General features: G+C 68.6%; 51 protein-coding genes and 1 tRNA gene (1 of these 52 running past the window's edge). 32 read left to right on the top strand and 20 right to left on the bottom strand.

The genetic code is table 11. The features are described 5' to 3' along the window. Positions 1-240 precede the first annotated feature (240 nt). The 4 genes from speB (at position 241) to C5E10_RS11335 (ending at position 3,181) form a co-directional block, all read left to right on the top strand. Entirely contained in the window at positions 241-1,203 is a 963-nt protein-coding gene (gene speB, locus C5E10_RS11350; protein ID WP_104331736.1) for an agmatinase, read from the top strand. Positions 1,204-1,489: 286 nt separating this feature from the next. Further along, positions 1,490-2,512, top strand: coding sequence for an MBL fold metallo-hydrolase (locus C5E10_RS11345; RefSeq protein WP_181062733.1), 1,023 nt, complete (start codon positions 1,490-1,492; stop codon positions 2,510-2,512). Positions 2,513-2,655: 143 nt separating this feature from the next. Beyond that, positions 2,656-2,877 (top strand): hypothetical protein, encoded by a 222-nt coding sequence (locus C5E10_RS11340; protein ID WP_104331717.1) that lies wholly within the window; start codon positions 2,656-2,658, stop codon positions 2,875-2,877. A gap of 76 nt (positions 2,878-2,953) precedes the next feature. Continuing rightward, entirely contained in the window at positions 2,954-3,181 is a 228-nt protein-coding gene (locus C5E10_RS11335; protein WP_104331716.1) for a hypothetical protein, read from the top strand. A 35-nt stretch (positions 3,182-3,216) separates the two neighbouring features. Here C5E10_RS11335 and C5E10_RS11330 read toward each other — a convergent pair whose 3' ends face one another. After that, a complete protein-coding gene (locus tag C5E10_RS11330; RefSeq protein ID WP_104331715.1) occupies positions 3,217-3,756 on the bottom strand; it encodes a hypothetical protein in 540 nt (179 codons plus the stop codon). Positions 3,757-3,980: 224 nt separating this feature from the next. On the opposite strand from C5E10_RS11330, the gene C5E10_RS11325 reads away from it, so the two are divergent. The 3 genes from C5E10_RS11325 to C5E10_RS11315 are packed head-to-tail and all read left to right on the top strand — an operon-like array spanning position 3,981 to position 8,046. Further along, positions 3,981-5,135, top strand: coding sequence for a serine hydrolase (locus tag C5E10_RS11325; RefSeq protein ID WP_181062732.1), 1,155 nt, complete (start codon positions 3,981-3,983; stop codon positions 5,133-5,135). After that, positions 5,132-6,775, top strand: a complete 1,644-nt coding sequence (gene dacB, locus C5E10_RS11320; RefSeq protein ID WP_219820358.1) for a D-alanyl-D-alanine carboxypeptidase/D-alanyl-D-alanine-endopeptidase — start codon at positions 5,132-5,134, stop codon at positions 6,773-6,775. Before C5E10_RS11325 ends, dacB begins: the two co-directional genes overlap by 4 nt. A 44-nt stretch (positions 6,776-6,819) precedes the next feature. Beyond that, positions 6,820-8,046 (top strand): serine hydrolase, encoded by a 1,227-nt coding sequence (locus tag C5E10_RS11315; RefSeq protein WP_104331713.1) that lies wholly within the window; start codon positions 6,820-6,822, stop codon positions 8,044-8,046. Positions 8,047-8,051: 5 nt separating this feature from the next. On the opposite strand, the gene C5E10_RS11310 is transcribed toward C5E10_RS11315, so the two are convergent. From C5E10_RS11310 to C5E10_RS11290, 5 genes are all read right to left on the bottom strand, one after another. Next, entirely contained in the window at positions 8,052-8,489 is a 438-nt protein-coding gene (locus C5E10_RS11310) for a hypothetical protein (RefSeq protein WP_258071099.1), read from the bottom strand. Beyond that, the gene (locus tag C5E10_RS11305; RefSeq protein ID WP_181062731.1) at positions 8,486-9,472 is read right to left on the bottom strand and encodes a hypothetical protein; all 987 of its coding nucleotides are present in this window, start codon (positions 9,470-9,472) and stop codon (positions 8,486-8,488) included. Before C5E10_RS11305 ends, C5E10_RS11310 begins: the two co-directional genes overlap by 4 nt. Next, positions 9,469-10,029: an RNA polymerase sigma factor gene (locus C5E10_RS11300; protein ID WP_104331711.1), complete on the bottom strand. Its 561-nt coding sequence runs from the start codon at positions 10,027-10,029 to the stop codon at positions 9,469-9,471. Before C5E10_RS11300 ends, C5E10_RS11305 begins: the two co-directional genes overlap by 4 nt. A gap of 89 nt (positions 10,030-10,118) precedes the next feature. After that, entirely contained in the window at positions 10,119-10,796 is a 678-nt protein-coding gene (locus C5E10_RS11295) for a response regulator transcription factor (RefSeq protein WP_104331710.1), read from the bottom strand. Further along, the gene (locus tag C5E10_RS11290; RefSeq protein WP_146080240.1) at positions 10,784-12,526 is read right to left on the bottom strand and encodes a sensor histidine kinase; all 1,743 of its coding nucleotides are present in this window, start codon (positions 12,524-12,526) and stop codon (positions 10,784-10,786) included. The genes C5E10_RS11295 and C5E10_RS11290 overlap by 13 nt, the downstream gene beginning before the upstream one ends. Positions 12,527-12,764: 238 nt before the next feature. Here C5E10_RS11290 and C5E10_RS11285 point away from each other — a divergent pair, with 238 nt between their 5' ends. Continuing rightward, on the top strand, positions 12,765-13,349 hold the full coding sequence (locus tag C5E10_RS11285) for a hypothetical protein (protein WP_104331708.1): 585 nt from the start codon (positions 12,765-12,767) through the stop codon (positions 13,347-13,349). Here C5E10_RS11285 and C5E10_RS11280 read toward each other — a convergent pair whose 3' ends face one another. After that, positions 13,350-14,858 (bottom strand): PucR family transcriptional regulator, encoded by a 1,509-nt coding sequence (locus C5E10_RS11280; RefSeq protein ID WP_104331707.1) that lies wholly within the window; start codon positions 14,856-14,858, stop codon positions 13,350-13,352. Positions 14,859-15,030: 172 nt separating this feature from the next. On the opposite strand from C5E10_RS11280, the gene C5E10_RS11275 reads away from it, so the two are divergent. The 3 genes from C5E10_RS11275 to C5E10_RS11265 all read left to right on the top strand — a co-directional run bounded on the left by C5E10_RS11275 (position 15,031) and on the right by C5E10_RS11265 (position 19,112). After that, complete coding sequence (locus C5E10_RS11275) at positions 15,031-16,539, top strand: amino acid permease (protein ID WP_104306428.1); 1,509 nt, start codon at positions 15,031-15,033, stop codon at positions 16,537-16,539. Continuing rightward, on the top strand, positions 16,536-18,248 hold the full coding sequence (locus C5E10_RS11270; RefSeq protein WP_374953504.1) for a flavin monoamine oxidase family protein: 1,713 nt from the start codon (positions 16,536-16,538) through the stop codon (positions 18,246-18,248). The genes C5E10_RS11275 and C5E10_RS11270 overlap by 4 nt, the downstream gene beginning before the upstream one ends. A gap of 291 nt (positions 18,249-18,539) precedes the next feature. After that, positions 18,540-19,112, top strand: a complete 573-nt coding sequence (locus C5E10_RS11265; protein ID WP_146080238.1) for a hypothetical protein — start codon at positions 18,540-18,542, stop codon at positions 19,110-19,112. 57 nt (positions 19,113-19,169) lie between these two features. Here C5E10_RS11265 and C5E10_RS19420 read toward each other — a convergent pair whose 3' ends face one another. Further along, on the bottom strand, positions 19,170-19,460 hold the full coding sequence (locus C5E10_RS19420) for a transcriptional regulator (RefSeq protein ID WP_258064024.1): 291 nt from the start codon (positions 19,458-19,460) through the stop codon (positions 19,170-19,172). Beyond that, entirely contained in the window at positions 19,457-19,858 is a 402-nt protein-coding gene (locus C5E10_RS19415) for a hypothetical protein (RefSeq protein ID WP_258071098.1), read from the bottom strand. Before C5E10_RS19415 ends, C5E10_RS19420 begins: the two co-directional genes overlap by 4 nt. Positions 19,859-20,027: 169 nt before the next feature. Here C5E10_RS19415 and glsA (C5E10_RS11255) point away from each other — a divergent pair, with 169 nt between their 5' ends. Together glsA (C5E10_RS11255) and glsA (C5E10_RS11250) are read left to right on the top strand one after the other, a co-directional pair. Then, positions 20,028-21,065: a glutaminase A gene (glsA, locus tag C5E10_RS11255; protein ID WP_258071097.1), complete on the top strand. Its 1,038-nt coding sequence runs from the start codon at positions 20,028-20,030 to the stop codon at positions 21,063-21,065. A 10-nt stretch (positions 21,066-21,075) separates the two neighbouring features. Continuing rightward, positions 21,076-22,122 (top strand): glutaminase A, encoded by a 1,047-nt coding sequence (glsA, locus tag C5E10_RS11250; RefSeq protein ID WP_308471384.1) that lies wholly within the window; start codon positions 21,076-21,078, stop codon positions 22,120-22,122. A 109-nt stretch (positions 22,123-22,231) separates the two neighbouring features. On the opposite strand, the gene C5E10_RS11245 is transcribed toward glsA (C5E10_RS11250), so the two are convergent. After that, positions 22,232-23,494: an MFS transporter gene (locus C5E10_RS11245; RefSeq protein ID WP_104242287.1), complete on the bottom strand. Its 1,263-nt coding sequence runs from the start codon at positions 23,492-23,494 to the stop codon at positions 22,232-22,234. Positions 23,495-23,895: 401 nt separating this feature from the next. On the opposite strand from C5E10_RS11245, the gene C5E10_RS11240 reads away from it, so the two are divergent. The 7 genes from C5E10_RS11240 to C5E10_RS11205 all read left to right on the top strand — a co-directional run bounded on the left by C5E10_RS11240 (position 23,896) and on the right by C5E10_RS11205 (position 30,192). Beyond that, positions 23,896-23,969 (top strand) — tRNA-Pro (locus C5E10_RS11240). Between the two features lie 763 nt (positions 23,970-24,732). Further along, entirely contained in the window at positions 24,733-25,707 is a 975-nt protein-coding gene (locus tag C5E10_RS19310; RefSeq protein WP_219820357.1) for a hypothetical protein, read from the top strand. Continuing rightward, positions 25,697-26,605 carry a hypothetical protein gene (locus tag C5E10_RS11225; RefSeq protein ID WP_104331705.1) on the top strand — a complete coding sequence of 303 codons (909 nt, stop codon included), beginning with the start codon at positions 25,697-25,699 and terminating at the stop codon, positions 26,603-26,605. Before C5E10_RS19310 ends, C5E10_RS11225 begins: the two co-directional genes overlap by 11 nt. Positions 26,606-26,608: 3 nt before the next feature. After that, complete coding sequence (locus C5E10_RS19305) at positions 26,609-27,643, top strand: ImmA/IrrE family metallo-endopeptidase (RefSeq protein ID WP_219820356.1); 1,035 nt, start codon at positions 26,609-26,611, stop codon at positions 27,641-27,643. Positions 27,644-27,728: 85 nt separating this feature from the next. Beyond that, a complete protein-coding gene (locus tag C5E10_RS11215) occupies positions 27,729-28,373 on the top strand; it encodes a multiubiquitin domain-containing protein (RefSeq protein ID WP_104331704.1) in 645 nt (214 codons plus the stop codon). Between the two features lie 2 nt (positions 28,374-28,375). Continuing rightward, entirely contained in the window at positions 28,376-28,771 is a 396-nt protein-coding gene (locus C5E10_RS11210) for a hypothetical protein (protein WP_104331703.1), read from the top strand. Further along, the gene (locus C5E10_RS11205; RefSeq protein WP_104331702.1) at positions 28,753-30,192 is read left to right on the top strand and encodes a ThiF family adenylyltransferase; all 1,440 of its coding nucleotides are present in this window, start codon (positions 28,753-28,755) and stop codon (positions 30,190-30,192) included. The genes C5E10_RS11210 and C5E10_RS11205 overlap by 19 nt, the downstream gene beginning before the upstream one ends. A 210-nt stretch (positions 30,193-30,402) precedes the next feature. Here C5E10_RS11205 and C5E10_RS18865 read toward each other — a convergent pair whose 3' ends face one another. Further along, a complete protein-coding gene (locus C5E10_RS18865; RefSeq protein WP_146080237.1) occupies positions 30,403-30,681 on the bottom strand; it encodes a hypothetical protein in 279 nt (92 codons plus the stop codon). 258 nt (positions 30,682-30,939) lie between these two features. On the opposite strand from C5E10_RS18865, the gene C5E10_RS11200 reads away from it, so the two are divergent. Further along, complete coding sequence (locus tag C5E10_RS11200; protein WP_104331701.1) at positions 30,940-31,347, top strand: hypothetical protein; 408 nt, start codon at positions 30,940-30,942, stop codon at positions 31,345-31,347. Between the two features lie 405 nt (positions 31,348-31,752). Here the strand turns inward: C5E10_RS11200 and C5E10_RS11195 are convergent, their stop codons facing one another. The 4 genes from C5E10_RS11195 to C5E10_RS11180 all read right to left on the bottom strand — a co-directional run bounded on the left by C5E10_RS11195 (position 31,753) and on the right by C5E10_RS11180 (position 35,194). Next, positions 31,753-32,304, bottom strand: a complete 552-nt coding sequence (locus C5E10_RS11195) for a HEAT repeat domain-containing protein (protein ID WP_181062730.1) — start codon at positions 32,302-32,304, stop codon at positions 31,753-31,755. A 63-nt stretch (positions 32,305-32,367) separates the two neighbouring features. Then, on the bottom strand, positions 32,368-34,263 hold the full coding sequence (locus C5E10_RS11190) for an ABC transporter ATP-binding protein (protein ID WP_104331700.1): 1,896 nt from the start codon (positions 34,261-34,263) through the stop codon (positions 32,368-32,370). Positions 34,264-34,295: 32 nt separating this feature from the next. Next, the gene (locus tag C5E10_RS11185; RefSeq protein WP_104331699.1) at positions 34,296-34,481 is read right to left on the bottom strand and encodes a hypothetical protein; all 186 of its coding nucleotides are present in this window, start codon (positions 34,479-34,481) and stop codon (positions 34,296-34,298) included. A gap of 38 nt (positions 34,482-34,519) precedes the next feature. Continuing rightward, complete coding sequence (locus C5E10_RS11180; protein ID WP_104331698.1) at positions 34,520-35,194, bottom strand: cyclase family protein; 675 nt, start codon at positions 35,192-35,194, stop codon at positions 34,520-34,522. Between the two features lie 71 nt (positions 35,195-35,265). Here C5E10_RS11180 and arfB point away from each other — a divergent pair, with 71 nt between their 5' ends. The 3 genes from arfB (at position 35,266) to C5E10_RS11165 (ending at position 37,731) form a co-directional block, all read left to right on the top strand. After that, positions 35,266-35,688, top strand: a complete 423-nt coding sequence (arfB, locus tag C5E10_RS11175) for an alternative ribosome rescue aminoacyl-tRNA hydrolase ArfB (protein WP_104331697.1) — start codon at positions 35,266-35,268, stop codon at positions 35,686-35,688. 205 nt (positions 35,689-35,893) lie between these two features. Then, positions 35,894-36,310 carry a nuclear transport factor 2 family protein gene (locus tag C5E10_RS11170; RefSeq protein ID WP_104331696.1) on the top strand — a complete coding sequence of 139 codons (417 nt, stop codon included), beginning with the start codon at positions 35,894-35,896 and terminating at the stop codon, positions 36,308-36,310. Further along, entirely contained in the window at positions 36,307-37,731 is a 1,425-nt protein-coding gene (locus tag C5E10_RS11165; protein WP_104331695.1) for a cytosine permease, read from the top strand. The genes C5E10_RS11170 and C5E10_RS11165 overlap by 4 nt, the downstream gene beginning before the upstream one ends. Positions 37,732-37,733: 2 nt before the next feature. On the opposite strand, the gene C5E10_RS11160 is transcribed toward C5E10_RS11165, so the two are convergent. Continuing rightward, entirely contained in the window at positions 37,734-38,474 is a 741-nt protein-coding gene (locus tag C5E10_RS11160) for a M15 family metallopeptidase (RefSeq protein WP_104331694.1), read from the bottom strand. A gap of 86 nt (positions 38,475-38,560) precedes the next feature. Here C5E10_RS11160 and C5E10_RS11155 point away from each other — a divergent pair, with 86 nt between their 5' ends. Together C5E10_RS11155 and C5E10_RS11150 are read left to right on the top strand one after the other, a co-directional pair. After that, positions 38,561-39,256, top strand: a complete 696-nt coding sequence (locus tag C5E10_RS11155) for a response regulator transcription factor (protein ID WP_104240938.1) — start codon at positions 38,561-38,563, stop codon at positions 39,254-39,256. Then, on the top strand, positions 39,253-40,386 hold the full coding sequence (locus C5E10_RS11150) for a HAMP domain-containing sensor histidine kinase (RefSeq protein WP_104331693.1): 1,134 nt from the start codon (positions 39,253-39,255) through the stop codon (positions 40,384-40,386). Before C5E10_RS11155 ends, C5E10_RS11150 begins: the two co-directional genes overlap by 4 nt. Here the strand turns inward: C5E10_RS11150 and C5E10_RS11145 are convergent. Then, positions 40,383-40,886: a VanZ family protein gene (locus C5E10_RS11145; RefSeq protein ID WP_181059608.1), complete on the bottom strand. Its 504-nt coding sequence runs from the start codon at positions 40,884-40,886 to the stop codon at positions 40,383-40,385. The two genes, C5E10_RS11150 and C5E10_RS11145, sit on opposite strands and share 4 nt — an antisense overlap. A 128-nt stretch (positions 40,887-41,014) precedes the next feature. Here C5E10_RS11145 and C5E10_RS11140 point away from each other — a divergent pair, with 128 nt between their 5' ends. Then, complete coding sequence (locus C5E10_RS11140) at positions 41,015-42,484, top strand: amino acid permease (RefSeq protein WP_258071096.1); 1,470 nt, start codon at positions 41,015-41,017, stop codon at positions 42,482-42,484. A 114-nt stretch (positions 42,485-42,598) separates the two neighbouring features. Here the strand turns inward: C5E10_RS11140 and C5E10_RS11135 are convergent, their stop codons facing one another. From C5E10_RS11135 to C5E10_RS11125, 3 genes are all read right to left on the bottom strand, one after another. Next, entirely contained in the window at positions 42,599-43,282 is a 684-nt protein-coding gene (locus C5E10_RS11135; RefSeq protein WP_104331690.1) for a triacylglycerol lipase, read from the bottom strand. Between the two features lie 175 nt (positions 43,283-43,457). Continuing rightward, positions 43,458-44,084 (bottom strand): response regulator transcription factor, encoded by a 627-nt coding sequence (locus C5E10_RS11130; protein ID WP_104331689.1) that lies wholly within the window; start codon positions 44,082-44,084, stop codon positions 43,458-43,460. Further along, positions 44,081-45,283: a sensor histidine kinase gene (locus C5E10_RS11125; RefSeq protein ID WP_104331688.1), complete on the bottom strand. Its 1,203-nt coding sequence runs from the start codon at positions 45,281-45,283 to the stop codon at positions 44,081-44,083. The genes C5E10_RS11130 and C5E10_RS11125 overlap by 4 nt, the downstream gene beginning before the upstream one ends. A 165-nt stretch (positions 45,284-45,448) precedes the next feature. Here C5E10_RS11125 and C5E10_RS11120 point away from each other — a divergent pair, with 165 nt between their 5' ends. The 5 genes from C5E10_RS11120 to C5E10_RS11100 form a co-directional block, all read left to right on the top strand. Continuing rightward, on the top strand, positions 45,449-46,516 hold the full coding sequence (locus C5E10_RS11120; protein ID WP_104331687.1) for an ABC transporter permease: 1,068 nt from the start codon (positions 45,449-45,451) through the stop codon (positions 46,514-46,516). After that, positions 46,513-47,199 carry an ABC transporter ATP-binding protein gene (locus C5E10_RS11115; protein ID WP_104331686.1) on the top strand — a complete coding sequence of 229 codons (687 nt, stop codon included), beginning with the start codon at positions 46,513-46,515 and terminating at the stop codon, positions 47,197-47,199. Before C5E10_RS11120 ends, C5E10_RS11115 begins: the two co-directional genes overlap by 4 nt. 81 nt (positions 47,200-47,280) lie before the next feature. Next, complete coding sequence (locus C5E10_RS11110; RefSeq protein ID WP_104331685.1) at positions 47,281-48,534, top strand: NAD(P)/FAD-dependent oxidoreductase; 1,254 nt, start codon at positions 47,281-47,283, stop codon at positions 48,532-48,534. Further along, positions 48,531-48,983 (top strand): DUF2809 domain-containing protein, encoded by a 453-nt coding sequence (locus C5E10_RS11105; protein ID WP_219820355.1) that lies wholly within the window; start codon positions 48,531-48,533, stop codon positions 48,981-48,983. Before C5E10_RS11110 ends, C5E10_RS11105 begins: the two co-directional genes overlap by 4 nt. Positions 48,984-49,248: 265 nt before the next feature. Beyond that, positions 49,249-49,904: the start of an ABC-F family ATP-binding cassette domain-containing protein gene (locus C5E10_RS11100; protein ID WP_104331684.1), read on the top strand. The gene runs 1,030 nt beyond the window's last position; 656 of the gene's 1,686 nt are visible here — the first part of the coding sequence; the start codon lies at positions 49,249-49,251; the stop codon falls past the right edge of the window.

Raw genomic sequence — 49,904 nt, 5'->3', positions numbered from 1 at the left:
TGGCGAGGTGGCGATGGCGGTGGGGCGAGGTGGCGGGGTGGCGAGTTCGCGACGGCGAGGTAGCGAGGGCGGTCGGGTCGGGTGGCGTGGTGCATCTCACGGGAGAGAGGTGCGTGCGATTTGCACCGAGCTTCGCGTTGCCTGGTGCAAAGAGTGCGTCCCTAAAGGCGGTTCCTTCGCTAGCTTCTGGGGAGAAGCACGCGGCAAGGAGGCCCCACAGTGAGCAACGATTTCTTCTGGATGAACCCCGCTCGGGTGACGCAGGACGGCAACGTCGGACCGACCGATTCGGCGCAGGTTCCTCGCTTCGCAGGGCCCGCGACCTTCGCGCTGCTGCCGAGGGTCGATGAGGTCGACAAGCTCGACGTGGCGATCCTCGGGGTCCCGTTCGACAGCGGCGTCTCCTACCGCCCCGGTGCTCGCTTCGGTCCGGCGCACGTGCGTCAGTCGAGCCGCCTCCTGCGCCCCTACCACCCGACGCTCGACGTGTCGCCGTTCGCAGCGCAGCAGGTCGCCGACGCCGGCGACGTCGCCGTCAACCCGTTCGACATCGAGGAGGCGCTAGGGACCGTGGAGCAGGCCGCGAAGGCCCTCAGCGACACGGGCGCGAAGATCGTCACGATCGGCGGCGACCACACGATCGCGCTGCCGCTCCTGCGCAACATGGCGCGCATCCACGGCCCCGTCGCGATGCTGCACTTCGACGCGCACCTCGATACGTGGGACACGTACTTCGGTGCGGCGTACACACACGGCACCCCGTTCCGCCGCGCCTTCGAGGAAGGGCTCCTCGACACGGACGCGCTCAGCCACGTCGGCACGCGCGGACCGCTGTACGGCAAGCAGGACCTCGAGGACGACGAGCGCTTCGGATTCGGCATCGTCAGCTCGGCCGACATCTACCGTCGCGGAGCGGATGCGGTCGTGCAGCAGCTTCGGCAGCGCATCGGGGATCGCCCGCTCTACATCTCCATCGACATCGACGTGCTCGACCCGGCGCACGCGCCCGGCACCGGGACGCCAGAGGCTGGCGGCATGACGAGCCGCGAGCTGCTCGAGATCCTGCGCGGTCTCGCGGACCTCAACGTTGTCGGGGCAGATGTCGTCGAGGTGTCGCCGGCCTACGACCACGCCGAGCTCACGGGCGTCGCCGCGGCGCACGTCGTCTACGAGCTCGTCTCGATGTTCGCGGTGCGCCGCTAGCTGGACTGCCCGCGCGTCTGCGTCCGCATCTGCTGGTTCGCTCTCGCCGGATGCTGACCAACTTCAGTGCAGAATCGGGCTCCCTCGCTGTTCCAAAGGCGGTTTGGGCCGTTCTGGCACTGAAGTTGGTCACGGAGGTCGCCGGCTTGGAGCTTCGGGCGGCGTCCGTTCGCGCCCGCACGCCCGCTCCACGCGCGCTGTCGGAGTCGGAGTCGGTGCCAGCGTCCTAGGCTTCTGGCATGGGATGCACTTGGCTCGGAGCTCTGCCAGAACAGGTGACCGCGGCATGAGCGGCGCGAGCGTCGCGGCGAGCAGCGCCGCGCAGGAGGCGGCCTGGCACGACGGAGCCGTGGCGCCCCTCGAGGCGGTGCGGGACGGGATCTGGACGGTGGGCAGCCCGATGCCCGCGGGGCCGACGCCCGGTGGCCGCATCCCGTGCACGCTAGCTTCGGTGATCGCCGACGAGGCGGGTGGCGTGCACGTCATCGACCCTGGCTCAGACTCCGAAGCGAACCTCGCCGTGCTCTCCGCCGCCATCACGGCGACCGGCCACCGGCTCGACCAGGTGCGGTCGATCATCGTGACGCACCTGCATCACGATCACCTCGGTCTGGCCGAGCGGCTCCGGGATGCGACGGGTGCGCCGATCGTGCTGCACCGTGCCGAGCAGGCGGCGCTCGATGCGCTGGCTGCGGACGTGCCGAGCGTCGAGGTCGAGACGGCAAGGCTCGTCGGGTGGGGTGTGCCGGTCGAACGCCGCCCGCAGATCCTTCAGCTCGTCGGGCGGTCGGCGACCCCGGTCTCGCTGCGCGCTGACGTGCTTGTCGATGACGCGCAGCTGCTCGACGTGCCCGGCAGACGGCTGCGTACCGTCCACACCCCGGGCCACACACCCGGGCACCTGTCGATCGTCGACGAGGAGGCCCGGCTGGTGTTCACCGGCGACCACGTCTCACCCGTGCTGCACCCGGGCCTCGGCCTCGGCGGCGACGATGGCAGCAACCCGGTGCTCCAGTATCAGCGCTCGCTGCGGCGCATCGTCGAGCTCGGCGTCGACGAGGCCGTGCCGGGGCACGGCTACCGGTTCGTGGGGCTTGCCGAACGCTGCGGTGAGCATGCGCGGCACCACCAGCGCCGCACCGATGAGGTTGCGGGCGCCCTCACGGTCTCGCCAGACGCCTCGATCTTCGAGATCGCCTCTCGCCTCACGTGGTCGGCCGGCTGGGCGAATCTCGACGGTTTCACGTTGCGTTCGGCGCTTCAGCAGACGGCGATGCACATCGAGGCCGTGCGGACCGACTCGGCCTGAGTGCGGCCAGACCCAGGCCTGCCCAAGTGCGACGGCGCCAGCGGAGCCAACTCGAAGCTACGCCTGGTTGACTGCTGCGAACGTGATTCCTGGGGGGAGCGCGACCGGAGCGCGAGCCACGACATCGAAGACCGGAGGCCAACATGGAAGACGCCACCACTCGCCGCTGGATCCTCGCGGGGCTCGTGCTGCTGTCGGTGCTTGTCGTCGGCGCGTCCTTCCAGACCGGGGATGTGCTTCTGCGCATCCTGCTCATCCTGCCGACCGCGCTCCTATGGGTCGTCTACCGTGAGGCTGAGCGACGCCGACGAGACGCGAAAATCTCGGCAGTCGAGGGCGAAAGCCAGGGCACCGGCCGCCGCTGACCGGCGCACGCAGCACCGGAAGCGCTTCGGCGCAACCCCTGGGGCCGGTGGATCTTCGTCGCGTAGCGTCCGGTCCATGACCCATGAACCAGTAGGTGCCAACACTCCCGACGAGGGCCAGAGCGCCGCGCAGGCGGCCGAGGCTGCCGAGCGGGATGCGCTGCGCAGCGTCCGTGCCGTGGGCGAGGACCGCGGCGACCCCGACGCAGCTCGGCACGAGAGCGCGCCCACCCCGCCGAGTGAGGTCGACCCCGAAGCTGGCACGGATGCCGACGGCTTCCCGGTCGAGAACCCGTCTGGCTGACTGGGGAAAGTGAGGGGTCGGCGACGGGCCTCTCCTCAGCTTCGAGTGGGCGCCGTCTCGCCCTGCGGAGTTCCCCAGGCGTCATTCCAATAGCGCGCATCGGTGCTGCCCGTTCGAACGATCTCGTCGTGCTCGACGGGCGCTGACCAGAGCTGCAGCAAGTACGAGTCGACCACTTCGTCTTCGAATTCGCCGTCATGGCCCGCGTCGCGTCCTCGGGCAGTCACGCGGAGCCTGTATGTGCCACCGGGCAAATCGAACGCACCTGCGTCCATGCCGGTGAAGCCGCTCCACCATACTTCTCGGTCGTCGGTGAGCGTGACGGACACTTCGACGCAGTCTTCGCCGGTGGCGTCGAGCTGCGGGCGCGCCTCAAGCAGCTCGATCTTCACTGCGGACCCTCCCGCGCGACGTGCGAGGCAGACGAACAGCATGCCGGGCAGTGCGGCCCCAACCCAACCGTTCTGCTGCCCGGCGAAGTGGGGCGCGAGGTCACCGTCGTAATCGAACGCCTCCCACGTCAGGTAGAAGAGTCCGTAGTCGGTCATGACGACCTGGTCGAGGAGCACTGTCATACGGGCATCCTGCCAGCCCGCGCGCGATGCGTGCGGCACACCAGCTCAACAGGGACCTAGGTCCATTGTCGCGAGTGCCCGCGTCGGCGAGTGTGATTCCTGAGATGTGATCTTCCCGACGTCTCTCAGGGAACCTCGACGAATGAGGAATCATGCGCAGCCCCCAAGCCCCCTCCAGAGCATCCCAAGCATCCAGAGCTCCCCTATCTGCTCGTCTTCTCGGCATGGCGGCGATGGCCGCTGCCATCGGCCTGTTGGCGAGCGGATGCACGTCTGCCGGCGGTGACGGCGCGGGGAGCGCGACTGACTCGGCGGCTCCTGAGGTCACTCGCCCCGCCGCGCCGGACGGCGAGCTGCCCGCGGAACTCCAGGACGGGCTGCAGGCTGCGCTCGACGCGGTGATGGCCGAGCTCGAGGTGCCAGGTGCGGCCGCCGGGGTGTGGATTCCGGGCCAGGGCTCGTGGACGACGGCCACGGGACTCGCGAACGTCGAGGACAGCACGCCCGTCACGACGGACATGTCGTGGCCGATCCGCAGCATCACGAAGTCGTACACGGTCACGCTCATCCTGCAGCTCGCCGACGAGGGCAGGCTGAGCCTCGATGACACCATCGATCAGTACGTCGAGGGCATCACGAACGGCGACAGGATCACGCTCCTGCAGCTCGCGAACATGTCGAGCGGGAACGCCGACTACGTCACGGAGGCCTTCCAGGACGAGTTCCTCTCCGACCCGACGAAGATCTACACCCTGGAGGAGCTGAACGCCCCCGTCGTCGATCAGCCGGCGCGGTTCGAGCCCGGCGCCGAGTACGTGTACACGAATGCCAACACGAACCTGCTCGGCGCGGTCGTCGAGAAGGTCACAGGCGAGCCGTACGCGGATGCGCTCGACGCGCGCATCCTCACCCCGCTCGGGCAGACGGGCACGACGTACCTGACCGACGTCGACGACTGGGCGCAACCGCATCCCACGGGCTACGTCATCGACGACGGCAAGCCCGTCGCGCAGAGCGAGAACCCGTCCATCCTCGGAGCCGCCGGCTCGCTCTTCTCGACGCTCGAGGATGGGCGAGCCTGGGCTGAGACGCTCGGTTCGGGCTCACTGTTGAAGCCGGAGACGCAGGAGCTGCGCCAGGTGGGCCATGAGATCCCGAAGCCGCCCTACGACCTGTATGCGGTGGGGATGGGGGAGACGAACGGGTGGCTCGGCCATAACGGCGAGGGGCTCGGCTTCACGGCCGCCACCTTCCACGACCCGGCGACGGGCGCGAGCATCGTCGTCTACATGAACGAGTCGGACAGCCCTGCCGGGCATCCGGCTGACATCGCCTTCCGCGCCCTCGCTGAGGTCCTCGCGAACGGAGCGGGCGCGTGATCGCCGACGGCGTTGCCGGGCGAGCACGCGGATCAGGGTTCGGCCGCGGCGCTCGCGTCTTGACGGCGGGGGCCGTCGCGATGCTGCTGCTCACGGGGTGCGTCGCGGCCGACGCGAACGACGCGGACGTCCCGGTGTGGGACGGGACGACGCTCGTGTCCGTCCCTGGCCTTCCGGATGCAGCACTCGAGGTCATGAATCAGCCGCAGTTCGCGAGCGGACGCTGGTCGATCGCGGTCGAGGATCTGGACACGGGCGAGGTGCTCGTGGACTTGGACGGCGAGAAGCTCGCCGAGCCGGGCTCCTTCGTGAAGACGTACAGCGCCGGGGCCGCGTGGGTGAAGTGGGGGCCGGACCACACGGTTGTGACGCCGGTCAAGCAGTCGGGCGAGGTCACGGCGGGCACGCTCGACGGTGATCTCGTGCTTGTCGGGCAGGGCGACCTGACGATGGGCGGACGCACCAAGGACGACGGCAGCGTCAGCTTCGCGAACCTCGACCACAACGACGCGAACCCTCTGCCGGGGGCGACGCTCACGCCGGAGGACCCCTTGACGGGGCTCGACGAGCTGGCCGCGCAGGTGAAGGCGTCCGGGATCACGACGGTGAGCGGCGACGTGATCATCGACGACCGCCTGTTCCAGGGCACGCTCGCCGAGCAGTCGATCACCCCCATCGTCATCAACCAGAACCTCCTCGACGTGCTCGTCACGCCGGGGGAGGCGGGTGCCCCCGCGACCGCGGCACTCACACCTGCCGTCGGAAAGTGGGCGCTCGACCTCCAGGTGGAGACGGTGCCAGCTGGTGAGGAGTACAAGGTCGAGGCGCCGGAGGTGTCGGCAAGCGATCCGAACACGATCGTCGTGACCGGCACGATCGCCGCGGATGCCGACCCCGTTCTGCGGGTCTTCGAGTTCGACGACCCGTCGACGTTCGCCCGCACGGCGTTCATCGAAGCCCTGGAGCGCGCAGGGGTCACCGTCAGCGCCGACCCCTCCGCGGAGAACCCGAAGTCGGCCCTCCCGAACTGGGATGCCGTCGAGGCGCTCCCCGCGGTCGCGGAGCTCGAGTCGCTGCCGCTCGCCGAGGAGATCACCTACGTCATGAAGGTCAGCTACAACCGCGGCGCACAGACCCTCGTCTGCCGCCTCGCGGTCGACGCGGGCAAGACCGACTGCAACAAGGACGGCATGGGGGTGGCGCAGGCCATCTGGGCCGAGGCCGGCCTCGACACGACGGGCGCCTCCCTCGTCGACGGCTCCGGGCTCGAAGGCAACTACATCACCCCGAGGAACGCGGTGCAGATCCAGAGCCTCATGGCGGAGCGTCCCGACGCCGAGCGCTGGCGCGACACGATGCCGATCCTCGGCGTCGACGGATCGCTCGCCGACGTGCAGAAGGACAGCCCGGCCGCCGGGAAGGTGTTCGCGAAGACGGGAACTCTCGCAAGCGCCGACGCGTTCAACGGCAGGCTCCGGCTCGGCACCAAGACCCTCGGCGGCGTCATGGTCACCGAGTCAGGCCGCAACCTGGCGTTCACGATCATCGTGAACCAGGGCTTCTACGAGGGCATGCCCGGGGTCTTCGAAGCGAACGATGACGTCGGCAAGGTCGCGGCGATCATCCAGCAGGCGTACTGACCGAGCATCCCCGAGTTCGCACGCAATCCATGAGGAGACAGCACATGTCCAAGATCGCGAAGAGAACGACGTACACGGCGACCGCCATGGTCGCCGCCCTCGCCCTCGTCTCCTGCACGGCGCAGGCCGCGGAGACCGAGGCGCCGACATCCACGCTGAAGCCGTTCGACGAGGCGGCCGTGACCGCGATCTTCGAGGAGACCGCGGAGGAGCTCGGCCAGCCGGGCGCCGTGATGCTGCTGCGCACGCCAGAGGGGGAGTTCACGGCGACCTACGGGGTGACGAGCCCCGGCGGCAGCACGCCCGTCTCGGTCGACGACCACATCCGTATCGGCTCCAACACGAAGACGTGGACGGGCACCGTCATCCTGCAGCTCGTGCAGGAGGGCAAGATCGCGCTCGCGGACCCCGTGTCGAAGTACCGGCCCGACGTGCCGAACGGCGACAACATCACGATCGAGCAGATGCTGCTCATGCGCAGCGGGCTCGCCAACTACACGGAGACGCTCGAGCTCAACACGGCACTGGATGAGGACCCGGACCGCGTGTGGGAGCCGGAGGAGCTCATCAAGATGGCGCTTCCTCTGCCGGTCGACTTCGAGCCCGGCACCGACTACCACTACTCGAACACCAACACGATCCTCCTCGGGCTCATCGCCGAGGACCTCGACGGGAAGCCGCTCGCTGAGATCTACGACGAGCGGATCTTCACGCCGCTCGGCCTCGACGAGACGTCGTTCCCCGAGATCGGGGACAGCAGCATCCCATCGCCGCACTCCGACGGCTACTTCTGGTGGACCAACGTCAACACGATCGGCTCGTCGAAGCTGCCGCCGGACCTCATGAAGCAGGTCGAGGAGGGCACGTTCACACCCAACGACGGCACCCTCGACAACCCGTCGTGGGCGTGGTCGGCTGGCTCCGGCATCTCGACCGCGGGCGACCTCGCCGACTGGGTTGAGGCGCTCGGTGGGAAGAGCGGCGACATCCTGGATTCGGACATGCAGCAGGCGCGCATGGACAGCTTCCAGCCCACGACGAAGAACCCGGCTGACCCGTCGTACGGCTACAACATCGCCCACTTCGGGCAGTTCTACGGCCACACGGGCGAGCTGCCCGGCTTCAACTCCTTCATGGGCTACGACCCGGTCGCCGACGTGACGCTCGTCGTCTGGGCGAACCTCGCCCCGGCCGCGAACGGCGCGGGGCCCGCCACCGAGATCGCGAAGCAGCTCATCGGCACCCTCTACAGCTCGCCTGTCGCGAGCTGACCGGCTTACGGCTGGTACGAGGTATTGGTGATGCCCAGCTCGAAGAGCTCGCCTTCCCAGAGCAGCTGACCCGAGAGGATGCCGACGATGCTGGCCGCCACCACGGAGGCCGCTCCGATCGCGAGTCCTTTCCACCGCCATGCGCGCCAGCCGAACGGGAGGAGCAGTCCCGCCCCTACGAGGTGAGCGAGCACAAGCGGGACGCCGCCCGTCAGCTCTGCGAACCCCGCCATCGTCGTGTTGGCTGCCAGGGCCTTCGGCTGCTCCGTCTGTGCTTCGAACTGGGCAAGCGCGTACCCGTTCCAGGCGAGGATCATCGCGACGAACCCGAGGCCGAAGAACGTCCAGAACAGGGCGCGAGCGGCGGTCGGCGCCTTCTTGGCGGCGGGGTGCTGGTTCGGCGGCTCGGGTGCGAGCCTGCGGTCTCCGAGTGGCTGGTTCACGAGGCTGCCTGCCAGAACGCCATGACTTGTGCGGGACCCCCGCAGATCGCGGGTGTCTCGGGAGGGGCGGAATCGATGCCGCCGCTGCCGCCGATGGTGTCGCCCTCGCCGACAATGCCAACGCCGGGAACGTCCACTCCGCGGCCGTCCTGCGTCAGCGTGGAACCGAAGGGGAACTGCAACAGGGTCTCGTAGTCGTTCTCGATCACGACCCAGCAGCCGCCCTCGTTGAGCCCGAGCGTTCCGCCGATTCGTGCCTCCATGATCGTCTCAGGTGCTTCGCTGGCGGCGAGGAGCACGGTCTCGCCGATCATTGTGGTCTGTGTCTCGTCGATCGTCGGCCAATCGTCGTAGCCATTGGTGTAGCTGATGACGAGGTCATCGGACGACGTGCAGTAGAGGTTCCACTCCGCTTCGATCTGCTGCGTCGGCACGAGGGTGATCTGCCATTCGCCGTCGACGACGTTCGTGATCGACTTGTCGTTCACGTAGAAGCTCTCGTACTGTTCCGTCGACTGGACGTCCGGATCGGGGCGCCATGCGTCGACGCAGCCGGCGATGGCCTCGGCCTCGGTGAGCCGCGGCTGTGCTGATGCCTCGAGCGGTGACGGTGAGGTCGTGGCGATGGGGGTGGTGCCGACGACGGGGGTCGGGTTGCCGAGGTAGGTGGTCGCGGCGACGATGAGTGCCGCCACGGCTGCGCCCGTCACTGCGACGATGCCGATGCCCCACGCGAGGCGCCGTCGAGTGCGGCTCCTGCGGGATCGCCGCGAGGGTGCCTGGAGTGCGCCAGCGCCAGTGCCCACGCCCGTTCCTGCACCTGCACCTGCACCTGCGCCCGCGCCCTCGCGATCGGTCGGGTCGGTTGCGAGGATGCTGGCCTTCCTGGCCGCGGCCACCTCCCGTTGGGCGTCGGTGAGAGATGTGCGCGGCGCGACATCGAGTGTGCGCAGGCGCTTGAGGGTTTCGTCGTCGACGTTCATGCCTGCTGCTCCGTCACGGTCGAGGGGCTGGTGCGTGGTGGTGTGGCGCGCTCGAGGTGCTCCCGGAGCGCGGCGCGCGCCCGGTGGAGGCGAACGCGGTAGCTCTGCGCGCTGATGCCGAGTACCGATCCGGCGAGTGCGGAGGGAAGCTGTTCCCAGATCGCGAGGGAGAGCACCTCCTGGTGGCTCGGGTCGAGCCGCTTCCAGGCGGCGGAGAGGTCGAGGCGCACATCGGCGGCCAGCGATTCGAGGTCCGGCGTCCGGGCCTGCTCGGCGTCCGCGATGCGCACGCCGAGCGCGTCGCGCTTCCCGTGCTCTCGCCATTCGCGGAGCAGGCAGTTGCGAGCCGTGCCGAACAGCCAGGCGCGAGCCTCGTCCCGGACGGTCGGCACCGTGTCGAAGCGCCGCCACGCGGTCAGGAACACCTCGTGGGCGACGTCCTCGGCCGCCTCGTGGCTGGTGCGGCGGGTGACGAAGCGCAGCACGTCGACGTACGCGTCGTCGTACAGCGCCGAGAAGCGCTCCGCGCGGCTGGGTTCGAGTCTGTTCGGGCTCACATCACCTACATGCCCAGAAACGGGCGAGTGTTACAAATCGTGGTTCCAGAATGCCCGTCGGCGTTTCGCGTGGCACCCGCGGGTGAGCCTCAGCGCCCGCCGCCGGCATCCACGTCTCCGGCGGCCGCGAGGTAGCGGACGACCGCGAGCACGCGCCGGTGGTCGTCGGCAGCGACGGGCAGGTCGAAGGCGTCGTAGATGTTCGAGGTGTGGTGCACGACGGCCTTCTCGGAGGAGCCGAGCCGCGCGGCGATGTAGCTGTTGCTGCGGCCTTCGGCCATGAGCCCGAGCACGTCGAGCTGCCGGGGTGTGAGCTCCCCGACGGGCCCGCTGATCTTCGTCGCCCGCGCGAGGAGCACGGCCACGACGTCGGGGTCGAGCACGGTGCCGCCCGCCTGCACGTGGCGCAGATCGGCGGTGAAGGCCCGAACATCGGCGATGCGCTGCTTGAGCAGGTAGCCGACGCCACCGTCGCGTTGCCCGATGAGCTCGCTCGCGTAGCGCCGCTGCACGTGCTGCGACAGCACGACCACGGCGGCCTGCGGATGCGCCTGCCGGATGCGGAGGGCAGCGACGAGACCTTCGTCGGTGTAGGTCGGGGGCATCCGGATGTCGGTGATCACGAGGTCGGGCGCGAGCCGCGCGACCTCGACCTCGAGCTCCACGGCGGTGCCGACCGCGGCAACCACCTCGAAGCCGTCATTGCTGAGGACGTGCCCGAGCCCCTCGCGCAGCAGCGCTTCGTCTTCGCCGATCACGACCCGCATGGCAGCTCCACTCGTACTTCCGTTCCCGACCCGAGCGGCGAGACGAGCTCGAAGGAGCCGCCGAGGGTGTCGATCCGGTCGACGAGCCCCTTCAATCCGGTGCCGTCCTCGACCCGTGCCCCGCCGCGGCCGTCGTCTTTCACCGTCACGCTGAGCAGCGCGCCCTGCTGCGTGATGCGCACGTTCACGGTGCGTGCGTCGGAGTGCTTGACGGCGTTCGTGAGGGCCTCGGCCATGATGAGATACGCCGACTGCGACGTCGCGGGAGCCAAGGTGCTGTCGTCGGCGTCGCTGACGAGGCTCGCGGGGATCTCGAGGCGATCGACGAGGTCTTCGGCGGCCGCCGTCAGCCCGCGCTCGACGAGCGCCGACGGCAGCACCGCGTGCACGAGGCGGCGAAGGTCGGCGGCCGCCGTGTCGATGCGGTGCCTGAGCGCGGTCGCCTCGGCCATCGTCGACGGGTGCGCGTCGCCGGAGTTGGCGATCTGCTGGGCCTCGAGCGCGAGCAGCACGAGCTGCACCTGCAGGCCGTCGTGGAGGTCTCGGGCGATGCGGTTGCGCTCGCGGTCGGCGGTCTCCACGATGCGGAGCCTCGACCGCTGCAGCGCCTCGTTGCTCGCGAGGAGCGCGGCGGTGAGGCGCTCGCGGTCGAGCGCGATGGCGAGCACACGACCTGCCCGGCGCACGGTTTCCGGGTCTGCGATCATCCGCTCGTCGTAGCTGATGGCGCCGACCAGTCGGGACTCGACGTGCACCTCCTGCCACTGGCGCGGTGTCGACTGCGCGCGGACCTCCACGTCGAGGCCCGCTTCGTCGACGAACACCTGCCGGTTCTCTGCCCAGTACGCGACCCGCAGCGAGTCGTCGCCGAGCGAGCGGGCGAGCGCCGCCCCGACGACGGTGCGCGCGGAGCCGGCCAGGCTGAGCCAGGCGCTGAGCACCTCCGCCTCCACGGTCTGCGCGTAGCCGCCGATGAGCACGCCGAGGAGGAAGGCGATGGGGATGCCCGCGATGACGACCAGCTGGATGGAGCCGATCACCTCGCCGGGAGCACCGAGGAGGCGCAGCACGTTGGCGGAGAGGGGGATGCTCAGCACCGCGAGGATGCCGGACAGGTACAGGGGGAGCAGGACGCGCAGGTTCTTCGGGTCGGCGGAGCGGAGGCGGCGGATGAGGAGGGCCGCGGTGACCCCCATGACGCCGAGGCCGACAAACGCCTGCACCCAGACTCCGACGAGGTGCGGGAGCGTGTCGGGTGGGAGCACGTACAGCGGGATCTGCAGCAGGAGCGTCACGCCGTAGCCGACGGCCACCGTGGCGATGGAGACGCGCCCCTGCAGGCGTCCGGACGGGAACGCGTGCAGCAGGTGCACCGTGACGGCGAGGATGAGGGTCGCGAAGATGGTGCTCAGCTCCATCAGCACGGGGAGCCCCAGGTTGCCGACCCCGCCGAGGAACATGGCGATCGCGCCGACGAGCAGCAGCCCGCCGACCATGCTCAGGGGGCGCTGCCACCACGCGATGACGCCGGCGGCCGTCCAGACGAAGAACACGGCGGTGAAGGCGAGCGGCACCCAGAACGGGACGGGCGCGTCCACGCCGACGGCGAGCTGCACGCCGCCGAGGGCGAGCGCGAGCACGGCGATGATCAGGAGGGCCGGGCGCAGGGCATCGCCTCGCGTCGCGCGAAGCGGGATGCGTGCTGCTCGGGCGTCGATGGAACGGGTCACGTCGAGGTCACCTCGGCTCAGGCCAAGTGATGCAGCGGTGCGTTCGGCGAGCACTGGTCTCGCTGAGGTGCGGTGCTGCGCGCTGGGAGAGCGTGCCCGAATCCTACCGCGGTGGGGGTGCCTGCGGTGGTGCGCGGGCTACCCTGTTGGCTTGCTGGTGCGGCAGGCTGATCACCGTCTGCAGGGGGCGGAGAAACCCGACTCGGGGCGATCGCGGCGGGGTGAATTGAGGGAGCGCATGTCGGTACGGGCTGGGCGATGGTTTCTGGTCATCGCGGCCGCTGCGTTGCTCGTCGGCGTCGCGTGGTTCGCGCTCGTCGAGGCTGCCGCAGGGCCGTGGGCGCAGGGCTCGGTAGGCGGCGCGGTGCTTGCGCTCCTCGGGGCCGTGGCATTCGCGGTGGGCGGGGTGCTCTTCGGCCGGTTCGTCGAAGCGAGGGTCGAGAAGACCGGTCTCGTGATCAGCTCCGTTCGGCGGAGGGAGCGGGTCATCCCGCTTGCCATCATCGACGAGGTCGTCGTCGTCGAGCGCCTGCTGCTTCCGACGAGGATGGGGCCGGGAACCGCCGCGCGAGTCATCCTGCGGGGCGGCGGCGACACGATCGCGGCGTTCACTCCGCACGGTCTCGGGGTCGTGGATGCGCTGCGCTCGGCCGGGTGCCGCGTCACGCTGGTCAGCGAGCCGCTCTCCCCGGTGCTCGTGCGGCGCCGATACCGAGGCGGGGCGAGTCTCGGCGAGGTGCTCGTGGCTGGGGCGCCGGTGTTCGCGATCGTCGTCGCGGCGCTGGTGCTGCTCTGGGTCCTGGCCGAGTCGTTCGCGGGGTAGCTACTCCACGTACTCGAGGGCGATGACGAGCTCGGCGCGCACGCGGGCGTCGTCGAGGTCGAGCCCGAGCAGCCCCCGCAGCTGGTCGATGCCGCGGCGCACGCTGTTGCGGTGCATCCCGAGTTCGCGGCCCGTCGCATCCCAGTGCCCGTTCGCGTGCAGCCAGGCGCGCAGCAGCGCGAGGCGTGCGTTCCGGGCCTCTACGTCGAGCTCGAGGAGCGGTTCGAGACGTCGCTCGGCGAGGGCTCGCCCCGAGGCCGCGCCGATGAACGAGTGCACGGGCGCGAGGTCGGCGCCGACGCGCACCACCCCGCCGTCCTCCCTCGCTCGCCGCTCGAGTGCGCGAACCTCCGCGGCGGATGCACGCAGCTGCTCGGCCGTGACGGGCCGGCCGACGACGAAGCTCCACCCCTCGTCGAGGAACGCGGTGAGGCGCCGTTCCGTGACGTCGAGGCGGGTGATGAGGGTGACGGTGGCGTGCTCCGCCGAGATGGTGACGAGCTTCGTGTCGAAGAGGCTGCGCCAGCGGTGCAGCTCGCTCGCGTCCTTCAGGGAGGAGGGCGCGCAGGCGACGACGACCCGGAGGGTTCGGGCGCGCGCGTCTCCGCCGGCCGCCTGCAGGAGGAGGTCGCGCCACAGCTCGGTGTCCGGGCCGCCGTCCGGGCGCGCGAATACGTCGTCGGCTTCGAGGAGGAGCGGCACGAGCAGCTGGCCGGGCGCGACGCTGCCGGTGGTGCGCTGCCTCGCGATGAGCTCGAGCATGCCGTGCGCCGTCGTGAGGAACGCGTGCGCCGTCGAGCCCGCCGGGGGAGCGGCCTCCACGAGCAGCGTGCCGAGGGCGGCCCCGCCGAGGCTGCGCAGCGGGTAGGCGGCCGGGCCGCCCCTCGTCTGGTCTGCCGACTCGGCGAGGGCGCCCAGCACGGGCGCGGGTGGCACCTGGCCGGCCCTCGCGCGCACCGCGCCGCCCGGCCCGACGATCGCGGCCCAGGAGCCGAGCCGCTCGGCGAGCGCCGCCGCCACGGCCGTCTCGGGCTGGTCCGCGGAGGCGGCGCGCAGCAGCCGGCGGGTCGCGTCGGCGAGCGTGCGCAGCGCATCTACTCGCCGCAGCTCGGTCATCTCGGCGAAGGTGCGCGACACGGCCACGAACGGGGTGTCGTTGGGGATGCGCACGAGGGTGAGGTCGCTTGCGGTGCAGGCCTCGAGGAGGGCTGGTGGCACCTCGTGGAACACCGGGTCGATGCCGAGGCCGAGCGCGACGACGCCGGCGCTGACGGCCCGTTCGACGTAGCCCTCCAGCTCGGCGTGGTCGAGGTCGCGCAGCCCGACGCCGGCAGTCAGCAGGAACTCGCCGCCGAGGAGGTACGGCGTCGGGTCGGTGAGGTCGCTCGTCGCGACCCAGCGGATGCTTGTGTCGAGGTCGCCGGGCACGAGCACCTCGAGGTGCAGCTCGGGGCGTGCGAGCAGTTGGGCGAGTGAGATCTGGCCGTGTGGTGACGAGGGTGATGGCATGCGAGCTCCCGTGCATTCTGTCGCATCTTCGCGACGAACCGAGCATATCGCCCGTGGATGCACTGCGTGGTGCGACCATACGATTGCCAGGCCCAGCACTGCTGGGCGCAGTTGGACAGCGCCGATCGATCCCTGATCATGCTGGTCCCGAACCCAAGAAGGGCAACCGTCAATGGCGACACCACCCACCACAGCCGGCCGGTCACGCACGCCGCTCGGCACGCAGCTGCTGCGGCGCAAGCCGCTGGAGCAGCTCACCGACGAGTCCCTGACCGAGTCGGGCGAGGGCGGCCTGAAGCGCACCCTCGGCATGTGGCAGCTGACGATGATCAGCGTCGGCGCGACGCTGGGCACAGGCATCTTCGTGATCCTGGGCACCGCAGTGCCGCTCGCCGGCCCCGCCGTCTGGATCGCGTTCGCCGTCGCCGGCCTCGCCGCGCTGCTCTCGGCCCTCTCGTACGCCGAGATGGCGAGCTCGGTGCCCGTCTCCGGGTCGAGCTACTCCTACTCCTACGCGACGATGGGCGAGGGCGTCGCCTGGGTGTGCGGCTGGTGCCTGGTGCTCGAGTACGGCGTCTCGGTGGCCGCCGTCGCGGTCGGCGCCGGGCAGTACGTCAACGAGACGCTCGGCGTCTTCGGCCTCGCGCTCCCGCCGGCGCTCGCTAACCCGATCGGCCTCGACGGCGGCTTCTTCAACCTGCCAGCCGCGGCGCTCGTGATCGTCGCGATGCTGCTGCTCGTGCGCGGCGCGAAGGAGAGCGCCTGGGTGAACACCGTCATGGTCGCCATCAAGGTCATCGTGCTGCTCATCTTCGTGTTCATCGCCTTCACGGCGTTCACGACGGCGAACTTCGAGCCGCTCGCCCCCATGGGTGCGGCCGGCGTCGCGGCCGCCTCGAGCCGCCTCTTCTTCTCCTACATCGGCTTCGACGCCGCCTCCACGGCCGGCGACGAGGCGAAGAACCCGCAGAAGGACCTGCCGCGCGCGATCATCCTGTCGATGGTCATCGTCACGGTCGTCTACATCCTCGTCGCGGTCGCCGCCATCGGCGCGCTCCCGTGGACCGAGTTCAACGACGGCGAGGCGGCGTTCGTGCGCATCCTCACCGACATCACGGGCCAGCCGCTGCTCGCGCTCATGTTCTCGGTCGGCGCGGTCATCGCGATCGCGAGCGTCGTGCTGACGGTCTACTACGGCCAGACGCGCATCCTGTTCCGCATGTCGCGCGACGGCATGGTGCCGAAGATCTTCGGCCGCGTGCGACCCTCGACGGGCACCCCGGTCGCCGGCACGGTCATCGTGGGGTCGATCATCGCGGTCGTCGCCGCGTTCATCCCGCTCGGCGAGCTGGCGGATGCGACGAGCATCGGCACGCTGTTCGCGTTTGCCCTCGTCAACCTCTCGGTCATCTACCTGCGCCGCGCCCGCCCCGAGCTGCCGCGCAGCTACAAGGTGCCGTTCTTCCCCGTCGTGCCGATCCTCGGCATCGTCATGTGCCTCGGCCTCATGGTCACGCTCGGCGGCACCACCTGGATGGTGTTCGGGCTGTGGATGCTCGTGGGTGTCGGCCTGTACTTCGCGTACGGTCGGAAGCACTCCATCGTCGGCGCCATGAGCGAGAACGACTACGTCAACGCGGCGACCGCCGCGACCCCCGTCATCATGAAGGAGCACAAGTGACCATCGCGACCCCGATGCCGAGCGGCCCGCAGCGCGCGGAAGGCGCATCCACGCCGCAGGACTCCCAGCCGGTGACCATGCTCAACCCGGACTTCCCGTTCAGCTACGACGAGTTCCTCACCCACCCGGCCGGCCTCGGGTCGGTACCGGAGCGGATGCATGGCACCGAGGTCGCCGTCGTCGGCGCCGGTCTCGCGGGTGTCGTCGCCGCGTACGAGCTCATGAAGATGGGGCTGAAGCCCGTCATCTTCGAGGCGGACAGCATCGGCGGGCGCCTCAAGACGCGGTCGTTCGATGCGGCGCCGAACGTCATCGCCGACCTGGGCGGCATGCGCTTCCCCGAGTCGGGGCGTGCGTTCTACCACTACGTCGATCTCGTCGGCTTGGAGACGCAGGCGTTCCCGAACCCGCTGGCGGAGGTGACGCCGTCGACGGTCATCGAGCTCGCCGGCACCTCGTTCTACGCCGAGACTCCCGCCGACCTGCCCCCGTTCTTCACGGAGGTGGCGGAGGCGTGGAAGCGTGCGCTGACGGAGGAGGCCGACCTGGTTCGCATCCAGGACGCCATCCGCGCACGCGATACGGAGACCCTGAAGGCCGCATGGAATGAGCTGGTCGAGAAGTTCGACAACCGCTCGTTCTATGGATTCGTGGCAGAGAGCGCGGCCTTCAGGGATCTCAGCTTCGAGCACATCGAGGCGTTCGGCCAGGTGGGCTTCGGCACGGGTGGTTGGGACACCGACTTCGGCAATTCGATCCTCGAGATCCTGCGGGTCGTGTTCACGAACGCCGACGACGCGCACCGCCGCATCGTGGGCGGGGCGCAGAAGCTGCCCGTCGACCTGTGGCACCACGAGCCGACCGAGCTGGAGCACTGGCCTGAGGGCACGAGCCTCGCGAGCCTGCACGGCGGGGTGCCGCGGGGTGCGGTCGCCGCGATCAAGCGCGGGCAGAACGGTGGCGTCAGCATCACGGAGAAGTGGGGGCGCACGCAGGAGTTCGCGTCCGCCATCGTGACCTGCCAGTCGTGGCTGCTGTCGGCGCGCATCGACACGGACGAGGAGCTGTTCACGCCCGAGATGTGGACGGCCATCGAGAAGAGCCACTACATGCTCTCGTCGAAGACGTTCGTGATGGTCGACCGGCCCTTCTGGCGCGACCTGGACCCGGCGACGGGGAAGCCCGTCATGAGCATGACGCTCACCGACCGCCTGCCCCGCGCGACGTACCTCATCGACGAGGGTCCCGACAAGCCCGCCGTGATCCTGCTCTCCTACACGTGGAACGACGACGCCCTGAAATGGCTGGCCCTCGACGCGTCGGAGCGCACGCGGCTCATGCTGCATTCGCTCGACAAGATCTACCCCGGCCTCGACATCGGCGCGCACATCGTGGGGGAGCCGATCACCGTGTCGTGGGAGGCCGACCCCAACTACATGGGCGCGTTCAAGAACAACCTGCCCGGCCACTACCGCTACCAGGAACGCCTCTTCGGGCACTTCGTGCAGGACGAGCTCGACGACCACCAGCGGGGCATCTTCCTCGCGGGCGACGACATCTCGTTCACGGCGGGCTGGGCCGAGGGTGCGGTGACGACGGCCCTCAACGCCGTGTGGGGCGTCGCGAAGCACCTCGGGGGCGCATCCGCTGCCGGGAACCCGGGGCCGGGTGACGTGTGGTCGGAGCTTGCTCCGGTGCGCCTCGACTGAGTGACACGCCCGGACTCCACTTGAGAGGGCCCTGGCAAGCACGTGGGCAGGAGCGGCGAGCACGCGCAGAATTGCTGCAGTATTCCTGCAGAGCTGCCTGGATCGCGCTGCCTCCCGGCTCTTCGCGCGCTTTGATTCGCCCAGCGCGTCGACCGGTTCGCCGAGCTCGGGCAGGGCGTATGCCGCCTGGAAGACTTGTTGCCGGAGGTCACCGCGACCTCCACCAAGGAAATCTCACACAGAAAGCGGGGGTTCGCCTCCGCCCGACACGCAAGATGAATTGGAGTGATCATGAAGGTCCGCAACAGGTTGGTCATGAGCGCGACGGCCGCGACGCTCGCTGCTGCATTCTTCGTTCCCACGACCGCAACAGCTTCGCCGAGCACGACGACGTTCACGGCGGCATCGTCCGGTGCGATGACGCAGGGGCAGGAAGCCGAATTGGCGCAGACCCTCGAGAGCCTCTTCGAAGAGGCGCTCATCCTCGGGCCCGACGGCGTCGTCTCCTACGACCAGGAGAAGGCCGCATCGATCATCGGCGAGCAGGAAGCCGCCGACATCGGAGCCTCGCTCGAGGCGGCGCGTGCGCAGGGCGCTGGACCGCAGGCCTTGCAGTCATCCCAGGCCCGCGCCGCATCGACGGGGAACGCGTTCGTGGACTGCATGGTCGAGAACAGCGTCATCGGCCTGATCTCCGGCATCGTCAGCGGCGAGATCGCCGAGCTCATCCGCGACAAGAAGTGGGACGAGGTCGCGGAGAAGGTCGGCCCGAAGCTCGTGCGCGCCGGAGTTGCCGGCGGCATCGCGGGCGTGGCCGCGAGCCTCGCGGCGGGTGCCGTGCAGTGCAGCCTCTTCAGCGATTGATGGGGCCTTCCTGACGGGTCGCCCGTTCTTGGGCAAGTCGGCTACGGGCTGGGTGGGTCAACCACCCAGCCCGTAGCGCTGCAAGTCGGCCAGGAGTTCGCGGAACCGCCCCCGCCCGCTCGGCGTAGCGCGCACCAGGGTCTGCGGGTAGCGGCCCTTCTGGCCCTTTCTGACCTGGACGAGGCCTGCCTCGTCCAGGAACTTCACGGTTCTCGAGATCTCCGGAACGCCGAGGCCGGTGAACTCCCCGATGGAGGCGTAGTCGGACTCCTCGACCTGCACGAGGAACCCGAGCACCTTGAACCGCGGCGGTGAGAACAGCGCTCGAAGCTCTGGCGTCTCGCTCACGGCCGCGGCCTCCGGAAGACGGCGATGACGAGGGCGAAGAACAGTGCCACCGGGACGAGGGGCAGCGTAAAGACGATGCCGGTGTCGAGGGGAGCGGCTCGGAACGCGTTCCACGCGGTGACGAAGGAGGCGACGGCGACGCCGATCGACAGCCAGTGGGTCCACGGAGCGATGTGCGGCTCGTTCCTCCTGCCGACACGAAGGGCGCGGAAGGCGACCATGGCGAGCGCGGCGAATCCGGTGAGGACGAGGCCGGCGGTGTTGCCGACGGCCGCACCCGCGACGCCGAAGTAGGCGACAACGGGGATGCCGAGGAGCATCACCCAGTCGAAGGCCGAGAGTGTGCGCTTGGGACTCTGTGGCAGTCGGAGCTGCTCGGGGTGCTCTGCTTCGGTCATCGACCTTCCTCTCCATCGATTGATGCGTGCATCTAGTTTCATTTATGCAAGTAGTTGCCGCAACCGGGCCACCCGGATGTCCAGGGTTCTCTCACCTGCCTGGGCCGATCCCGGCTTCGCCCCGGTTCGGTCAGCTGCCCGTCGTGCGGGGCTGGCTAGGGTTGCCCACATGACGCAGACCACGGTGGACGCAACGCACATGTTCGGCGACGAGCCGGAGATGGTGCACTCGAGCCGCTCGGCGATCTCGACGGGGCAGCTGCCCGACTCCGACGACGTGAAGACCGCGGTCGACGAGACGTACGAGCAGTTCTCGTCGGTCGACGACGGCGAGGTGCCCGACTACATTCCGGCGCTGGCGGATGCGGACCCGGACCTGTTCGGGATCTGCATCGTGTCGACCGAAGGGCAGTCGTACAGTCGCGGCGACGCTGAGCTGCTGTTCACGATCCAGTCGATCTCGAAGGCGTTCGTGTTCGCGCTCGTGCGCGAGGAGGTCGGGCACACGAAGGCGCGCGAGCTGGTGGGCGTGAACAACACGGGCCTGCCGTTCGACTCGGTCATGGCGATCGAGCTGAACGGCGGCCGCACCATGAACCCCCTCGTCAACGCGGGTGCCCTGGCCACGTCGGCGCTCGCGCCGGGGGAGACGTGGGAGGAGAAGTGGGACTTCATCCTGAGCGGCCTCTCCGCCTTCGCGGGGCGCGACCTCGAGATCGACGAGGACGCGTTCGCGTCGGAGCGCGAGAACAACATCCGCAACCAGGGCATCGCGCGGCTCCTGCAGAGCTACGGGCACATCACCCTCGACCCGCACGAGGTCACCGAGCTGTACACGCGGCAGTGCGCGCTGCTCGTGAGCACCGAGGACCTCGCCGTCATGGGGGCGACGCTCGCCGACGGCGGGAGGAACCCGAAGACGGGCGAGCAGGTCATCGGGCAGGGTGCATCGAGGGACGCGCTCGCTGTGATGGCCGCGAACGGCCTGTACGAGGCGAGCGGGGAGTGGCTGTACGAGATCGGGATGCCCGCGAAGAGCGGCGTCTCGGGCGGGCTCGTGACGATCGCGCCAGGCAAGGGCGGCTTCGCGAGCTACTCGCCGCGGCTCGACGACGCCGGCAACAGCGTGCGCGGCATCAAAGCCGCGCGGCACCTGTCGAACGAGCTCGGCATGAACCTCTTCGCGTCGGGCACCGTGCAGGACTAGATTCGGGGTCGTGACGACTCTCCCCGAACAGACACTCCTGCCGGAACACCCGACCGCGTTCCCCAGCGAGCCGGACCTCGTGCATCCCGACACCCGTGTCGTCTCGACCGGCAGGCTGCCGGATGCCGAGCATGTGCGGGAGATGCTCTCCGAGACCTACGAGCGGTACCGCCACGTGCAGGACGGCGCCGTCGCCGACTACATCCCCGCGCTCGCGGAGGCCGACTCGTCCTGGTTCGGGCTGAGCCTCACTTCGGCGAACGGGCACCGGTTCTCGTTCGGGGACGCGCAGCTCAAGTTCTCGATCCAGTCGATCTCGAAGGCGTTCGTGTACGCGTTGGTCGTGCAGGAGCTGGGGCACGAGGAGGTGCGCGAGCGGATCGGTGTGAACAACACGGGGCTGCCGTTCAACTCGGTCATGGCGATCGAGCTCAACGGCGGACGCACCATGAATCCGCTCGTCAACGCGGGGGCGATCGCGACGACGTCGCTCGTGCCCGGAAAGACGTGGGATGAGAAGTGGGACTTCATCCATGCGGGGCTGTCGAACTTCGTCGGCCACCCGCTCGAGATCGACGAGCGCGTCTACGAGTCGGAGATGAAGACCAACACTCGCAACCGCAGCATCGCGAGGCTGCTCGAGAGCTATGGGCACATCTCGCTCGACCCGACTCAGGTGACCGAGCTGTACACGCGGCAGTGCTCGCTGCTCGTCACCGCCGAGGACCTCGCCACGATGGGCGCGACGCTCGCCGACGGCGGCGACTGCCCCATCTCGGGCGTGGATGTCGTCGATCCGTCCGTGAGCCGCGACGTGCTGTCGGTCATGGCGACGAACGGCATGTACGAGGCGAGCGGCGACTGGCTGTTCGAGGTGGGCATGCCCGGCAAGAGCGGCGTCTCCGGCGGCATCGTCACGATCGCGCCCGGCAAGGGCTCGCTCGCGACGTTCTCCCCGCCACTGGATGCGGCCGGCAACAGCGTGCGCGGCATCCGCGCCACCCGGCACCTGTCGAACAAGCTCGGCCTGAATATGTTCGCGTCGACGGTGCAGTAGGCGCTCCTGGGGGTTGCGCTCTGCCCGGGCGCTCTCGGCGATCGCTGCCCGGCGTTTCGCCCTCTGAGGCGATCTCCAGAGGGCGAAACGCCGGGCAGCGATTGGTGGGTCAGGCTCCGATGTCGGCGCGTTCGGCTGCGGGGATCGTGCGGAGGCCGGTGGTGTCGAGGGAGTGGCGCTTGTCGCGGCGCTCGACGGAGACGCCGAGTGCGGTGAGGCCCATGCCGAGGACGGCGAGGACGACGCCCACCCAGCCGGGTGCGAGGTAGCCGAGGCCGCCCGCGATGACCATGCCGCCGAGCCACGCGCCAAGGCTGTTGCCGACGTTGAAGGCTGCGTGGTTGATGGCCGCTCCGAGGAGTGCTGCTTCGTCGGCGATGCGCACGAGGCGCGACTGGATGGCCGGGAGCAGCGACGACGAGGTGAGGCCGAGGAAGAACACGGCGACGAACAGGCCGACCGGGTTCGATGCGATGAGGCTGTAGAAGACGAGCGAGGCGATGAACGAGCCGAAGCCGACGAACATGGTGCGGGTCAGGTTGCGGTCTGCCGCCCATCCGCCGATGAGGTTGCCGAGCGTCATGCCGACGCCGAGGGTCGCGAGCACCCACGGCACGATGCCCGGGCCGAGGCCCGTCTCGCGGGTGGTGACCTCGGCGATGTACGAGTAGACGGCGAAGAAGCCGCCGAAGCCGATGGCGCCGACGGCGACCATGATCCAGAGGCGCGGGTTCTTGAAGGCGATGAGCTCCTTCATGGCGCTGCGCTCCGGGTTGCCGGGGTAGCGGGGTACGAAGAAGAACACGAGCAGGAACGTGACGAAGAAGATCGCGGCGACGAGCACGTAGGCGTAGCGCCAGCCGCTGGCCTGGCCGAGCCAGGTCGCGAGGGGCACGCCGAAGATGTTGGCGATTGTGAGGCCGGACAGGGCGAGTGCGACGCCCTGGCCCTGCTTGCCTGGGCCCATGATGCGGGCGGCGAGCAGGGAGGCGACGCCGAAGTACGCGCCGTGGGGGAGCGCGGCGATGAAGCGCATGACGGCGGTCGTGCCGAAGTCGGGCATGAGGGCGGATGCAGCGGAGGCGACGATGAAGATGCCGAGCAGCCAGAAGGCGAGCTTCGTCTGCGACATGCGGGCCGCGAGCACCGCGAACACGGGCGCACCGACGACGACGCCGAGGGCGTAGGCGGAGATGAGGATGCCGGCCTGCGCGATCACCGCATCCGGGTTCTGTTCGAAGCCGGGGAGCAGCTCGCGGGCGATGTCGGGCAGCAGGCCCATCGTGGCGAACTCGGTGACACCGATGCCGAAGCCTCCGAGCGCAAGCGCGAAGAGGGCGATTCCGCGCCGGAAGGGGGTGAGTTCGGGCATGACCTGCATGTTGCGGACCTCTGCTTCTGAGATAGGGGACTGGGTTCGCAACACTGCGCGGGTACCAGGCTATTCCCAGGCGGGAGAATGTGCGAACAATCGGCCGGGTGGATGTGGTTGGGCTGGGTCGGCCGCGTGCGTGCCCACGGCTCAAGCTCAGTCGACCGCTTTCGCCGTCTTCCTCTTCTGCTCGTGGGGCCACCCGCTCCAAATGGCTGCCGGGAGCAGGGTTGTGGCTCGCGGCTGTCGGCGCGGTTGCTCAGCGCATCGCGCCACAACCCTGCGGTGGTCGGCCGGTGTTGCTCAAATCCACCGGTGCACGACACGTTCGACACGGTGGTGCGCGGACCTCCCAGGTTCGGGTAGGATGGTCGAGTTGTCCTCGCGGAGAACGAAAGCCACGGGCTGTGGCGCAGCTTGGTAGCGCACTTGACTGGGGGTCAAGGGGTCGCAAGTTCAAATCTTGTCAGCCCGACGGTGGAGATGTCGCAAGACATCGGAATAGCTCGAACCTGCAGTTGCAGGTTCGGGCTATTTTGTTTTTCGGGTGGGTCCTTTGGGGTTGCCGGTGGGTTGGTAGTCCTTGCTGAGGTCGATGGTGAGCTCGCGGAGGACTTCGCCGGTGGTGGTGTTGATGACGGTCACGTCGAGGTCCTGAATGAGCAAATTGGCGCGGGCTCGCCCTCTTTCGGCGTGGTGGAGCTTTCTGCCAGAGCGGAACTCGGCGACATGTCGCTACAGCTCGGTCAAGACAGAGGGTCGCGGCGCGAAGCCAGTTTTTGTAGTCGTCCGGAAGCGGCTTGTCCTGTTTGTCCTTCTTGGACGCGGGCAAGCTGAGCAACATCGAGCCAGTTTGCATTCTGTGGCTGATCCGCGTCCCTTTCCGACAGGCTGAGGCGACAGGCCTCAAGGTTTGCCCCCAAGTCTGCGCTCAGGCCTTCAGCTCGGCTTGAACCCCAATGGCCTGCGTTCTGTGCTCTCGTCTTCGGCGAGTCCGTTGTGGTCGAATCCACCTCTGGATGGCCACCTAGTTGCGAAGTCGCTCACTCGCGGGTGTCGTTGGCGGACACTAGGGTGGTAAGCATGACGGGATCGAGAGCTTCAACTTACCGGGACCCTGATGGGCTTGAACGCGCTTTCGTTGACCCAGTCGCGCTCGGCTCGGTTCAGCGAGTTGCCGGTCGTGTTCGACCGCGCAGCGGTCGCCAAAACGGCCGGTCTTAGCGCGGAGCCTCGGCATGACGACGACAACACTCATTCGAGACGAGGCACTAGCCCGAGGAACACTCGGGATATCCGCGCTAGCCATGATGCGAAGCGTCATGACAGAGCAGCTGCCCAGATTTCCCGGTGTGCGCACTACCGACTCAGTCGACGATTTCGTCAGCGGTTTCTTTGAGGATAAGGGCACCGGTTACGTAAACGTGATCACTGCCCTGCCTGACGACCGGGCCGCCAAACGGGAGACGCGAAAGTGGGTCGAACGGTGGCTCATCGACCTCACGCGCAAGCAGCCGTGGGGCGCGCTACGGAACCGAATCGAGAAGCGGCTCGAACGTTCCTCCTTTTTTAGTCCGTCAGAGGTCAAGCACTATTGGTTCCTCGCCGACGGCGAGGACACCGACTTGCAAGTAACCGAAACCGCCCTTCGGGAGATCGCAGCTAGCGCCCGAGTTGAGATATCAGTAGCCACGGGCGATGGCTCAGGGGCGTTGGGGAGTAAGGGTCAGCTAGAAGAGATGCTGCGAAGACTGCTCGTCGAGGCGGGCCGATTGCATGTGAGCGAGCTCACGAGGATCTGCGCAGACCGATTCCCGTCATTGCTCGAGACGGGAGATGTTCTGACATCCGCAACTGATGCGGACTGGGACACGGTCGAAGAGACAACACCGGCTGTTGACAGTTCAGAAGTTACCCAGATCAAGGTCGACGACGAAGAGTTCGCCAAGCGGCTGATGCCCCAGCTCACTGAGGTTGAGCTCGCAGCCATTCGTCACGGGGGAGACGCCGCAGCGCTGGCAATCGAACTTGGCGTCGGGCGAACCAGCGCGTACAACGCTGTTCAGAAAGTCCGGGCTCGGTTGACAGAACTTGCAGGCGACAGCACACGAAGCCAGGGAGTCCTCGCTGCCTTGCTCCGCCTTGTGTTGGACGATTCGCCCAATGTCCCGTCATTACACAGTGAGGATAAGGAGGACGCCAATGTCGTCTGAGGCATCAGAGCGCTGGTTGGCACTCTCCCAACAATTTCCCGTTGGGCCGAAGCGGAGGAGCGGCACGCTTCGAAGCGCCGAGGCAACCGATGCCGTTGCAGTTGGGCAGTTGCGGCAGGCCTACTGGGGTGGCGCTAACCTTGTGGTGGTCGTCGATGCCATCGACGACGCGGCAGCGCTAGTCTCCGTGCTCCCGGCCACCTTGGAACCCGGGGTCGAAAACAGGAAGGCCGTCGTCATCGAAGACGACGCTAGCCCTTTGCATGGGGCCGTGACAGTGTGGCCAGCCCACCAGGGGCTGATCCCATTCGCAACTCTTGGCGCGACGATCGCTACTATTCCCAAGCCTCAACTGCAAGCAATCGAGGCCGCCCGTTCAAGCGACACGATCCTGGACGGACTACGTCGAGGCCACGCGGAGCCGGCGCTTGAATCTGGTGCTGCCCTCGCCTTAGCTGACCTTTTCGATGCATTTGACGTGCTTCAAAGCGCACCGCGCCTGCAACCGACTGTCTCAGATCGCGCAGGCGTCCGATTGCAGGTTCCGCTTGAGACCATCATGAGCGCTATAGGAACGTCGCAACCGCGCGCGATGGCAATTCGTATGGGCAAAGAGCTGCTCACCGTCGAGGAGGTCACTCGCCTCGCTGCGTCAGTAGAAGTTCCTGTTGGCGAGGTTCTCGACGCGATTGACCCGCTACCGACGGACCTCCAGCGCGAATTGCAAGAGCCGCGTTGGCGTGCCCGCATCAGGGACCGAGCAACCGATGGCGACGAGAACGATGCCCGCACGCGCCTCGGCTATGAGGCTTACCAGCTTGCAGCTCGTGAAACAGGCCAGGGTCGTGAGCTCTGGCGGCAGCGACTGGACACAGTCCTCGCTACCGACAAGCGATAGCCCATGCGTGCCTCCTTCGACGACACACCAACGCAGGTCGCATCGATGCTGACCGCCTGGGAAGCATTGGGTGGATCTCTCGAAGACCTGACACTTGACGCGTTCACGGTTCTGGAACAGCGCAGCGACCTCACTGTGCTCCGGGTGCCGGAGTTTGTTCCAGCAGACTCGCAGCTTGGATGCTCTGTCGCCGGCGGGTATCGCTGGGAGCCGCCAACACTGGTTGTGACTGAGTCGATGTCTCGACGTCGCCAACAGTTCACGCTCCTGCATGAACTTGGCCACCACATTCAGAAGACAAACATTAGTCTCGGAACAAGAGTGGTCGAGCACCGGGAGCCTGAGGCTTTCGAAGATGCTTGTTGCGACGCTTTTGCTGCACAGATACTCCTTCCTGACGACCTAGTCAACTCGCACATCTCCGATCAGGGCCCTACGGTCGACACTGCCCTGGAACTGTTCGAATCTTCGAACGCATCGCGCTCGGCGATATGCGTCCGCCTTGCCAACCGCCTCCAGTCGCCCGGTGCTGTCGGTGTTATCGACAAGGACGGAACAGTTACCTTTGCGGCTGCGCGCGGTGGCCTGTATCCCCCCGCCCGCGGTAGCAACCAGACCGCGAACCCACTCGTCCGTGCAGCACTCGATGCAAAGGGTGAACGCCGGACCTTCACGCGCGACGACGCACAGATCTGGTACCGCGATGGCCACACTTCTGAACGTCTATACGGTCAGGCGGCATGGGCAGGAGACCTGCTGTTTCTCCTCATGGTCGAATACAGTGCGCCGTGGCTGTCGATGTCTCCACCCAGAGACGGGACCGCCCAGTACACGACCGATCGCTGGGACCAGTGCGAGCACTGCAGCAGATCATTCGTCATCGGCTTCATCTGTCGTAAGTGCAGGCAACCTCGCTGCCCGTCCGAGCACTGTGGATGTACCGCTAAGTCGCAGAAGACGTGCCTTGAGTGCTTCCTCCAGAAACACTCCAACCAGTTCGCTCCCGACTCGAACACGTGTCTGGAATGCGCGAGTTGATCACGGTGTGGACGATTCGTGAGTTGTCCCGTCTCTAACTGTTGAGCAGGCAACCGGCCTGCCACAGAGCAGTTAGGAGCCCACCGTGGCACCGATTAAGAAGATCCGAATCTATATCGACGGCGAACCGATCGACGTTGAGGAGCGACGCCTCACCGGCGCCCAGCTACAAACGCTGATCACGCCGGCGGCCGACAACCTGTGGCTCGACGTCCACGACGCGCAAGATCACCTCGTCGCACCCACTGAACCGGTGGCAATCGAGAACGGCATGCGATTCTTCACCGACCGACCTCGCGTGATCTACATCGACAAGGCCCCCTACGAGGTTCGCACGGCGGCGCTCACCGAGACGCAGTTGCGCGAGCTTCCGACGCCGGCCGTGCGCGCAGACCATGGAGTTTGGAAGGACATCCAGGACGATCTCGACGACCCCATCGAAATGGGCGAGATCGTCGCGATCATCAACGGGGACCGCTTCTTCACGAAGCCGCTTCCGCCGAAGAAGATTCACGTCACGGTCAACCGCCGTCCCGTCACTCTGCACGGTGCAGAACAGACGGGCTTGGCAATCAAGGAAGCCGCGATTGCCCAGGGCGTGCCCATCAAGATCGACTTTCTCCTGTCTCGCAAGGACGGACTGAAGTTCAAGCAGGTCGGCGACACCGAGAACATCCGTGTCCGCAAGGACGACGAGTTCCGCGCAAACGACGGGGACGACAACTCGTGAACATGGCAACAACTACCGCGGCTATTGCGGAAGCGATCGACGAGCTGACACAGACGTTTGCAGACGCAAACATCACTACCGAAGATGACGGAGCGGGCGGGGCTTGGGTCACCGTCAGCGACGTGCCACTCGGGCCGGTGTACGAGCAGGAGAGTTCCTGGATTGCGTTCCAGATTACTTTCCCGTACCCGGAAGCGGACGTGTACCCGTTGTTCGTGCGCCCGGACCTTCGGCGGAAGGACGGCGGTGTTCACGGCGAAGGATTCCAGGCGGTCCAGTGGGGGCCGCGGGCCGAGGCCGGAACGCAACTATCCCGCCGCAGCAACAGGCTCGACCCCGCGATCGACACGGCCGCCACGAAAGTCCTGAAGGTGCTCAAGTGGCTGAGCGAACAGTGAACGATAGCTGGTCGGTCGTGATTACCGGGGAACAGTGGGCCGTCTTGCACGGGCACCTGTTCCCCGGTGACGGGGACGAACACGGCCTCGTCCTGCGATGCGGGATCGCGCGCAGCCCCCGTGGAACTCGACTCCTCGTCCGCGACCTCGTGCCAGCAACTGATGGCGTCGCCTACGTCGAAGGAAGCCGGGGCTATCGCAAGCTCACCGCCGAGTTCGTCGCAGACAACATTGATGTGTGCACACAAGAGAAGCTCGCATACATCGCCGTGCACAATCACGGCGGGCGCGATCGCGTTGGTTTCTCCGGAACCGACATGGCGTCTCACGAACGCGGCTATCCAGCGCTGTTGGACATCAACGACGGAGTCCCTGTCGGCGCACTAGTGTTCGCCAACAATGCGGTGGCAGGTGACATCTGGACGAGTGACGGGAAGCGTCACACCGTCACTGACTTGCGTGTTGTTGGGCGGTCCCAGCGCACGCTCACGCCCGAGCCTGTGTCCGCCAGGGTCGCGGACCCAACTTACGATCGGCAAGCGCGCATCTTCGGCGATCGTGGCCAGGCGATCCTCGCTGGATCTAAAATTGCCGTTGTTGGGCTGGGTGGAATCGGCTCGCTCATTTCCGAGTACCTCGCCAGGCTCGGAGTGGGGGAGCTTCTGCTCATTGACCCTGATCGACTCGATCCGACAAACCTGCCGCGCGTTGTTGGGGCCCGCCGATTTGACGCGCTGCCTCTGCTTCAGAACAACGGACGGCCCCGGTGGATGCAACGACTCGGCGCTCGTTTTGCGACCTCCAAGGTCAGGATCGCGGCGAGAGTCGCTAGCCAGGCCTCCCGGAGTGTGCGGATCAGTACGGTACCGCGCTCCGTTGTTGAGGCGGATGTCGCGGTGCTGTTAACGGACTGCGACCACATTTTCCTCGCTGCCGATTCTGCGCTCGCCCGTCGCCTGATCAACTCGATCACCCATCAATACCTCATCCCCAACACCCAAGTGGGATCAAAAGTCACGGTCGTCGATGGCGTAGTTGCCGACATCTTCTCTGTTTCCCGGATGAGCAGCCCTGGGGGCGGATGTTTGCAGTGCAACGGCTTGATCCCCGCGTGGAAGTTGACGGAAGAAGCTACCAGCGAGATCCAACGCCGTCGGCAGCGATACGTCGAGGACGAGGCTGTTCACGCCCCCAGCGTGATAACCCTCAACGCTGTCGCCGCGTCGCGCGCGGTCGACGACTGGCTCATGGCCATCGGCAGTCTGACAGATTCGGAAACGAGTGCCGACCATTGGGTTGAGTATCACCCACTCACCGATGAGGTAGTCGAGCACGAACCCGCGAAGTCGCCCGAATGCCGCCACTGCGGTGCGTCTCGCTTCGCCCGCGGGGACGGAGTGCCCCTGTTTGCGAAGCCATGAGGAACCAAGGGCGATGAGATCATGGAAGGGAGTGGCTCGGGGCCAGTGCGAGACCCGCGCAACTCGATCTCCAGCAACTGAGCGTGGACCGTGGTCGGACCAGACTCGAGAAGCTCGACACATCCGTTGGTCGTGCGTGCAAGGCAACGCTTTGTTTGGAGAGTGAACGAGCCTTCACGCCATCAGGTCAGGGGATGAGTGGTGGAATTTTCAGTACGGGAACAGAAGCTCATCGCCCAGGATCGCAGCAGGAACAGTGTTCACTACCGCAAGCCCGACCCAGGGGCCGGCGATGGTTGGACCGGAGATGCGAGCAGAGTCGATGGTTCGGTACACCACGCGGTCGCCGTCGATCGTTGCCGCGTGCTGGCCGGCGGTGTCCAAGACGTAGCGGCACTGGATCGTTCCTAGGTGGATTCCCGATCCGGCAAGCAGTAGTTTGCCGCCTCGTTTCAACGGACGGTCATTCTTTGTGTAGAGCTGAGGCATGTTGGCGTTCTCCGTCGGACCTCCGACATTGCGACTGGCGAGTTTTGTGTGCCGCTCACCGAGGAACAGAAGGTGAACGAGCGCAGACGCGTCGCACAACCAGCGCCCTTAAGGACGAGGCACTCGCGCATCGCGACGAAGCGAGGTGGCAGGAATGGCGCGACGAGGGGACTTATCTCACTCACGCAGCGGGGGGCGGGTGAGGCATGCCGAGGGTGCGGATTGCCGGTCATCGATAACCTTGGTCGTTGGCTGGGGATGACCTACCTCACGGATGAACACCGCTTCATCAGGGATTTAGGCCAGGAGAGCTACCGCGAGATGCACCCGAACTTCTGGAGCATGGCCGATTCGCGTGCAACGCATTGGGGATACTGCCGTCCACCGATCGTGATGGTGCGCGAATACTCCGGGCGTCTTTGCCACCGCCCCGAGGGTCGGCAGGAAGAAATCGATACCTTGGTTCGTATCCTGACCTGCGGGCACGTGGTGGAGCAGAGCGTCCACGACTCCAGCCGGGAACCGAGCTTATTAACGCAGCGGTGCCCCGAGTGTGAGGTAACTGGCGCTGTCGTGTCGTCCGAGAAGGTGGTCGAAAGCTGCGGCGCGAATGGCGGAGGCGACCCGGAGGCGCGACGAGAGGATTGCGCGCGGAACGTGAAGTAAAGGAGGCGGAGGAGGCGGCGTCCGCGGCCCGCAAGAAGCGGGCCGCGGTTCAGTCTGAGCGGCGAGGGGCAACCAGCCGGTCAGGCAGGAAGCGGACGAAAATATGCCGATGTCTCGAGACAAGGTATGCGCCTGTACTACACCAGGTCGCTGCCAGTCCGACAGAAAATCCCTGATGAGAAACAATCCCCAAAAGGGAATCTTGACCTCTGAATGTCGTGCGCCGCGGTCGACCTCTGCTTTGCGTGCAACCTCGCTTGCACTGTCGCAATAGGTTGCGCATCAGCGGCCACCGCCACAATCCGCCGGAACCTCGTCAGCATGCCGCCCAAACCGTGTTCTGTTAGAGCCGTGGCCAGCTCTGCCTCACCCGGAGTCAGTGGCTCGAGCCAAAGCCTGACGCCCCTAGCTCTTCGGGAACCTCGCGCGCAGCGCGTCGAGGCCCTGTTGCGCACTTCGCCGCACCTCGATTTCGGGATCCTTGAGCAGCGGGCGCAGGCGATCCACGTCTTCGAGTGTGCCCACGGCTGCCAGAGACCTTGCGGCTGCCGATCGCACGCGAGCCACGCTGTCGCCGAGCAGCCCGGCCAGTTCGGATGCTGCTGGGAGCTCGCGCGCTGCGACAACCCGTGCTCCCATTTCGCGGACGCGCCAGGCCGGGTTGCCGAGCGTGCCGATCGCCGCTGGCGCGGCCGACTCATCCCAGACGTACAGCAGCGCTCGGGTGCCCCAGAGCTCGGGCCAGTAGAGCACCGGCGCGCCATCGAGGATGCCCTGCGCGTGGTCGCCACCGACGTAGAGGAGGAGGTCGTCGCCCTCGTCGTACCCCTTCATGAGGTTGAGTACCCGCTCGACGAACTCGGACTGGCCGTATCGCTCGACGGCAGCCGCCAGCCGCTGCTCGAGCGGGAGGTCTACAGGAACGGGCGCAGGATTCGAGGAAGTGATTTCAGGCATCAGCTCACCCTACGCGGACCGCGCTGTGGGCAGGTGCGGCGAAGGCACCCTCCCGGTGCGAACTTAGACGTTGGCATCCTCATCCGCCGCCACGTTCTTCTGCACGGCGAACTGGGTCCGGTGCAGTTCCTCGTACCGCCCGGCCGCGGCGAGCAGCTCTTCGTGCGTGCCGCGCTCGACGATGGAGCCGTCCTCGATCACGAGGATCTGGTCGGCACTGCGGATGGTGGACAGTCGGTGGGCGATCACCATCGCGGTCCGTCCCTCGAGCGCCTCGCTCAGCGCCGCCTGCACGGCGGCCTCCGACGTCGAGTCGAGCGCTGCCGTCGCCTCGTCGAGGATCACGACGCGCGGCTGGGCGAGGAGGAGCCTCGCGATGGTCATCCGCTGTCGCTCACCGCCGGACAGCCGGTAGCCGCGCTCTCCGACCATGGTGTCGAGCTGGTCAGGCAGGGAACGGATGAGCGGCTCGAGCCGCGCACGGCGCACCGCATCCCAAACCTCGTCGTCAGTCGCCTCGGGCCTCGCGAGACGAAGGTTGGAGAGGATGGTCTCGTGGAACAGATGGCCGTCTTGCGTCACCATGCCCAGGGTGTGCCGCATCGAGGCGAAGGTGACGTCGCGGACATCCGTCCCCGCGAGCCGCACGGCACCACTGTCGACGTCGTAGAGGCGTGAGAGGAGCTGCGCGATCGTGGACTTGCCGGCGCCGGACGTGCCGACGAGGGCGACGGTCTGCCCCGGCTCGATGCGGAAGGACACCCCGTGCAGCACCTCCTCGCCGCCGCGGGTATCCAGCGTGGCGACCTCCTCGAGGGAGGCGAGCGACACCTTGTCCGCGGACGGGTAGGCGAAGCGGACGTCGTCGAACTCGACCGACACCGGGCCCTCGGGGACGACGGTCGCGTCGGGCTTCTCCTGGATGAGCGGCTCGAGGTCCAGCACCTCGAAGACGCGCTCGAAGCTGACCACCGCGCTCATGATCTCGACCCGTGCGTTCGCGAGGCTCGTGAGCGGCGCGTAGAGGCGCGTGAGAAGCAGCGCGAGGGTGACGACGTCACCGGTTTCCAGCTGGCCGCCGAGCGCGAGGACGCCACCGAGCCCGTACACGAGCGCGAGGGCGAGCGCGGAGACCAGCATCAGCGCGGTGAAGAAGACGAACTGCAGCATCGCCGTGCGAACGCCGATGTCGCGGACACGGGCGGCGCGCACGCGGAACTCCTCGGCCTCCTCATCCGGTCGGCCGAACAGCTTGACGAGGGTGGCGCCGGGCGCCGAGAAGCGCTCGGTCATCTGCGTGCTCATGGCCGAGTTGTGGTCGGCGGCCTCGCGGCGCAGCGCGGCGAGGCGGCTGCCCATGCGGCGCGCGGGGATCAGGAAGATGGGGAGCATGATCACGGCGAGCACGGTGACGAGCCAGGACGTGCTGAGCATGACGATCAGGGTCAGGATGAGCGCCACGAGGTTCGTGACCACGCCAGACAGCGTGCCGCTGAAGGCCTGCTGGGCGCCGATCACGTCGTTGTTCAGGCGGCTCACGAGGGCGCCCGTCCGCGTGCGGGTGAAGAACGCGATGGGCATCTTCTGCACGTGGTTGAAGACGGCGGTGCGGAGGTCGAGGATCACGCCCTCGCCGATCCTTGCCGAGTACCAGCGCGTCACGAGCGACACGGCCGCGTCGGCGATGGCCACGAGCGCGATGACGACGGCAATCCAGACGATCGTGCTGACTGCACCCCGGGCGACGATGACGTCGACTACCTGGCCGGCGAGCACCGGCGTCGCGACCGCGAGGAACGCGCCAACGATCGACAGGGCGATGAACAGCACCAGCTTGGCCCGGTAGGGCACCGCGAACGTCAGGATCCGCCGCACCGACTCACGCGAGAAGCCGTGCTTGCCATCCCTCGCGGATGAGATCTTGTAGAGCGAACTCCAGGCAGCGCCTTCCATGCTCATAGCGGTTCCTTCCCCTAAGCAGGAGGCTCAGCCTAGATCGCGGTTCGCCAGCGATTGCGCTTGTCCGCCAGGGGCGAAGGACGTTCGATGTAGGTAATCCACACCTGCTGCGAGCCGGCTTCAACGGACGCGATGTCCTCCGCGACGCCGTCCGCCACGCTCGGGAAGCTGGGGGAGAAGGAGCTCTCGGCGTGGTCTCGGTTTCTCGCCAACTTCATGGCGGAAATCCGCTCGGCGATCGCGGCACCTCCGACGGCTATGCGCGGTGCACCGCGACCGCGCGCACCGGCGAGCCATCGAGGCCGGTGAAAGGCAGGGGCAATGCAGAGATCCAGGGGCCGCGAGCCGGGTCGACGGCCGACAGGTTCGTGAGGTTCTCGATGATGACGCCGCCCGCGCCCAGGAACACGTCGTGGAACGGGAGGTCGGCCGACTCCGCAGTCGCGTCGGTGCGGTCCGGGCTGAGGGTGTCGACTCCGATGACCGTCACACCTGCAGCAAGCAGACGCTCGGCGATCGCCGCATCCAAGAAGGGATGCTCGAGATAGTCGTGCTGCCCGAACCGCGCTGACCAGTCGGTCCGAAACACGACGACCGCGCCGGGAACGACCTGCTCGAGCTGGGCGGCGACCTGAGCGAGTTCGATCCTGCGTCCGGGCTGCGCGAGCTCGGTCACATCGACGACCAGCAGCGGCGCCACGAGCCGGCCGAGATCGAGGCCGTCGACGGTGCGGCCGTCCGCGATCGAGTGCGAGGGCGCATCCAGGTGCGTGCCGGTGTGCGTGCCGAGCTGCAGGGCGTGCACCACGACCCCGTCGTCGGCGAGCGAGGTGGCGGGCGCAATCTGCACCTCAGGGTCGCCCGGGTAAATCTGCATGCCTGAGGCGAGCGGATGCGTGAGGTCGACGATCTTCGGATGCGTGTGCGCCATGGGGCCACCTTAGGCATTCGCGATCCACGAGCCGCCGTTCCGAACGTCCCGGCGCGTGGGAGGCTTGGCGCATGGATTTGGAGGTGTCGCGCTCGCTCACGATTCCGGCCGCGGAGCTCGGCTGGCGCTTCTCGCGATCCTCCGGGCCGGGCGGGCAGCACGTCAACACCTCCGACAGCCGCGTCGAGCTCTTCTGGAACGTCGAAGCCTCGCTCGTGCTCAGCGACGAGCAGCGGCGGATGCTCCTGTCGCGACTCGGTAAGCGCCTCGTGTCCGGGGTGGTCACGGTTGCATCCTCCGAGCGGCGCTCCCAGCTGCGCAACCGCGAGGCGGCGCTCGAGAAGCTCGCGAACCTCGTGCGCGAGGGCCTCGCCCCGCCCGGACCGAAGCGCCGGGCGACCAAGCCGACGAAGGGCTCGCAGCGCCGCCGGCTCGAGACGAAAGGCCAGCGCTCGGCGACGAAGGCGCAGCGCAGGCGCCCGTCCCACGACTGACCATGACCGATGCGGTGCGCTGAGCGCTGGACGACTCGGACATAATGCCCTTTGTCAACCGAAATGAGTTCGGTTCCTCACTGTACGAGGCTCGGCGGGTGGGTGTTTGCTTGGTGAGTGCGGCAACTGCACTGTGACGGCCGGAAGCACCGATCGCCGGTTGATGCTTGTCAGCAGAGCCCACCAAGTCCAAAGGAGCACTTGAATGTCGACCACACCCACGCAGGAGGCGGTGCTCGCCGCCGCCGACGCCATCATCGACGCGTTCCGCGCGACCGACACCGAGGCGTACTTCGCCGGATTCGCGCCCGACGCGTCGTTCATCTTCCATCCGGAGCCCGCGCGCCTCGACTCGCGCGCCGAGTACGAGGCGCTCTGGGCGGGCTGGGTCGCGGCGGGTTGGCGGGTCACCTCCTGCGCATCCACCGACCGCCTCGTGCAGGTCTTCCCGGGCGGCGCGGTCTTCAGCCACACCGTCGCGACGAGCGTCGACTCGGCCGATGGACCGGCTTCCTACGTCGAGCGGGAGAGCATCGTCTTCACGGTCGGAGACGAGGGCTCGCTCATCGCGGTCCATGAGCACCTGTCCGCGCCGACGACTGACGCGGAGGCATCCGCATGACCGGCCCGAAGACCATGGCCCTGAACCTCGACGGCCAGGACGACTCGGCGGGCCCCGTCCGCGGCACGCAGTCGCTCATCCGCATCGCCCTCATCTGGCTCGCCGCGAACCTCGTCGTCACGACGCTCCTCACGGGCACGCTCTTCGTGCCTGGCGTCTCGTTCGGCACCGCGACCGGGATGATCGTGCTCGGCACCCTGATCGGCGTCATCGTGCTCGTGCTCATCGGCAACATGGGCACCCGCACGGGCCTCCCGACGATGGCGCTCACACGTGGCGCGTTCGGCATCCGCGGCAGCCTCGTGCCGGCGGCCTCCAATCTCATCGTGCTGATGGGGTGGAGCTGGGTGCAGGCGATGCTCGCCGGCGTCACCGTCGACTTCCTCGTCTTCGAGGCGACGGGCTTCTCGAACCCGATGCTGTTCTCCGCCATCTGCCAGGGCATCGTCGTCGTGCTCGCGATCTTCGGCCACACGGGCATCTCTCGCGTCGAGCCGTGGCTGGCACTCGTGATCCTCGTCGTCATGGGCTTCGTGTTCGCGGCAGCGTTCGGCGCGTTCAGCCCCGGCGAATTCGCGGCGCTGCCCGTGGATGCGGAGCTCGGCGGCACCCCGTTCATCACGCTCGACCTGGTCATCGCGACGGCCATCTCGTGGACCGTCCTCTCCGCCGACATGAATCGGCACGCGAAGAACAGCGTCGCCGGAGTCGTCGGCTCGGGCGTGGGCTACACGCTCTCGACCACGATCGCCATGTTCCTCGGCCTCGTCGCGTTCAGCGTCGTGCTCCTTCGCGGAGGCGAGGCGATCGCCTTCGACCCGACCGTGATCGTCGCCGAGTTCGGCTGGCCGCTGGGCATCGCGATCTTCCTCTCGGTGATGGCGACCAACACCATGGTCGTCTTCGGCATGGTCACCTCGGTCATCAACGCGCAGTCGAAGTGGCACCTGCGCTTCCTGCCGACGGCGATCGTGCTCGGCATCATCTCGATCATCGGATCCACGTTCCTCGGCCTGCTGAACCAGTTCACCGACTTCCTCTTCATCATCAGCGCGTTCTTCGTACCCGTGTTCGCGATCATGATCGCCGACTACTACCTGCTGAAGCGCCGCAGCTACTCGCGGCAGATCCTGCAGGAGCGGCCCGAGAGCCGCTACTGGTATCTGGGTGGCATCAACTGGGTGGCGGTGTTCGTGTGGATCTTCGGCGCCGCACTCTCGTACGTGCTCGCGTACGTCGCTCCGAGCCCCATCGGGGCGAACATCCCGGCCTTCGCGGTGAGCTTCGCCCTCTACCTCGGTCTCACCTGGGCGCTGCGCGCTGTGAAGCCGCTTGGGCTCGCCGACCGGCGCGACACCGTCCACGCGGGGCACCTGCTCGACGAGGAGGAAGAGGCGGGAGAGCCGACGCGAGGGCGCTGAACCTAGCCCCGCAGCCGCGGATCGTACGTCGGGTCTGGGTATTGCTCGGCGCAGCCGTTGGCGGGGGCTGAGGCTTGGAACTCGAAGTGCCACGGCTCGTTGAGGTAGGTCTGGCAGAGGCCGTACCGCGACCCGTTGGTGGCGAGCCAGTCGGAGGCACCCCCGCCTTCCACGTCGACGGCATCACCCGAGACGTGCAGGGAGGTCTCGGGTGAGGCGACCCAGCGCGACGCCTCCTCCGCGGAGCCGTACTCGGCAACCGCATCCTGCAGCAGCTGCCGCTGCAGCTCCGCCGACCGCCACCCGCTGTTGACCATGACGTACACGCCGTCCAGCTCGGCGTCGCTCGTCGCCTCCTGCAGCGCGTCGAGAAGCACGGGGGAGAGGTTGGCGATGCCGGCGTACTCGGTCTCGAACGCCGTCGTGCCGAACTGGAGCCGCCCGTCTGGGCTCTCCGCGCCGTCAGCCCCCGAGCTGGTTTCGACTGCCGTCCCGCCGCCCGGCCCGCCCGACCCGGCCGACCCGGCCGACCCGGCCGTGGAGGGGGCGGCGAGCACTGCATCCGGTGCCGGAGCCTCACGGTGCGACGCGGCAGTCTGCCCGAGCTGCGCCGAGAAGAGCGCGACGCCGAGACCTGCGAGCGCGACGAGGGATGCGCCGCCAACGAGGAGGCGCACGCTCCGCTTCTTCGCGGGTGGGTCGGTGACGGTGCGCTGGTGGCGGGGCGAGCTGGTGAGCGTCATGGGACAAGTTCAGGCGAGCGCACGTTGCCCTGGCGTTGCGGGTTTCCCATACGCGGGCGATATGCCGCGGCTCGTATCATCGGCATATGCGTGTGCTGTTGGTAGAGGACGAGCCCTACATGGCGGAGGCGATCCGTGACGGGCTGCGGCTCGAGGCGATCGCTGCCGACATCGCCGGCGACGGGCACGCGGCGCTGGAGCTGCTGAGCGTCAACGACTACGACGTCGCCGTGCTCGACCGCGACATCCCCGGCCCGTCCGGCGACGAGGTCGCAAGACGCATCGTCGCGTCCAAGAGCGGGGTGCTCATCCTCATGCTCACGGCCGCCGACCGCCTCGACGACAAGGCGTCGGGCTTCGAGCTCGGCGCCGACGACTACCTCACGAAGCCGTTCGAGCTGCAGGAGCTCGTGCTCCGTTTGCGCGCCCTCAACCGCCGCCGCGCGCACAGCCGCCCGCCCATCCACGAGATCGCCGGCCTCAAGCTCGACCCGTTCCGCCGCGAGGTGTATCGCGACGGGCGCTACGTCGCCCTCACCCGCAAGCAGTTCGCGGTGCTCGAAGTGCTCATGAGCGCCGGCGGGGGAGTGATCAGCGCTGAGGAGCTGCTCGAGAAGGCGTGGGACGAGAACGCCGACCCCTTCACGAACGCCGTGCGCATCACGGTCTCCGCGCTCCGCAAGCGACTCGGCGAGCCGTGGCTCATCGTGACCGTGCCGGGCGTCGGCTACCGCATCGACGCCGAGGCCGCATCGGTGCTCGACGAGAACGAACTCCGGTGACGAGGCAGCGCGGCCTCAGCGTCCGCCTGAAGCTCGCGCTGAGCTACGCGGCCTTCCTCATGATCGCGGGCGCCCTGCTGCTCGCCGTCGTCTACGCCTTCCTCCTCCGCTACGTTCCGGCCGAGGCGATGGCCAGCGAGTGGACCTTCTTCCCCGGCCGCACCGACCTCGTCCGCGCGTTCGTGCCGGCCGCAGCCTGGGCGCTGCTGTTCCTGCTCGTCTTCGCGCTGGTCGGCGGCTGGTTCCTGGCGGGGCGGATGCTCGCCCCGCTCACCCGCATCACGAACGCCACGCGGGCCGCGGCGGCCGGGTCGCTGTCGCACCGCATCCGCCTCGACGGCCGGAGCGACGAGTTCACCGAGCTGGCGGACAGCTTCGACGCCATGCTCGCGCAGCTCGAGGCGCACGTCGCGCAGCAGCAGCGCTTCGCGGCGAACGCCTCGCACGAGCTGCGCACGCCCCTCGCGATCTCGCAGACGCTCCTCGACGTCGCCCGCCGAGACCCGGGACACGACCACGACGAGGTGCTCGGGCGCCTCCACTCGGTCAACACGCGCGCGATCGAGCTGACCGAGGCGCTGCTCGTGCTGAGCCGCACCGAGCACGGCACCTTCGCGACCGAGCGCGTCGACCTGTCGCTCGTCGCCGAGGAGGCGGCCGAGACGCTGCTGCCGCTCGCCGAGAAGCGCGGCGTCGTCATCGAGACGGAGGGGGAGGCCGCGGACACGATCGGCTCGCCTGCCCTCATCTCCCTGCTCACGACGAACCTGCTGCACAACGCGATCGTCCACAACCTCCCCGAGGGCGGCACGGTGCGCCTGACGACGGCGTCGGCACCGGATGCGGCGACCCTCGTCGTCGAGAACACGGGAAGCATGGTCGGCCCCGAGCTGCTGGCAACCCTCACGGAGCCCTTCCAGCGCGGCGAGCAGCGCGCCCGCAGCGACCACGCCGGGGTGGGGCTCGGCCTCGCCATCGTGAAGAGCGTCGTCAAGGCCCACGGTGGGACGATGCGCCTCGCGGCCCGGGACGGGGGCGGGCTGCGCGTGACCGTCCAGCTGCCGCCTGCCACGCGGGCCGCGACCACTCCTGAGTTCGACTCCCAGCGAGGCGCCGAGCGCCCGCGCTAGCTGAACGCCGCGCGACGCACGCTCGGGGCGACGACGGCCGCGCCGAGCAGCGCACCCACGGTGTTCGCGACGATGTCGCTCGTGTCGAAGCTGCCGACGGCGAGCGCGAACTGCGTCGTCTCCATCGCGAGGCTCGTGAAGCCGGCCGCGAAGAACGTCTTCGGGCCAGGCAGGACGCGCCACAGGTACCCGGTGCAGAGGCCGAACGGCACGAAGACGGCGACGTTCGCGAGCACCTCAAGCGGCTTGCTCGCCGCATACCCCTCGCTCGCGATGAACGGGATGAGCTTCAGCTGCCTCGTCTCGCCCCACCCGACGAACGGCACCTCGAGCTTCCACACGATGAGCCACGTCAGCAGCACCAGGTACGCGAGGAAGAGGACGGCCACGAGGAAGCGCGGCGCCCGCGAGCGTCGACGAGTCCGCGGCGCCCGCTGGGCGGTGGCGAACGCCCCGGTCGTCGGGAGTTCCAGGGTCTGGTCTGCTCGGCTGTAGCTCATGGCTACAGCCTCTCGAGGGGCGTGTTGCGGTGGCGTATGCGGGTTTCGATACGCGGACGATACCTGCCAGCGCGGGGGCAGCCAGGGGCGCCGTGCCGGGGTCGCCATTCGTGAGAGACTTCCGGCTTGTGACTTCCGCCAGCGCATCCGAGAACAGCAACCAGCACGAGGCTGCGCGAGAACCGCAAGCGGTCGCAGGGCAGGCGAGCGCCGCCCACCACCTGCAGCGTTCCCTCTCGCCACGTCAGCTCGCGATGATGGGCCTCGGCGGCGCCATCGGTGCCGGCCTCTTCGTCGGCTCTGGGCAGGCGATCGCCGTCGCGGGTCCCGCCGTGCTCGTCTCCTACGCGGTCGCGGGCCTGCTCGTCATCCTCGTGCTGTTCATGCTCGCCGAGATGGCCGCCGCCGACCCGCAGAGCGGCGCCTTCTCCGTCTACGCGGCGAAGGCCTTCGGCGCCACGGCCGGCGCGACGCTCGGCTGGTTCTACTGGATGCAGCTGGTCATCGTCATCGCCGCCGAGGCGACGGGCGCGGCCGCGATCGTCGCAGCCTGGACGCCCGGCATCCCGCAGGGCGTTTGGGCGCTCGCCTTCATGGTCGCCTTCACGCTCATCAACCTCCTCGGCGTGCGCCGCTACGGCTCCTTCGAGTTCTGGTTCGCGGTGCTCAAGGTCGCCGCCATCATCGGCTTCCTCGTACTGGGCGCCGCCCTCCTCTTAGGGCTCATCCCCGACGTCCCGTCCCCGGGCCTCTCGAACCTCGTCGCCGGCGACGGCTTCGCGCCAACCGGCATCCTCGGCATCTCCGCGGCCCTGCTCATCGTCATGTTCAGCTTCGGCGGTACCGAGCTCACCGCGATCGCCGCCGCCGAGACGCGCGACCCGGCCACGAGCATCCGCCGCGCCGTGCGCAGCGTGCTGTGGCGCATCCTGCTCTTCTACATCGGCTCCGTGTTCGTCATCGTCGCCGCACTCTCCTGGACGGACCCAGCCGTCGTCGCGGGGCCCTTCGCCGCGGTGCTCGCCCTCACGAACATCCCGGGCGTCGACCTCATCATGTCGGCCATCATCGTCATCGCCCTCCTCTCGGCGCTCAACGCCAACCTCTACGGCGCCTCCCGCATGGTCTACTCGCTCTCCGAGCGCCGCTTCGCGCCCCGCGGCATGCAGCGCCTCGCCAAGAACGGCACCCCGACCATCGCGGTGCTCGTCTCGGTCGGTGTCGGCTTCCTCACGGTGATCTTCAACTTCCTCGCCCCAGACGCCGTGCTCCCGACGCTGCTCAACATCGTCGGTTCGACGCTCATCGTGCTGTGGGCGACGGTCACGGCATCGCAGTTCGTGCTGCGGCGGCGGGCGGATGCGCGCGGCGAGACCCTCACGGCCCGCATGCCCGGGTTCCCGTGGCTGAGCATCCTCGCCGGCGTCATCCTCGTCGTGATCGTCGTCCTGACGATGCTCAACGAGGGCTCACGGGAGCAGCTGCTCGCGACCCTCGCCATGACGGCCGTCATCGCGATCGCATGCGCCTTCACCAACCGCCGCCTGCGCCGGCAGGGCATCGACCCCGTGCAGCTGCTGCGCGGCGAACACCACTGAGCTGAACCCCGGGGCGTGAGCCCTGGGGCGCGATCCCGGGCCGTGCGTCCTGTGTCGTGAGTCCGGGGCCGTGACCGCGCGCCGGTAGACCGGTGGCGCCTCAGCTTCGCCGCCTCAGGCCCCGGTCAGCTCCTTCAGCACCGCGAAGCCCCGCAGGATGCCGGGGTGGGTGAGGATGCGGAAGTGGCCGCCCGTCGGCAGCTCGATGTTCCGTGCGAGCTCGAGCACGCTGCCGTCAGGGATGTGCGGGTCGAAGCGGCCGAACACGGAGACGATGCGGGCGTTCGCATCGCTCTCGCGGGCCAGCGCGAGGATCGTCGCGTCGCTGGGGGAGAAGATGCGCAGGCTCGAGACCGCCATCGCGCGGGCGTAGCGGGAGCCCGCGAACGGCGTCGCGATGGCGAGCATCCCCGCGATCCGCTCGGCGCTGTCGCCGAACGACATGGCGAACTTGCCGACGAGCCCGCCCTTGCTGTGCGTCACGAGGAGCACGTCCGTGAGGTCGTTGGCCCGCAGGTACGCGGCGACGTGCTCGGCGGCATCCGGGACCGGCCGGTGGTTGAAGCCGAGCGGCTCGAGCACGTGCACGGGGTGGCCGTTCTCGTGGATGGCCTCGATGAGCGGCAGCATGAACCGCCAGGGCTCGTAGACGCCGGGGATGATGACGACGGGGGCCCCGTCGCCGCTGAGGTACGAGCTGGCCTCGGCGCGGCTGAAGGCGGCACGGACCTGCCGCTCGACCGCGTAGACGTAGTCGAGCGCCCACCAGCCGAGCTTCTGCAGTGAGCCTGTGATCATCGCGCGGCTCGATCGCCGGCGGGAGAGTCTGACGGAGACCCCGCGGGAGACGGGCCATGCGCGGGGTGAGCCGAACGCCGTCGCCGCGGTGTGAGGACTGCCATGCAAACGCCTTCCCTGGAACGGGTCTCGGCCTGCTGCGCTCAGGCGCGGCTTCGACGGGGGAACGAGCAGGCTACCGGAGGATGCCGCGTGCTCTCGCCTCGGAGACCGCCGCGGTGCGGGACGTTGTGCCGAGCTTCGTGAAGACGTGCGCGAGGTGCGACTTCACGGTCGTCTCCGTGACGAAGAGGGCCGCGGCGACGTCGGTGTTCGAGAGTCCGGATGCGACGAGCTCGAGCACTTCGATCTCCCGCGGCGAGAGGCTCTGCTGGGGCGTGCGGAGCCGGTCCATGAGGCGCGAGGCGATGGGCGGCGCGAGCGCGCTCGCACCGCTCGCCGCGGCCCGGACCGCCGCGAGCAGCTCGTGGGGCGGCGCATCCTTCAGCAGGTAACCACTGGCGCCAGCTTCGACGGCCCCGAGGATGTCGCCCTCTGAGTCGTAGTTCGTCACGACGAGCACGTGCGGCGGGTCGGGGAGGCCGCGGATGCGGCGGGTCGCGGATGCGCCGCTCTCGTTCTCGCGCGCACCGAACTGGAGGTCCATGAGCACGAGGTCGGGCCGCTCGGTGGCCGCCGCCTGCACGGCTTCCTCGGCGGTGGACGCCTCAGCCGCGACCTCGATGTCGGGCTCGAGGCCGAGGAGGGCGCGGAGGCCCGCTCGGACCACGGGGTGGTCGTCGGCGATCACGACGCGGATCATGCGGTGCCTTCCCTGGGGAGCGTTGGGAGCGTGACGGTCAGGGTGGTGCCCCGGCCGACGCTGGAGGTGACGTCGAGGGAGCCGCCGAGCTGCTGCACTCGCTCACGGGTGGCCACGAGCCCGAACGAGTCCGAGTTCGCGCCGCCAGCCTGCTCGTGGGTGCTGGCGTCGAAGCCCCGGCCGTCATCGGCGACGGCGAAGACGAGCCCGGCCGCCGACTCGTCGAGGGTGATGGTCGCGCGGCTCGCGCCAGCGTGCTGCACGACGTTGGCGATGGCACCCTGCGCGATGCGCAGCAGGGCGGTCTGCACGGGCATGGGCAGGGAGTCGGCGCTGCTGTGCACCTCGACGCGAATACCGTGCGCGGCCGACGTCGCGTCCGCGAGCCGCCGCAGCGCCTGCTCGAGGTCCATGCCGTCGAGGTCCGGCGGCGACAGCTCGCGGATGAAGCGTCGGGTCTCGGCCAGGTTGTCGGCGGCCGTCTCCCTCGCCAGGCGAATGTGCCCGACCCCGGCGCCGTCGGGGTCGGCGCGCTCGGCGGCGTGCAGCAGCATCTGGATGCTCGCGAGGCCCTGCGCGACCGTGTCGTGGATCTCGCGGGCGAGGCGGGAGCGCTCGGTGAGGGTGCCCGCCTCCCGCTCCGTCGCGACGAGGTGCTCCTGCGTCGCCAGCAGCTCCCGCATGAGCTGCTCCCGCTCCCTCGCCTCCTTCGCGAGCGCCTCGTAGCCGATCCCGATGAGCACCGCGACGCCCGCGCCGATGCAGGGGCCGATGACACCGGCGACCGACCAGCCCTCGTGGAGCCCGAGGCCGATGACGGCGATGGCCGTCGTCGCGGCGACCGCGAGCATCCCAGCCCGTCGGCCGAGCAGGTGCAGGTACACGAAGAAGAGCGGGAAGACGAGGTACGCGGCCTCGCGGGAGAGCCAGAGCAGCAGCATCCACTCGAGCGTCAGGGCGAGTAGCCAGAGCAGCCGCTGCCTGGGCAGGGCGGCCACCGACCGCGTGCGCCTGGATGCGGCGATCGCCCCGAGCGCGTACGTCGCGCCGAAGAGCAGCGTCGCGGCCAGCACGAGCACCGTGCTCTGCTCGGGGGTGAGCACCGCGCGCACGGCGACCAGCGCTAGGAGACCGAAGAAGAGGGCGTGGAGCCCCGTGCGCAGTCCCACGAAGACGGGAGTGAGCGCAGTGGTCGGCATGCGGCTCAGCCTAGACACGGCTCGCGTCGCGGTCATCCTTCGAAAGGTGGAGCGACGACTCCACCGTGCGGTGCGCGAGGAGTGTGCCGACGGGCGATGCCGGGCGGGGGTGCTCGGCGGGAGGGTTGCCTGAGCCGCCGGAACTGGCGGCAGGAAAGGACCACCATGTTCGTCGCGCTCCGCGACCTCCGCTTCGCGAGAGGCCGATTCGTGCTGATCGGCGCCGTCGTCGCGCTCATCACCGTGCTCGTCGGTTTCCTCAGTGGACTCACGGGCGGCCTCGCCACCCAGAACATCTCGGGAGTCCTGGCGCTGCCCGCCGACCGCCTCGTCTTCACCGTCCCGGCGGGTGACGACGCACCGAGCTTCTCCACCTCGTCGCCGTCTCGTGAGCAGGCGGACACGCTCGCCTCGTTCCCGGGTGTGCGCAGCGTCGACCCGCTCGGCATCAGCCAGCTGCGGGCCGAGACCGCCGAGACGGGGGCCGCCGTCGCCGTCTTCGGGGTCCCGGCCGGGTTCGCGGATACCTCGCCAGCGGCGGCAGGCGAGATCACGCTCTCCGAAGCCGCGGCAGAGGACCTCGACGCCACGGTCGGCGACGAGGTCACCATCGGCGGCGCTGCCTTCGAGGTCGCCTCGATCGGAGCAGAGGCCTGGTACAGCCACACGCCGGTCGTGCAGATCACCCTCGCCGACTGGCAGTCGCTCGCCGAGCAGACGGGCGCTCCCGGCGCCTACGCCACCGTGCTCGCCGTCTCGGGAGACCCGGACTGGGCCGCAGCGGATGCCGAGACCGGCACCGTCTCCGAGACCCTCATCGGTGCCCTCGGCGCGCTCGCCGCGTTCCGCTCCGAGGTCGGCTCGCTGCTGCTCATGGTCGCGATGCTCTTCGGCATCTCCGGGCTCGTGATCGGCGCGTTCTTCACGGTGTGGACCATGCAGCGGCAAGGCGACATCGCCGTGCTCAAGGCGCTCGGGGCGAGCACACGATCGCTCGCGCGGGATGCCCTCGGCCAGGCCCTCCTGGTGCTCGTCGCCGGAATCGGCGTGGGGGTGGGGCTCGTCGCCATCCTCGGCTCCCTCGCGGGCCAGGCCCTGCCGTTCCTGCTGAGCCCCCTCACCACCCTCCTCCCGGGAGCCATCATGATCGCCCTCGGGCTCGCCGGGGCCGCGTTCGCGCTGCGCTCCGTGACCACCGCCGACCCCCTCACCGCACTCGGGAGCAACCGATGATCGCACTGGACAACATCACCCTCACGTTCCCCGACGGGGGAGGGCGCCTGACCGCGCTCGACGGCGTCAGCCTCACCGCCGACCGGGGGACCGTGACCGGCATCACGGGGCCGAGCGGCTCGGGCAAGTCGAGCCTGCTCGCCGTCGCGGCCACCCTCATCCGCCCGGATTCCGGCAACGTGATGATTGGCGGCGTCGACGCGAGCGGCATGAGCCGCACGGAGTCGGCGGCCCTGCGTCGGTTCAGCATCGGCATCGTCTTCCAGCAGGCGAACCTCCTCCCGTCGCTCACGGCGCGCGAGCAGCTGCTCGTCATGAACGAGCTCGGTGAGCCCGGAAGCCGCCGCCGCAGGCCCGCCGCAGCAGCGCACGCCGACGAGCTGCTCGCCGCGGTCGGCCTCGCCGAGCACGGCGCGAAGCGGCCGCACCAGCTCTCCGGCGGCCAGCGGCAGCGCGTCAACATCGCGAGGGCCCTCATGAACGACCCGAGCGTGCTCCTCGTCGACGAGCCGACAAGCGCGCTCGACCAGGAGCGCGGGGCCGCGATCATCGAGCTCATCCTGCGCCTCACCGAGGAGCTCGACACGGCGACCCTGCTCGTCACGCACGACCTCACCCACCTGCCCCGGATGCACGACACGGTGCAGCTGGTCGATGGGAGACTCGCGCAGCTCCAGTACTGAGCCGCTTCGACGGGCCGCGACTGCGCGAGAATCAGATGCGCGGCCCGTCTGGCCGCTCACCACGGAAGGCGGCGGAGACCCATGCGCATCATCGTCATCGGAGCTGGCCTCGCGGGCCTCACCGCCGCCTGGGAGCTGCGGAAGCGCGGCCACGACGTCAGCGTGCTGGAGGCAAGGGCACGGGTCGGGGGCCGAACGTGGTCGCAGCGGCTCGGCAACGGCGCGATCACCGAGCGCGGCGGCGAGTACGTGTTCCCGACCGAGTTCGCCATCCGTCGGCTCTCCGCGGAGCTCGGGGTGCCCATCCTGAGCCACAACGTGCGCTACGCGAGGCGCACCGTCGACGGACGGCACGTGTCGTTCGCCGAGCTCGAGGCGACGACCGAGCAGATCACCGAGACCCTCCGCGGGATGCTCGCCGACGGACTCACGCGCGTCTCGGTCGAAGACGCCCACCGTGAGGCGCTCGGCCCCGACTACCAGCAGCACCCGGTCTACCGCCGCATGGTCACCTCCCTCGCGAACGACCCGAACCTCGTGAGCGCGGCCTCTGCGTTCCTGCACGACCCGGACGCGGACCAGCCGTTCATCGACGACGGCGGGCGCTTCGTGGGTGGCAACCAGTCGCTCGCCATCGAGCTGGCCCGCCGGCTCGGGGCCGCGGTGCGGCTCGAGCACCCGGCCCGGGCGATCGACCAGTCGGACAGCGGGGTCGAGGTGACGCTCGCCGACGGAAGCGCGCAGCACGCCGACGCGGCCGTGATCGCCGTGCCGCTGCCCATCCTGCGCAGCCTGCGACTCGGTTTCGCCCTCACCCCGGGGCAGGATGCCGCCCTCTCGCACCGCATCATGGGCACCGCCGCGAAGCTCGGCGTGCCGCTCGCCGCCGTCGACGACGACATCGCCCTGCAGAGCGCGGACCTGAGCTGGTGGTCCTGGCGCTCCCTGTCCGCCGACGGCGAGCACCGCATCCCCGCCCTGTCCTGCTTCGCCGGGAGCAGGGCCACCCTCGACGCCCTGGGCACGGAGGCGGGTCCGGGGCGCTGGCTCAGCGAGCTTCAGGCGCTGCGGCCCGGACTCGTCATCGACGGCGACGTGCTCCTGACCGACTGGAGCGACGACCCGTGGACGCGCGGATCTTACTCGGCGGCCTCGCTCGACTGGACTCCGGCCGACCTCCACGCGTTCGACGTGCCAGCGGGCCGGGTCGTCATCGCGGGCGAGCACACGGGCCTCGAGCAGACCCTCAACGGCGCCGTCGTCTCCGGCCTCCGCGCGGTCACCGCGATCGGGGCTGTCGAGCGCCTGACCGAGACGAGCGGCGGCCCAGCGTGAGCGGCGCGGCTGAAGCCCAGCAGGAGCGGACCTCGCGCGTGGACGCCCTGCGCCGCCGAGTCGCGGCCGCGGTCCTGCTCGCCGCGACCGTCGCGCTGGGCCTCGCAGTGCACTACGCGCTTCCGGATGGGGAGTTCGGGGACATCGTCGGTGCCGGCCTGTACACGGTCGCCGTCTACCTCGGGGTCGTCCTGCTCGCGCCGCGCGCCAGAGCATGGACCGCGTTCGCGCTCGCGGTCGCCTGGTCGTTCGCGGTCGAGCTGCTGCAGCTGACCGAGCTGCCAGCCCGCGTGAACGAGGCGTTCGCGCCGGCCCGGCTGGTCCTCGGCTCCGGGTTCGAGGTGAGGGACCTGCTCGTGTACGCGCTCGGCGGCGGCGTCACGCTCGGCGCAGACCTGGCCGTGACGTGCATCCGAGCTCGACGACGTCGCGCCCCGCTGGTACCGTGAACGCGTGTTCCTTCTTCTCTTCTGCTAACGGCTGAGCTGGCCTCCCGCGCTCGCTGACGCCGGTCTCGTCGACGCGTGTCTCTGAAACACGCCTGTCTCTGAAACGCGCTTGTCTCTGAGACCGAGACCGCCCGAGCATCACGGTGGCCACCTGCTCTGACCCGACTCCGGGTCGCCGTTTTCGCGCGCCCAGCCGACGCCTTGCCGAGCCCTCTGTGAAACCTCTCCGAGCCCTCGGCGGCTCGCGGCGCGCCGCTTCAAAGGAATGATCGTGCACACCACCCCCAAGTCAGTTCCAGCGCGCCATCGCGCGCAGCTCACCCTCACCGACGTCTCGCTGCTGCGCGGCGCGACGCCCGTGCTCACCTCCGTCGACCTCGTGGTCACCGCCACGTCGCGCATCGCGATCGTCGGCGAGAACGGCCGCGGAAAATCGTCGCTCCTGCACATGCTCGCGGGCATCCTCCCACCAGACAGCGGCACCGTGCAGCGCATCGGCACCCTCGGTCTCGCCGAGCAGGAGATGCACGCCGACGACGCTCGGACCGTCGGGCAGGCCATCGCAGACTCCATCGCGACGGCGCTCGCCACCCTCGCCGAGCTCGACGCCGCAGGAGCGGCGCTCGCGGAGAGCGGTCCGGGGGCCGAAGAGCGCTACGCCGCGGCCCTCGAGGCCGCGGAGGCGCTCGATGCGTGGGATGCGGAGCGGCGGGTGCTCATCGCTCTCGAGGCCCTCGACGCAGAGACCGACCCCGGCCGCCTCCTCCGCGAGCTCTCCGTGGGGCAGCGCTACCGGGTCCGCCTCGCCTGTCTCCTCGGGGCAGACGACGACTTCCTGCTGCTCGATGAGCCGACCAACCACCTCGATCGCGCGGGGCTCGACTTCCTCACCGAGCAGCTCCGCTCACGCAAGGGAGCGGT

This window comes from Pseudoclavibacter sp. RFBG4 (genome assembly GCF_002931515.1).
GTDB lineage: Bacteria > Actinomycetota > Actinomycetes > Actinomycetales > Microbacteriaceae > Pseudoclavibacter.
Note: the sequence above shows the minus strand (reverse complement) of the source record. Positions and strands in the feature narration are given on the sequence as shown.

Bases quoted from the DNA above. Each gene is read 5' to 3' on its own strand.
- speB (WP_104331736.1), top strand. From the start codon at position 241: ATGAACCCCGCTCGGGTGACGCAGGACGGCAACGTCGGACCGACCGAT.
- C5E10_RS11345 (WP_181062733.1), top strand. From the start codon at position 1,490: ATGAGCGGCGCGAGCGTCGCGGCGAGCAGCGCCGCGCAGGAGGCGGCC.
- C5E10_RS11340 (WP_104331717.1), top strand. From the start codon at position 2,656: ATGGAAGACGCCACCACTCGCCGCTGGATCCTCGCGGGGCTCGTGCTG.
- C5E10_RS11335 (WP_104331716.1), top strand. From the start codon at position 2,954: ATGACCCATGAACCAGTAGGTGCCAACACTCCCGACGAGGGCCAGAGC.
- C5E10_RS11330 (WP_104331715.1), bottom strand. From the start codon at position 3,756: ATGACAGTGCTCCTCGACCAGGTCGTCATGACCGACTACGGACTCTTC.
- C5E10_RS11325 (WP_181062732.1), top strand. From the start codon at position 3,981: ATGGCGGCGATGGCCGCTGCCATCGGCCTGTTGGCGAGCGGATGCACG.
- C5E10_RS11315 (WP_104331713.1), top strand. From the start codon at position 6,820: ATGTCCAAGATCGCGAAGAGAACGACGTACACGGCGACCGCCATGGTC.
- C5E10_RS11305 (WP_181062731.1), bottom strand. From the start codon at position 9,472: ATGAACGTCGACGACGAAACCCTCAAGCGCCTGCGCACACTCGATGTC.
- C5E10_RS11295 (WP_104331710.1), bottom strand. From the start codon at position 10,796: ATGCGGGTCGTGATCGGCGAAGACGAAGCGCTGCTGCGCGAGGGGCTC.
- C5E10_RS11285 (WP_104331708.1), top strand. From the start codon at position 12,765: ATGTCGGTACGGGCTGGGCGATGGTTTCTGGTCATCGCGGCCGCTGCG.
- C5E10_RS11280 (WP_104331707.1), bottom strand. From the start codon at position 14,858: ATGCCATCACCCTCGTCACCACACGGCCAGATCTCACTCGCCCAACTG.
- C5E10_RS11275 (WP_104306428.1), top strand. From the start codon at position 15,031: ATGGCGACACCACCCACCACAGCCGGCCGGTCACGCACGCCGCTCGGC.
- C5E10_RS11265 (WP_146080238.1), top strand. From the start codon at position 18,540: ATGAAGGTCCGCAACAGGTTGGTCATGAGCGCGACGGCCGCGACGCTC.
- C5E10_RS19415 (WP_258071098.1), bottom strand. From the start codon at position 19,858: ATGACCGAAGCAGAGCACCCCGAGCAGCTCCGACTGCCACAGAGTCCC.
- glsA (WP_258071097.1), top strand. From the start codon at position 20,028: ATGACGCAGACCACGGTGGACGCAACGCACATGTTCGGCGACGAGCCG.
- C5E10_RS11245 (WP_104242287.1), bottom strand. From the start codon at position 23,494: ATGCCCGAACTCACCCCCTTCCGGCGCGGAATCGCCCTCTTCGCGCTT.
- C5E10_RS19310 (WP_219820357.1), top strand. From the start codon at position 24,733: ATGACGACGACAACACTCATTCGAGACGAGGCACTAGCCCGAGGAACA.
- C5E10_RS11225 (WP_104331705.1), top strand. From the start codon at position 25,697: ATGTCGTCTGAGGCATCAGAGCGCTGGTTGGCACTCTCCCAACAATTT.
- C5E10_RS19305 (WP_219820356.1), top strand. From the start codon at position 26,609: ATGCGTGCCTCCTTCGACGACACACCAACGCAGGTCGCATCGATGCTG.
- C5E10_RS11210 (WP_104331703.1), top strand. From the start codon at position 28,376: ATGGCAACAACTACCGCGGCTATTGCGGAAGCGATCGACGAGCTGACA.
- C5E10_RS18865 (WP_146080237.1), bottom strand. From the start codon at position 30,681: ATGCCTCAGCTCTACACAAAGAATGACCGTCCGTTGAAACGAGGCGGC.
- C5E10_RS11200 (WP_104331701.1), top strand. From the start codon at position 30,940: ATGACCTACCTCACGGATGAACACCGCTTCATCAGGGATTTAGGCCAG.
- C5E10_RS11195 (WP_181062730.1), bottom strand. From the start codon at position 32,304: ATGCCTGAAATCACTTCCTCGAATCCTGCGCCCGTTCCTGTAGACCTC.
- C5E10_RS11190 (WP_104331700.1), bottom strand. From the start codon at position 34,263: ATGAGCATGGAAGGCGCTGCCTGGAGTTCGCTCTACAAGATCTCATCC.
- C5E10_RS11185 (WP_104331699.1), bottom strand. From the start codon at position 34,481: ATGAAGTTGGCGAGAAACCGAGACCACGCCGAGAGCTCCTTCTCCCCC.
- C5E10_RS11180 (WP_104331698.1), bottom strand. From the start codon at position 35,194: ATGGCGCACACGCATCCGAAGATCGTCGACCTCACGCATCCGCTCGCC.
- arfB (WP_104331697.1), top strand. From the start codon at position 35,266: ATGGATTTGGAGGTGTCGCGCTCGCTCACGATTCCGGCCGCGGAGCTC.
- C5E10_RS11170 (WP_104331696.1), top strand. From the start codon at position 35,894: ATGTCGACCACACCCACGCAGGAGGCGGTGCTCGCCGCCGCCGACGCC.
- C5E10_RS11165 (WP_104331695.1), top strand. From the start codon at position 36,307: ATGACCGGCCCGAAGACCATGGCCCTGAACCTCGACGGCCAGGACGAC.
- C5E10_RS11160 (WP_104331694.1), bottom strand. From the start codon at position 38,474: ATGACGCTCACCAGCTCGCCCCGCCACCAGCGCACCGTCACCGACCCA.
- C5E10_RS11155 (WP_104240938.1), top strand. From the start codon at position 38,561: ATGCGTGTGCTGTTGGTAGAGGACGAGCCCTACATGGCGGAGGCGATC.
- C5E10_RS11145 (WP_181059608.1), bottom strand. From the start codon at position 40,886: ATGAGCTACAGCCGAGCAGACCAGACCCTGGAACTCCCGACGACCGGG.
- C5E10_RS11135 (WP_104331690.1), bottom strand. From the start codon at position 43,282: ATGATCACAGGCTCACTGCAGAAGCTCGGCTGGTGGGCGCTCGACTAC.
- C5E10_RS11130 (WP_104331689.1), bottom strand. From the start codon at position 44,084: ATGATCCGCGTCGTGATCGCCGACGACCACCCCGTGGTCCGAGCGGGC.
- C5E10_RS11125 (WP_104331688.1), bottom strand. From the start codon at position 45,283: ATGCCGACCACTGCGCTCACTCCCGTCTTCGTGGGACTGCGCACGGGG.
- C5E10_RS11120 (WP_104331687.1), top strand. From the start codon at position 45,449: ATGTTCGTCGCGCTCCGCGACCTCCGCTTCGCGAGAGGCCGATTCGTG.
- C5E10_RS11115 (WP_104331686.1), top strand. From the start codon at position 46,513: ATGATCGCACTGGACAACATCACCCTCACGTTCCCCGACGGGGGAGGG.
- C5E10_RS11110 (WP_104331685.1), top strand. From the start codon at position 47,281: ATGCGCATCATCGTCATCGGAGCTGGCCTCGCGGGCCTCACCGCCGCC.